At 70.7% G+C, this 57,671-nt stretch carries 32 protein-coding genes (2 of these 32 running past the window's edge); 16 read left to right on the top strand and 16 right to left on the bottom strand.

From position 1 onward, the window contains the following. From AC1RLW_RS14280 to AC1RLW_RS14295, 4 genes are all read right to left on the bottom strand, one after another. A protein-coding gene (locus tag AC1RLW_RS14280) for a roadblock/LC7 domain-containing protein (protein WP_062469906.1) crosses the window boundary here: on the bottom strand, positions 1 to 241 show its 5' portion. Its footprint begins 143 nt before the window's first position; only the first 241 of its 384 coding nucleotides appear in the window; the start codon lies at positions 239 to 241; its stop codon lies off the left edge, out of view. Positions 242 to 289: 48 nt separating this feature from the next. Beyond that, entirely contained in the window at positions 290 to 814 is a 525-nt protein-coding gene (locus tag AC1RLW_RS14285) for a GTP-binding protein (RefSeq protein ID WP_062469903.1), read from the bottom strand. Further along, on the bottom strand, positions 811 to 1,527 hold the full coding sequence (locus AC1RLW_RS14290) for a hypothetical protein (protein WP_095746311.1): 717 nt from the start codon (positions 1,525 to 1,527) through the stop codon (positions 811 to 813). Before AC1RLW_RS14290 ends, AC1RLW_RS14285 begins: the two co-directional genes overlap by 4 nt. 352 nt (positions 1,528 to 1,879) lie before the next feature. Then, positions 1,880 to 2,728, bottom strand: coding sequence for a plasmid replication/partition related protein (locus AC1RLW_RS14295; protein ID WP_493193560.1), 849 nt, complete (start codon positions 2,726 to 2,728; stop codon positions 1,880 to 1,882). Positions 2,729 to 2,903: 175 nt separating this feature from the next. Between AC1RLW_RS14295 and AC1RLW_RS14300 the strand changes: the two genes are divergently transcribed. The 10 genes from AC1RLW_RS14300 to AC1RLW_RS14345 all read left to right on the top strand — a co-directional run bounded on the left by AC1RLW_RS14300 (position 2,904) and on the right by AC1RLW_RS14345 (position 36,108). Then, entirely contained in the window at positions 2,904 to 3,437 is a 534-nt protein-coding gene (locus AC1RLW_RS14300; RefSeq protein ID WP_369629696.1) for a sigma-70 family RNA polymerase sigma factor, read from the top strand. Between the two features lie 39 nt (positions 3,438 to 3,476). Further along, positions 3,477 to 3,722: a FecR/PupR family sigma factor regulator gene (locus AC1RLW_RS14305; protein ID WP_493193563.1), complete on the top strand. Its 246-nt coding sequence runs from the start codon at positions 3,477 to 3,479 to the stop codon at positions 3,720 to 3,722. Between the two features lie 158 nt (positions 3,723 to 3,880). Continuing rightward, positions 3,881 to 4,123, top strand: a complete 243-nt coding sequence (locus AC1RLW_RS14310; RefSeq protein WP_493193565.1) for an MbtH family protein — start codon at positions 3,881 to 3,883, stop codon at positions 4,121 to 4,123. Positions 4,124 to 4,128: 5 nt separating this feature from the next. Next, positions 4,129 to 4,872, top strand: coding sequence for a thioesterase II family protein (locus AC1RLW_RS14315; protein ID WP_493193567.1), 744 nt, complete (start codon positions 4,129 to 4,131; stop codon positions 4,870 to 4,872). Beyond that, positions 4,850 to 5,551 carry a 4'-phosphopantetheinyl transferase family protein gene (locus AC1RLW_RS14320; protein WP_493193569.1) on the top strand — a complete coding sequence of 234 codons (702 nt, stop codon included), beginning with the start codon at positions 4,850 to 4,852 and terminating at the stop codon, positions 5,549 to 5,551. The genes AC1RLW_RS14315 and AC1RLW_RS14320 overlap by 23 nt, the downstream gene beginning before the upstream one ends. A gap of 5 nt (positions 5,552 to 5,556) precedes the next feature. Beyond that, on the top strand, positions 5,557 to 10,818 hold the full coding sequence (locus AC1RLW_RS14325; protein WP_493193570.1) for an amino acid adenylation domain-containing protein: 5,262 nt from the start codon (positions 5,557 to 5,559) through the stop codon (positions 10,816 to 10,818). After that, positions 10,818 to 17,861 (top strand): SDR family NAD(P)-dependent oxidoreductase, encoded by a 7,044-nt coding sequence (locus tag AC1RLW_RS14330; protein WP_493193572.1) that lies wholly within the window; start codon positions 10,818 to 10,820, stop codon positions 17,859 to 17,861. The genes AC1RLW_RS14325 and AC1RLW_RS14330 overlap by 1 nt, the downstream gene beginning before the upstream one ends. A gap of 5 nt (positions 17,862 to 17,866) precedes the next feature. Further along, positions 17,867 to 20,971: a non-ribosomal peptide synthetase gene (locus AC1RLW_RS14335; RefSeq protein WP_493193574.1), complete on the top strand. Its 3,105-nt coding sequence runs from the start codon at positions 17,867 to 17,869 to the stop codon at positions 20,969 to 20,971. An 8-nt stretch (positions 20,972 to 20,979) separates the two neighbouring features. Next, positions 20,980 to 28,731, top strand: coding sequence for an amino acid adenylation domain-containing protein (locus AC1RLW_RS14340; protein ID WP_493193575.1), 7,752 nt, complete (start codon positions 20,980 to 20,982; stop codon positions 28,729 to 28,731). Further along, positions 28,732 to 36,108 carry an amino acid adenylation domain-containing protein gene (locus AC1RLW_RS14345; RefSeq protein WP_493193576.1) on the top strand — a complete coding sequence of 2,459 codons (7,377 nt, stop codon included), beginning with the start codon at positions 28,732 to 28,734 and terminating at the stop codon, positions 36,106 to 36,108. It begins immediately after the preceding gene. A 96-nt stretch (positions 36,109 to 36,204) separates the two neighbouring features. Here AC1RLW_RS14345 and AC1RLW_RS14350 read toward each other — a convergent pair whose 3' ends face one another. From AC1RLW_RS14350 to fhuF, 6 genes are all read right to left on the bottom strand, one after another. Beyond that, entirely contained in the window at positions 36,205 to 38,652 is a 2,448-nt protein-coding gene (locus AC1RLW_RS14350) for a TonB-dependent siderophore receptor (protein WP_493193578.1), read from the bottom strand. Between the two features lie 204 nt (positions 38,653 to 38,856). After that, positions 38,857 to 39,885 (bottom strand): FecR family protein, encoded by a 1,029-nt coding sequence (locus AC1RLW_RS14355; RefSeq protein WP_493193579.1) that lies wholly within the window; start codon positions 39,883 to 39,885, stop codon positions 38,857 to 38,859. Continuing rightward, complete coding sequence (locus tag AC1RLW_RS14360) at positions 39,882 to 40,460, bottom strand: RNA polymerase sigma factor (RefSeq protein ID WP_070062439.1); 579 nt, start codon at positions 40,458 to 40,460, stop codon at positions 39,882 to 39,884. Before AC1RLW_RS14360 ends, AC1RLW_RS14355 begins: the two co-directional genes overlap by 4 nt. A gap of 160 nt (positions 40,461 to 40,620) precedes the next feature. After that, positions 40,621 to 41,940 carry a lysine N(6)-hydroxylase/L-ornithine N(5)-oxygenase family protein gene (locus AC1RLW_RS14365; protein WP_493193581.1) on the bottom strand — a complete coding sequence of 440 codons (1,320 nt, stop codon included), beginning with the start codon at positions 41,938 to 41,940 and terminating at the stop codon, positions 40,621 to 40,623. Then, entirely contained in the window at positions 41,927 to 43,033 is a 1,107-nt protein-coding gene (locus tag AC1RLW_RS14370) for a GNAT family N-acetyltransferase (RefSeq protein WP_493193583.1), read from the bottom strand. Before AC1RLW_RS14370 ends, AC1RLW_RS14365 begins: the two co-directional genes overlap by 14 nt. A gap of 68 nt (positions 43,034 to 43,101) precedes the next feature. After that, positions 43,102 to 43,887, bottom strand: coding sequence for a siderophore-iron reductase FhuF (gene fhuF, locus AC1RLW_RS14375; protein ID WP_493193585.1), 786 nt, complete (start codon positions 43,885 to 43,887; stop codon positions 43,102 to 43,104). Between the two features lie 162 nt (positions 43,888 to 44,049). Between fhuF and AC1RLW_RS14380 the strand changes: the two genes are divergently transcribed. The 3 genes from AC1RLW_RS14380 to AC1RLW_RS14390 all read left to right on the top strand — a co-directional run bounded on the left by AC1RLW_RS14380 (position 44,050) and on the right by AC1RLW_RS14390 (position 47,373). Next, positions 44,050 to 44,283, top strand: a complete 234-nt coding sequence (locus AC1RLW_RS14380; protein WP_062469860.1) for a hypothetical protein — start codon at positions 44,050 to 44,052, stop codon at positions 44,281 to 44,283. 85 nt (positions 44,284 to 44,368) lie between these two features. Continuing rightward, positions 44,369 to 46,048 (top strand): cyclic peptide export ABC transporter, encoded by a 1,680-nt coding sequence (locus AC1RLW_RS14385; RefSeq protein ID WP_493193587.1) that lies wholly within the window; start codon positions 44,369 to 44,371, stop codon positions 46,046 to 46,048. A gap of 74 nt (positions 46,049 to 46,122) precedes the next feature. Next, positions 46,123 to 47,373, top strand: a complete 1,251-nt coding sequence (locus tag AC1RLW_RS14390) for a glutamate carboxypeptidase (protein ID WP_493193588.1) — start codon at positions 46,123 to 46,125, stop codon at positions 47,371 to 47,373. 37 nt (positions 47,374 to 47,410) lie between these two features. Here AC1RLW_RS14390 and AC1RLW_RS14395 read toward each other — a convergent pair whose 3' ends face one another. The 4 genes from AC1RLW_RS14395 to AC1RLW_RS14410 all read right to left on the bottom strand — a co-directional run bounded on the left by AC1RLW_RS14395 (position 47,411) and on the right by AC1RLW_RS14410 (position 51,464). After that, complete coding sequence (locus AC1RLW_RS14395; protein WP_493193589.1) at positions 47,411 to 48,802, bottom strand: hypothetical protein; 1,392 nt, start codon at positions 48,800 to 48,802, stop codon at positions 47,411 to 47,413. A 252-nt stretch (positions 48,803 to 49,054) separates the two neighbouring features. Then, positions 49,055 to 49,759 carry a glutathione S-transferase N-terminal domain-containing protein gene (locus AC1RLW_RS14400; protein WP_390342250.1) on the bottom strand — a complete coding sequence of 235 codons (705 nt, stop codon included), beginning with the start codon at positions 49,757 to 49,759 and terminating at the stop codon, positions 49,055 to 49,057. 54 nt (positions 49,760 to 49,813) lie between these two features. Continuing rightward, complete coding sequence (locus AC1RLW_RS14405) at positions 49,814 to 50,776, bottom strand: TIGR03571 family LLM class oxidoreductase (protein ID WP_493193590.1); 963 nt, start codon at positions 50,774 to 50,776, stop codon at positions 49,814 to 49,816. A gap of 7 nt (positions 50,777 to 50,783) precedes the next feature. Next, positions 50,784 to 51,464 (bottom strand): TetR/AcrR family transcriptional regulator, encoded by a 681-nt coding sequence (locus AC1RLW_RS14410; RefSeq protein ID WP_493193592.1) that lies wholly within the window; start codon positions 51,462 to 51,464, stop codon positions 50,784 to 50,786. Between the two features lie 201 nt (positions 51,465 to 51,665). On the opposite strand from AC1RLW_RS14410, the gene AC1RLW_RS14415 reads away from it, so the two are divergent. Genes AC1RLW_RS14415 through AC1RLW_RS14425 form a run of 3 tightly spaced genes read left to right on the top strand, consistent with a single transcriptional unit; the run spans position 51,666 to position 55,176 of the window. Further along, a complete protein-coding gene (locus AC1RLW_RS14415) occupies positions 51,666 to 52,469 on the top strand; it encodes an SDR family NAD(P)-dependent oxidoreductase (protein WP_369629680.1) in 804 nt (267 codons plus the stop codon). Positions 52,470 to 52,492: 23 nt separating this feature from the next. Further along, a complete protein-coding gene (locus AC1RLW_RS14420) occupies positions 52,493 to 53,626 on the top strand; it encodes a DUF5938 domain-containing protein (protein ID WP_493193594.1) in 1,134 nt (377 codons plus the stop codon). A gap of 5 nt (positions 53,627 to 53,631) precedes the next feature. Next, positions 53,632 to 55,176: an acyl-CoA synthetase gene (locus AC1RLW_RS14425; RefSeq protein WP_493193596.1), complete on the top strand. Its 1,545-nt coding sequence runs from the start codon at positions 53,632 to 53,634 to the stop codon at positions 55,174 to 55,176. A 7-nt stretch (positions 55,177 to 55,183) separates the two neighbouring features. Here AC1RLW_RS14425 and AC1RLW_RS14430 read toward each other — a convergent pair whose 3' ends face one another. Continuing rightward, positions 55,184 to 56,791, bottom strand: coding sequence for a class I adenylate-forming enzyme family protein (locus AC1RLW_RS14430; protein ID WP_493193597.1), 1,608 nt, complete (start codon positions 56,789 to 56,791; stop codon positions 55,184 to 55,186). Between the two features lie 115 nt (positions 56,792 to 56,906). Then, positions 56,907 to 57,671 carry the 3' portion of a hypothetical protein gene (locus AC1RLW_RS14435; RefSeq protein WP_493193598.1) on the bottom strand. The gene runs 75 nt beyond the window's last position, so 765 of the gene's 840 nt are visible here — the last part of the coding sequence; the start codon falls outside the window, past its right edge — the gene reads right to left on this strand; the stop codon is at positions 56,907 to 56,909.

The raw sequence follows: 57,671 nt of genomic DNA on the forward strand, positions 1-57,671 counted from the left end.
CCTCGATCGCCACGTTGTCGCAGTGGCCCAGCTGGCTTTCCTCGCCGGCCACGGCGCCCAGCGCGGCCAGCGAACTGGCAATGGCCGACAGGCGCGCGACCTGCGCGGTGTTCTCGACGCGCGCGGCCAGCTCCAGGCCGTCTTCGGTCGAGATCACCACGGCCTTCACGCCCTTGATTTCCCGCATCAGGGTGTCGATGGCCGATTCCGCTGCAAGCCTGATTCTTGGAGTGATGTTCATTGCTGCCTGAATGGAAGGAAAAGGAGAAAAAGAGGGGACGTCCTGCGTTCAGACCTCGAGCTGGAGCAGGAGCAGTTCCAGCAGCTGCACGACCTGCTGCGCATCGGTGACGTTGGCCGGCAGCACCGGGCACACGACGCCCTTGGCCTCCATGCGGCGGGCGTAGGCGTCGATGCCGGGGCTCGGGTGCGTTTCCATGCGGCCCACCGCCACCACGCAGGCGGTCTGCGCGATGAGTTCGGCGAAGCCGTCCAGGTAGATGTCGAGGTCGGCCAGCGGATCGGGGCGGCTGTTGTCCACCAGGATCACCACGCCGAGCGCGCCGCGCCCCAGGATGCGCCACATGAAGTCGAAGCGCATCTGGCCGGGGGTGCCGTACAGGCGCAGCTTCTCGCCGTTGTCGAGCGTGAGCTCGCCGTAGTCCAGGCCGACCGTGGTGGTGGCCTTGGCGACCGAGGTGTCGCTGTTGCGCACGTCGGTGCTCACGGGCGGGATCTCGCTCACGCCGGCGATGGCCGTGGTTTTGCCGGCGCCCATGGTGCCGGTGAAGAGGATCTTGTGTTCTACGGTCATTGAGGGCCTGACGGCAGCAAGCCGAGTCGGTTCCTGATGCGTGCGAGCAGGCCGGGCTGCACGGTGTCGCGGGCGGGTGCCGGGAAGCGGCTGTCGGGAAAGACGCTGTCGGGGGCCGAGGCGGCCACAAGTACGCCGGGGCTGGCGGCGCGTTCGAGCAGGCCGGCGCGTTGCAGGTCGGCCAGGAAATCCGCGCACTCCTGGCGTGTGGCGGGCGAGCGCTGCTGCAGCGACAGCACCGACGCCGGCCGGTTGGACATCAGCGTGGCCAGCCGCAGGCGGATCGGCGCCTCGAGCACGGCTGCGGGCGGCCAGCGCAGCATGCGGAATTCTTCGTGCTCGCCGATCGGCACCTCGGTCGTAGCCAGCCCCAGGCCGCGGGCGTGGACGACCATCGCGCCGAGGCGGTTGAGCGCCACTTCCAGCGCATCGGTGTGCAGCGGCAGGGCCAGGAAAGGGCCGCGTTGCGGGTCTGCATGGGCGACGGTCAGCGTGGGCACCGCCGGTTGCGGCGAGGCGGCGGCAAGGGCGACCTGGTCGCCGACGACCCGCAGGTCGGCCTGTTCAGCTTTCCATGACCAGTTCTGGTGCGTGCGGTGGTCGAGCAGCCGGATCAGCGACTTGAGCAGCACTTCTTCGCGGTGCGGCAGCCCCTCGACGCTGTAGCTCAGCAGGGCGCGTTGACTTTTGGGAACGGTGTTAACGGCCGTCATGCAGCCTCCGCACCACCGTGCACATCGGCCGGCCGCTGTGGGATGTTGCGTTCAACCGCATCGAAAACACCGATTGGAGGCGGCATCGCCGTTCTTTTTGCAACTTAAGCACTCACTGTAAGAAGTTGGACGGAGACGCCGATCGCAACGCTGGCTGGGAGAACTAAAGTGTTTGTTTGGAGGTGGCGTCAAAAATATAACACTTGTTGCAAATAAAAACACAAGATTACGAACAACTGTTTTCAGTGGGTCGCGGACGCGACAAAACCTCGCGTGCCGCAGCGCGGCGCGCGAGGTTTCAGGGAGAGGGCGGTGAAAGCGGCGGGCGGGGGGAAGGGCGCCCGCCGGGGCGTCAGTGCGCCAGCTGGGCCTGCAGCTCGGCCACTTGCCGGCGCAGGTCCGCGTTCTCGGCCGTGAGCTCGGCCACGCGCTGTTGCAGTTGCTGCATGGCGTCGAGCGCCGCCGGTTCGGCGCCTTCTTCGGTTTCGGGCGCCGCTTCGCGCGGCTTGCGCTTGGCCTCGCGCACGCGCTTGGCGGCCTGCTTCAGCTCGTCCTTGCCGGCGTTGGCGGCTGTCACCTGCTCTTCGGCGGGCAGCGAGGCGACGGCCGCGGCCGTGTTGATCGAAATCACGCCCGATTTCACGGCCGCCACCAGCTCGGGCGCGGCCTGCTTCTGGATCTTCTCGATCATCACGACCTGGCTGCTGCTCAGGCGCGCGGCGCGGGCGATGGCCTCGCGGCTGTTCAGCGGCACGGGCGGCGGCAGGGCTTCGTCGGAAGCGGGAGTGGCGGTCGAAGCGGGCGCGTCGTCGACGTCGAAGGGCGGGTCGTCCGCCGTGGTCGGGGTGGTCGGCGTGGCGGCGCTGCTGCGGGCGCGGCGCTCGTCCACGATGTCCTTCTTGCGCAGTGCCAGCACGCCGCGCAGGTAGTCCGAGATGCTGCGGCGGCCCAGGTGCTGGTCGATCATCCACAGGTGCACGTCCTGCAGCGTCTTGAAGCGCGTGTTCTGCACGGTCTGAAAGGGCAGGCCGTGCTTCTGGCAGATGCCGTAGCGGTTGTGGCCGTCCACCAGCACGTCGCCCCACAGCACCAGCGCGTCGCGGCAGCCTTCGGTGAGGATGCTGCGTTCGAGGGCTTCGTACTCCTCCGGCGTCAAGGGATCGATATAGGCTTTGAGTTCTTCGTTGACGACGATGTTCATGGGTACGGGTGCGATGTAAGGGGCGGAATTTTAGGTGTCTCGGTTTCGGCCGCTCGAACGTCTAGACAGGGAGAGAGACGAGAAGGCGTCACTGGGAAAAACAGGGCCCTTTTGCGTCATCAAATGGTAATAGTTCTTATTTGCATCTTTGCCCTTGAACACTTCAGGAGTACCCATGGATCTGTCGCTTTCCCCGTCCGCGCCCACGCTGGGGGAGGTCTTCATCGCCAACCGTGCCCAGCTCCAGCGCGTCGCGCAAAAGATCGTCCGCACCGCTGACCTCGCAGACGAAGTGCTGCAGGACGCCTACCTGAAGCTCGCCGACGGCGCTTCGGTGCGCGATGTCCGCAAGCCGCTCGGTTACTGCTGCCAGGTGGTGCGCAACGTGGCGGTCGACTACCACCGCCACCATTCCGTGGAGGCCAGCTACCGCACCTACTGCGACGACGTCGAACTCGTGAGCCCGCCCAGCAGCAATGACGCGCCCGACCGCGTGCTCGGCGGCCGGCAGGCGCTGGTGGCCATCGACCGCGTGCTCGAAGCGCTGCCGCCACGCACCCGCCTCGCATTCGAACTCAACCGCCTCAGTGGCCTGACCCAGCGCGAGATCGCCACGCGCCTGGGCTGCTCCGCCACGCTCGTGAACTTCATGATCAAGGACGCCGACGCCGCACTCGAAAGCTGCCGCTACCTCGTGCAGGCCGGCTGATTTTTCCGACGCACCGCATCGGCGCTACGATGGCCGCCGATGAGCAGCCCCAACGACACGCAAAGCGACCCCACCTGGCAGACCGCTTGGGCGTGGGTTCGCCGCCAGCACGCCGGCGAGGGCGCGCTCGACGCCGCCGCGAGCGTCGAGCTCGCGCACTGGCTCGCCGCCGATCCCGCCCATCGCCAGGCCTACGATGAGGCGGCCCGCCTCTGGCAGCTCGTCGGCCTGGTGCCGCCCGCGCACGACGTCCCTTCGCCGGACGCCGAAGACGCGGCCCGCTAGCCCGCTCCCTCTTTTTTCGCAGCTCCTGCAGCGGCCCTCGCCGCGGCGCAGCCGTGCACGGTCTGGATGCATGCGGGACTAAACACCCAGCCTCGCGGCGCGTCTTGTATCGCAAGGGCAAACCCTGCCCGTCATTGCACTTACCAAGAGGACCGCCCATGTCTACCAGCTGTTTCGACCGCGAGGACGAGACCTTCATCGTGCTCGTCAACCACGAAGCGCAGTACTCCATCTGGCCGCACTGGAAGGCCGTGCCCGGCGGCTGGAGCGCCGTCGACGGCGTCAAGGGCGACAAGAAGACCGTGCTCGACTACGTCGAGGCCCAGTGGACCGACATGCGCCCCAAGTCGCTGCGCGACTGGATGGCCGCGCAGCAGCAACCTGACAACGCCTCCGCCTGACCCGCATGCAGGCCTCGCTGCCCCTGCTGTGCCTGCCCTGCGCGGGCGCCAGCGCCACCATGTACCTGCGCTGGCGGCGTGCGCTGCCGCGCTGGATCGAGGTCGTGCCAGTCGAGCTGCCGGGCCGCGGCGGGCGCCTGGGCGAGCGCTTCGTCGACGACTTCGACCGCATGGTCGCGCAGCTGTGCGCCGAGCATGAAGGCGTGCTGCGCGGCCGCTACGCGCTCTTCGGCCACAGCATGGGCGCGCTGCTGGCCTGGGGCATGGCGCAGCACCAGCGGCAGCAGCAGCGCCCGCTGCCGGGCGCACTGATCGTCTCCGGCAGCGCGGCGCCTTCGCAGCGCGACCTCGACCGTTTTCTCGACATCACCGACGACGCGGCCCTCGTCGCCGACCTGCGCAAGCAGGGCGGCACGCCCGACGAACTCTTCGACACCCCCGAGCTGCTGCGCATGACGCTCGACACCCTCGGCGCCGACTACCGCCTGTGCCGCAGCTTCGTGCACACCGGGCCCGCGCCGCTGCCCGTGCCGCTGCATGTGCTGGCCGGCCGCCAGGACGACATCGCCCCGTGGCGCATGCAGGCCTGGGCCGCCGAGACCGCGCATGCGCGCTTCACGCTCGATTGGTTCGAGGGCGGTCATTTCTTCATCCGCCAGCACGAGACCTCCGTGCTGGCCGCGCTGGCGCGGCACCTCGCGCCGGCGGTGATGGCGGGAGGCGTCGATGCGGCTCGTGCCCTGGCATGACCCGTTGCCGCCGGGCATCGCGTTGCACCGCCTGGACCTGGACCTCGCGGCGGAGGACGGCGATGCCTGGCCCGACCTCACGCCCGACGAATGCGCACGCGCGAATCACTTTGCCCGCCGCGCCGACCGCGTGCGCTTCGCCCACACCCGCGCCGCCGTGCGCCGCCTGATCGCGCAGCGTCTCGCCTGCCGTCCGGCGGAGGTGCCGCTGCGTGCCGACGCACACGGCAAACCCTACGTCGAAGCAGCGGGTGACAACGCCGTGCCCCTCTTCAACATCTCGCACGCCGGCGACCATGCGCTCATCGCGCTGGCCGATCCGGCGCGCGTGCGTTGCGTCGGCGTCGACATCGAAGCCTGCGCGCGCGACCTCATGGCCGACGCCGATGCGCTGCTCGCCATGGCCTTCACCGCGCGCGAACAGCGCGAGATCCGCAGCGACGCCGACCTGCCACACGCCTTCTACCGACGCTGGGTCGGCAAGGAAGCTGTGTTGAAAGCCGCCGGCGTCGGCATGGCCGAGCACCTGCAAAGCGTCGGCATCCACCCCGACGCCCACGGCGCGCTTGCCGTCGACTGCGCCGTGCCCGCGTGGGCAGGCATCGAAGCGATGGCGCTGTCCGCGCCGCCGGGCTATGCCGCCGCGCTGGCCTGGCACACCAAGGAACAACCCCTGTGAACCCGATGCATCCCGTGGATTTCGTGACCCACCTGCGCAGCCTCGCCGCGCAGCGCCCCGACGACATCGCCTTGATCGCCATCACCGACCGCGATGGCGCCGCACTCGACACGCCCATCAGCTACCGCACCCTCGACGCGCGCGTGCGCGGTCTCGCGGCGCACCTGCAGCGGGCCTTCGCGCCCGGCGGCCGCGCGCTCATCATGCTGGACAACAGCGACGACTACGTTGTCAGCTTCTTCGCCTGCCTCTACGCGGGCCTCGTCGCCGTGCCGGTGTTCCCGCCCGAGTCCACGCGCAAGCGCCACCTGGGCAAGCTCGAGGGCATCGCCGCCGACGCGGGCGCCTGCTGCGTGCTGACCCACGCCGCCATCCGCGATGCGATGGCAGGCGTGGCCGACGCCTTCGCGCAGGCCACGCTCATCGCCGTGGACGAGATCGACGCCACCGGCGCCGACGCATGGCGCCCGCACACGCCGGCCGCCACCGACATCGCCTTCCTGCAATACACCTCCGGTTCCACCTCGGCACCCAAGGGCGTCATGGTCACGCACGCCAACCTGATGGCGAACATGCGCGCGATCGAGGAGGGCCTCTCGGTCTGCACGAGCGACACCTTCGTCACCTGGCTGCCGCTGAACCACGACATGGGCCTCATCGGCGGCCTGCTGCAGCCGATGCACCGTGGCGCCGTGGTGGCGCTGATGTCGCCGCGCTACTTTCTCGAGCGCCCCGTGCGCTGGCTCGAAGCCGTCTCGCGGCTGCGCGCCACGGTCAGTGGTGGGCCCGACTTCGCCTACCGCCTGTGCCTGGACCGCGTGTCCGACACGCAGTTGCAAAGGCTCGACCTGTCGTCCTGGCGCCTCGCGTTCTCCGGCGCCGAGCCGGTGCGCGCTGACACGCTGCGGTCGTTCCAGCAACGCTTCGCGCCCGCAGGCTTTCCGGCCGAAGCGGTCTACCCCTGCTACGGCCTCGCCGAATCGACGCTCTTCGTCACGGGCGGGCACCGCGGCGCCGGCATGGTCGCGCACGCCTTCGACAAGGCACGTCTGGCGCAAGGCACCGTGGTGCGCGACGAGGGCGGCGCCATGCTCGTGGGCTGCGGCCGCAGCGTCACGCACCATGCGGTGCGCATCGTCGACACCGCCACGCTGACTGCCTGCGCGGACGGCGCCGTCGGCGAAATCTGGGCCTCGGGCCCGAGCCTGGGCAGCGGCTACTGGAACAAGCCCGAGGTGTCGCAGCAGACCTTCGTCGAGCACGACGGCACGCGCTGGTTGCGCACCGGCGACCTGGGCTTCGTGCACGACGGCCAGCTCTATGTGGCCGGCCGCATCAAGGACATGATCATCGTGCGCGGCCACAACCTCTACCCGCAGGACATCGAGCGCGAAGTGGAGCGCGAGGTGGAAGCCGTGCGCAAGGGCCGCGTCGCGGCCTTCGCGGTCGAGGGGCCGGAAGGCGAGGGCATCGGCCTCGCGGCCGAGGTGTCGCGCAGCATCCAGAAGCTGGTGCGGCCCGAGGTGCTGGTCGAGGCGCTGAGCGCCGCCGTGAGCGAGCAGTGCGGCGAGCCGCTGTCGGTCGTGATGCTGCTCAACCCGGGCGGCATGCCCAAGACCACGAGCGGCAAGCTGCAGCGCGGCGCCTGCCGCCAGGGATGGATCGATCGCACGGCGGACGCCTATGCGATCTACGCGCACGGTGCTTTCGTGCTCGGCGGCAGCGCCCCTGCAGTCGACACATCCGAAGCCGCTCTCGACGACGTCGAGCAGGCCCTCGCCACGATCTGGCACGAGGTGCTGCGCCGCCCCACCGAACGGCCGCTGGCGCGCGACGCGCACTTCTTCACCCACGGCGGCAACTCGCTCGCCGCCACGCAGGTGGCCGCGCGCATCGGCGAGCGCTGGGACGTCGACTTCCCGCTGCGCGCGCTGTTCGAGCAACCGCGCCTGGGCGACCTCGCGCGCGAACTGCGGCGCGTGCGGGCACTCGGCCAACGCCGCGCGCACCAGCCGATCCTGGCCTTGCCGGCCGAACGCCGCACGGGGCTGCTCGCGCTGTCGCATGCGCAGGCGCGCCAGTGGTTCCTGTGGCAGCTCGATCCGCAGAACAGCGCCTACCACGTGGGCGTGGCGCTGCGCCTGTCCGGCGCGCTGGATGCCGACGCAATGAAGGCGGCGCTCGAAGGCCTGCTCGCGCGCCACGAGAGCCTGCGCACCGTGTTCCGCACCGCGGCCGACGGCACGGTCGGGCAGCAGGTGCTGCCGACGGCGCCGCTGGCGCTCGCCCACATCGACCTGCGCGCGCTGCCGGACGGCGACCGCGAAGGCGCCGCCGCCGCACAGACCCGCGCGCTGCAGGCCGAGCCTTTCGATCTCGCAGCCGGCCCCGTGCTGCGCGCGGCCTGGCTCCAGCTCGGCGACGCGCACCACATCCTCGCGATCGTCACGCACCACATCGTGTCCGACGGCGCCTCGCTGCAGGTACTGCTCGACGAGTTCGGTACCGCCTATGCCGCACACGCGAAGGGTGAAACGCCGTCGCTCGCCACGCCACTGATCCAGTACGCCGACTACGCCGCGTGGCAACGCGACTGGCTCGCCGCGGGCGAGGCCGAACGGCAACTGGCCTACTGGCGCGCCCAGCTCGGCGACACGCACCCCGTGCTGGCCTTGCCCACGGACCGCCCCCGCTATGCGGTCGCGAACTACCGCGCGGCCTCGCACGCTTTCGACCTCGACGCGGCCCTCGTCGCCCGCCTGCATGCCACCGCGCAGGCGCATGGCGCCACGCTGTTCATGGTCTTGCTCGCGGGCTTCCAGGCGCTGCTGCATCGCTACACGGGTCAGCCCGATGTGCGTGTGGGCGTGCCGGTCGCCAACCGCCACCGCCCCGAGACCACGGGCCTCATCGGCTTCTTCGTCAACACGCAGGTGCTGCGCGCCACGCTGAACGGCCGCACCCCGTTCGCGCAACTGCTGGCGCAGACCCGCGAGGCCGCGCTCGGCGCGCAGGCCCACCAGGACCTGCCGTTCGAACAGCTCGTGGACGCCCTGCAGCCGCAGCGCAGCCTGAGTCACAACCCGCTGTTCCAGGTGATGTTCAACCTGCTGCGCGAAGACACGGCCGTGCTGCGCGGCCTGCCGGGCCTGGCGGTCGACGAGTACCGCATGGACGACAGCGCCGCGCAGTGCGAACTCGCGCTCGACATCCGCGAGCGCGCCGACGGCCAGGTGCGCGCGGTCTTCACCGCGGCGGCCGAGCTGTTCGACGAGGAGACCGTCGCGCGCATGGCCGCGCACTACCGCGCGCTGCTCGACGCGCTGACGGCCGACCCGGCCCGCGCCATCGGCGATGCGCCGTGGCTCGCTGCCGAAGAGCAGGCGCAATTGCACGCCTGGGGCACGGGTACATCGTCCGCATTGGCTGCGACGCCCGCGCATCGCCTGTTTGAAGCGCACGTCCGCCGCGCACCCGATGCCGTCGCGTTGATCGCCGGCGACACCGAGCTCTCCTACGCCGCACTCGACCGCCGCGCCAACCGCCTCGCGCACCGCCTGCTGCGCCACGGCGTGCGGCCCGACACGCCAGTCGCCGTGGCCGTCGATGCCCCGATCGATCGCGTTGTCAGCCTGCTCGCCGTGCTGAAAGCCGGCGGCACCTACCTGCCGATGGACCCGTCACACCCGCCGCAGCGGCTGTCGCAGTTGCTGGTAGACAGCGGCGCCGCGCTGTTGCTGACCGGCAGCCACAGCTCGGTGGACGGACCCGTCACGCGCATCACGGTCGACGACGCATCGCTCGACGACGAACCGAACGAGACCCCGCAAGTCACGCTGCACGACCACCACCTGGCCTACGTGATCCACACCTCGGGCACCACCGGCCGCCCCAAGGGCGTGGCGGTCGCGCACGGCGCGCTGTCGATGCACCTCCAGGCCATGGCCGACACCTGCGGCTTCACGGCGAGCGATCGTTCGCTGCAGTTCGCGCTGCCGCACGTCGATGCCGCCATCGAGCAGTGCCTGCTGCCGCTGACCACCGGCGCCGCGCTGGTGCTGCAGCCGCAGTGGTGCTCGCTCGCCAGCGAACTCGACGCCTTGCTCCAACGCCACTGCGTCAGCGTGGTCGACCTGCCGCCGGCCTACGCGCGCCAGCTGCTGCAGGACCAGCCGCCGTTCCACCACGCCGTGCGCCTCGCGCTCTTCGGCGGCGAGGCCTGGACTGGCGGAGACCTCGCGCTGGTCCGCCGCGTGCTGCACCCGGCATGCGTCGTGAACGCCTACGGCCCGACCGAAGCCGTGATCACGCCGACCCTGTGGTCCGCCGACGCCGAGGCCATCGTGCAGGGCTACGCCCCCATCGGCCGCCCGGTCGGCCGCCGCACCGCCCATGTGCTCGACGCCGATCTGCAGCCCGTGCCGCAGGGCGTGCCCGGCGAGCTGTACCTCGGGGGCGAAGGCCTGGCGCGCGGCTACCTCGGACGCGCGGCCCTGACGGCCGAGCGCTTCGTCGCCGATCCCTTTGATGTGGCAGGGGCGCGCCTGTACCGCACCGGTGACCTCGTGCGCTGGCGGACCGACGGTCAGCTCGAATACCTCGAGCGCCTAGACCACCAGGTGAAGGTGCGCGGCTTCCGCATCGAACTCGGCGAGGTCGAGGCGCGCTTGCGCGAGCAACCCGGCGTGCGCGAGGCACTGGTGTGCCTGCACGACGGCGCGACCGGTCCGTCGCTCGTCGCCTACGTCGCCCCCGCGGCGGGCGTATCGCTCGACGCGACCACGCTCAAGACCCAGCTGGCGCAGGCGCTGCCCGACTACATGGTGCCCTCCGCGCTGATGGTGCTCGACAGCTTCCCGCTCGGCGCCAACGGCAAGGTCGACCGCCGCGCATTGCCTGCCCCGGCCGTCGCCGGAGCACAGGGCTACGAAGCCCCTCGCGGCGACGTCGCGCAGACGCTGGCCGCGATCTGGGCCGAACTGCTCAAGGTCGAACAGGTCGGCCTGCACGACAACTTCTTCGACCTCGGCGGCAACTCGCTGCTCGTGATCCGCATGCACCGGCTGGTGGAAGACCGCTTGCAGCCGGGCTTGGCGGTGGTCGACCTCTTCAAGTACCCGACCGTCGGCGCGCTCGCCCGCCACATCGAGCAGAAGGGGCACGGCCCCGCCGCCGCCACCGACGACGCCGCGCAGGCGAAGCAGCGCGCGCAACAGCAGCGCGCCGCCTTGCTGCAACGCCGCCGACCCACGGAAAGAACCCTCTGATGCACGCGCAAGACGACACCCCGCCTTCTGCCCCCGACACCACGGGCCTCGAGATCGCCATCGTCGGCATGGCCGGCCGCTTTCCCGGCGCGCCCGACGTGGACGCCTTCTGGCGCAACATCCGCGACGGCGTCGAGTCGGTCACCGTCTTCAGCGACGACGAACTGCGCGCGCGCGGCGTGCCCGAGCGCGCGCTGGCCGATCCCGACTACGTGAAGGCCGGCGTGCTGTTCGACGGCTTCGACCGCTTCGACGCCGGCTTCTTCGGCTACTCGCCGCGCGAGGCCGAGCACCTCGATCCGCAGCAGCGCATCTTTCTCGAATGCGCCTGGGAGGCGATGGACCATGCGGGCTGGCCGACCGGCCCGAAGGGTGGGGCGCCGGTCGGCGTCTACGCGGGCGACGGCCCCAACCTCTACCTCATGAAGCACCTGCTGCCCGCCGTCGGCATCGACGCGGGCACCGGCATCGCCGACATGCTGGGCCTCATGAGCGGCAACTCCGCCGGCTCGCTGTGCACGCGCGTGGCCTACAAGCTCGACCTGCGCGGCCCGGCCCTGAGCGTGCAGACCGAATGCTCCACCTCGCTGGTGGCCGTGCACCTGGCCTGCCAGGGCCTGCTGAGCCACGACTGCGACATGGCGCTGGCCGGCGGCGTGTGGCTCAACCTGCTGCAGGAGGGCGGCTACCGCTACCAGAACGGCGCCATCCTTTCGCCCGACGGCCACTGCCGCGCCTTCGACGCCAAGGCCGCGGGCACGGTGATCGGCAGCGGCGCGGGCATCGTCGTGCTGCGCCGACTGGCCGATGCGCTGCGCGACGGCGACACCATCCATGCCGTCATCAAGGGCACGGCCGCCAACAACGACGGCGCCGACAAGATCGGCTTCACCGCACCGAGCGTGCAAGGCCAGGCCGGCGCGATCCGCGCGGCGCAGCTGATGGCCGACGTGCCCGCGCACACCATCGGCTATGTCGAGGCGCACGGCACGGGCACCACGCTGGGCGACCCGATCGAGCTGGCCGCGCTCACGCAGGCCTTCCGCGCCGACGGCGGCGATGGCGGGCGCTGCGGCTACTGCGCCATCGGCTCGGTCAAGACCAACATCGGCCACCTCGATGCGGCGGCCGGCGTGGCGGGGCTCATCAAGGCGACGCTGGCGCTGCGCCACCGCACGCTGCCGCCGAGCCTGCACTTCGAGCAACCGAACCCGCAGATCGATTTCGCGAACAGCCCGTTCCGCGTGAACACCGAGGCGCGCCCGTGGCCCGAGGGCGATACGCCGCGTCGGGCGGGCGTCAGCTCCTTCGGCATCGGCGGCACCAACGTGCACGTCGTGCTCGAAGAGGCACCGCCCGTGGCCACGTCAACCACAGCGACTGGCTGGCAGGTGTTGCCGCTGTCGACCCGCAGCGTGCCCGCAACGCGCCAGGCCGCGCAGCAAATGGCCGATCACCTGCGCGCGCATCCCGCGTTGCCGCTCGCCGATGTCGCCCACACCCTGCAGGCGGGCCGCCGCGCCTTCGAGCACCGCAGCGCGGTCGTGGCCGACCACGTCGAAGGGGCCGTGCAGATGCTCTCGGCGGGCGAAGGCCTGGCCGTGCGCGCCGCACCTGCGCAGGAACCCGAGGTGGTCTTCCTCTTTCCGGGCGGCGGCACACAGCACGCCCAGATGGGCCGTGCGCTCTACGAGGACGACGCGACTTTCCGCGACGACGTCGACCGCTGCTGCGCACTGCTGGAACCCGAGCTGGGCTTCGACCTGCGCACCGTGCTGTTCCCCGTGCCCGGTAACGAAGCCGAAGCCGATGCGAAGCTGTTCGACATCGCGCTCGCGCAGCCCGCGCTCTTCGTCGTCGCCTACGCGATGGCGCAGTGGTGGATGCGCCGCGGCGTGCGGCCCGCGGTGATGATGGGCCACAGCCTGGGCGAGTACGTCGCCGCCTGCCTGGCGGGCGTGTTCCGCCTCGAAGATGCACTGCGTGTCGCGGCCCTGCGCGGACGCCTGCTGCAGTCGATGCCGCCCGGCGCGATGACCGCCGTGCCACTGTCGCAAGCCGCGCTCGCGCCCTTCCTGGCGCCGGGCTGCGACCTCGCTGCCGCCAACGCCGAGCAGCTGTGCGTGATCTCCGGCCCGCGCGAGGCGGTCGAGGCCGCCGAGGCGCGGCTGCGCGCGGCGGGCCACCTGCCGCGCCGGCTGCATGTGTCGATCGCTTCGCACTCGGCGATGACCGAGCCGCTGCTCGCGCCGCTCGAAGCGCTCATCGCCTCGGTGCCGCGCCGGCCACCGACGATCCCCTTTGTCTCGAACGTCACGGGCCAGCTCATCACGCCCGAGGAGGCCATGAGCCCCGCCTACTGGGCGCGGCACCTGCGTGGCACCGTCCAGTTCGTCGACGGCGTGCGCACCTTGCTGCAGGTGCCGGGCCGCGTGCTGCTCGAAGTCGGCCCCGGCGAAACGCTGGCGGGCCTGGCGCGCCAGCATCCGCTGGCCGACACCGCCGCCGGCGTGCTCGCCAGCCAGGCGCATCCGCAGCAGCAGGCACGCAACGCGCAGCAGATCGCGCAGACGCTGGCCCAGCTGTGGGTGGCGGGCGTGGACATCGACTGGGCCGCCTGCCGCGCAGGCGCCGCGCGTCGGCGCGTGCCGCTGCCGGCGTATCCGTTCCAGCGCCGCCGCTACTGGGTGGACGTGCCCCGTGGTGAGAAGGCGCCGCAACGCACCAACGTCGAAGCGTTCTATGTGCCGTCGTGGCAGCGCACGGAGCCGCTGGCGCTCGCGCCGTCGGCCGATGTCAACGGTTGTCTGCTCGTGCTCGGCGACAGCCGCAGCCTCACGGGCCACCTCGTGCGGCAGCTGCGCGCGCAGGGCCGCACGGTGGTGCTGGCCGAACGCGGCAGCGCCTTCGCACGCACGGGCCACGGCCACTGGACGCTGCGCCCTGGCGCGCGCGACGACCACGCCCGCCTGCAGACCGAGATCGCGGCCGACTTCGGCGCCATCGCCGGCATCTACCACCTCTGGAGCCTCGACGAGGCGCTGCCCGCGCAACAGCCGCAGGCCGAGCTGCTCGAGCGCAGCTTCTTCAGCCTGCTCGCGCTCGTGCAGTCGCTCGACGCGGGCGAGCGCACGCTGCCGCTCGCCGTCGTCGCCAACCAGCTCGAAGACGTCACCGGCACCGAGCCGCTGTGCCCCGAGAAGGCCACGCTGCGCGGCATCGGCAAGGTGATCGGCCAGGAATACCCGCGCGTGCACTGCCGCGTGATCGACGTCGTGCTGCCCGCGCCCGAAAGCGATGCCGAAGGCCGGCTGGTCGCGCAGATCGTGGCCGAGGCCGCGGCGCTGCAAGCCGAGCCCGGCGAGCCGCTCGTGGCCTGCCGTGGCGCGCACCGCTGGATCAAGACCTACGAACCCGCAACACTGAGCGCCGCCGCGCGACCGCGCCTGCGCTGCGAGGGCGTCTACCTCGTCACCGGCGGCCTGGGCGGTGTCGGCCTCGCGCTGGCGAAGCACCTGGCCGTGCAGTGGCAGGCGCGGCTGGTGCTGCTGGGCCGCACGGCGCTGCCGGCGCGCGCGGATTGGCCGGCGCTGGTGGCGGCCGACAGCACGCCCGCCGCTCTGAAGGCGCGGCTGCAGCAACTGCTCGAACTCGAAACGCTCGGCGCACAGGTGCTCACCGTGTCGGCCGATGTGTCCGACGCCGACGCGATGCGCGCCGCCCTCGCACAGGCGAACGCGCGTTTCGGCCCGCTGCACGGCGTCGTGCACGCGGCCGGCGATGCGGGCGGCGGCATGATGGCCGGGCGCACGCGCGCGCAGGTCGACACCGTGTTCGCGACCAAGGTGCGCGGCACGCGCGTGTTGTTCGACGCGCTGCGCGGCCAGCCGCTGGACTTCGTGCTGCTGTGCTCGTCCATCTCCAGCGTGGCCGGCGGCCTGGGCATGAGCGACTACGCTGCCGCCAACGCCTACCTCGACGCCGTGGCCGTCGCGCACGAACGGCTCGGCGCGTTCCCGGTGTTCTCGGTCAACTGGGACGCCTGGCGCGGCCTGGGCATGGCCGCGCACATGGACGTGCCCGACGACATCGGCATGGACGGCCCCGAAGGCGCGCGCGTCTTCGAGCGTATCGTCAACGGCCCGGCGCGGGCGCAGACCGTGATCTCGACCACCGACCTGGCCACGCGCCTGGGCCCGCTCGACAACGGCATGCTCGATCTGCTCGGCGACGAGGCACCGGCCGCTGCCGCAGGCGCGGCCCACCCAAGGCCCGCGCTGCAGACCCCGTTCGTCGCGCCGCAGGGCGAGGTCGAGACCGCGCTTGCCGCGCTGTGGACCGAGCGCCTGGGCATCGCGCCCATCGGGGTGGACGACAACCTGTTCGAGCTCGGCGGCGACTCGCTTGTCGCCATCCAGCTGCTGTCGCGCGTGCGCAAGCGCTACGCGACCGAGCTGCACCCCAGCGAGTTCTTCAAGGCGCCGACCATCGCCGGCCTGGCCGCGCGGCTCGGTGTCGCTTTGACCGCCACCGCGCCGCAGCGCAGCGCGATGGAGATCACGCCCGTCGCGCGCGGCGGTGCGTTGCCGCTGTCGCCGATGCAGCACCGCCTCTGGCTGGTCGACCGCCTCACGGACGTTGCCAACCGCAGCGGCCGCGCGGCCTACAACATGTCGGCCGGCCTCGCGCTGCACGGCGAGCTCGACATCGGCGCGCTGCGCGCCGCCATCGACGCGATCGTCGCGCGCCACGAGGTGCTGCGCACCGTGTTCACCGAGGACGATGAGGGCGAGCCCATGGCCGTCGTGCGCCCCGGTGCGCCGCTCGACATTCCCGTCATCGCACTCGACGACGGCGCGCGCTACGGCCCCCTGTTCGATGAACTCGTGCGTGCGCCGCTCGCGCTGGCCGAGGGCCCGCTCATCCAGGCTACGGTCGTGCGCATGGCCGCGCACGAGCATGTGCTGGTGCTCGTGGTGCACCACATCGTGTTCGACGGCTGGTCGATCGCCGTGTTCGCACGCGAGCTGGCCGCGTTCTATGAGCGCGCGCGGCGCGGCCAGCCGCTGGAACTGGCGCCGCTGCCCGTGCAGTACGCCGACTACGCCGCCTGGTATGCGCGCGCGCTCGCCTCTGAAAGCTTCGCGCCGAAGGCCGCGTTCTGGCGCGAGCGGCTGGCGGGCGCGCCACAGGCCTCGGGCATCAAGCCCGACCACCAACGCCCCTCTGTGCCCACGCATGCCGGCGACTCGGTGCGGCTCGCGCTGTCGCCGGCGCTGTCGCAATCGCTGGCCGCGCTCGCGCGGGCGTCGGACACGTCGCTGTTCACGCTGCTGCTGTCGTCGTTCTTCCTGTTCTTCCACCAGGCCTCGGGTGCCGACGACATCGTCATCGGCACCGACGTCGCGGGCCGCGGCCACCCGGACCTCGAAGGGCTGCTCGGCTTCTTCGTCAACGTGGTGCCGCTGCGCTCGCGCCGCGCGAAGGCTGGCACCGACTTCGCGCAATGGCTCGCCGCCACCAAGGCCGACACCCTGGCCGCGATGGACCACCAGGACGTGCCCTTCGACCGCATCGTCGAGCTGTCGGGCGTGCCACGTGCACGCGACCGCAACCCGCTGGTGCAGGTGCTCTTCGTGCTTCAGAACACTCCCGAGATCCGGTTCGCCATCGAAGGCGCCGAGGTCCAGGTGCTGCCCCAGCAGATGAACGAATCCAAGTTCGACCTGGCGGTGTTCGCCAACGAACACGACGGCGCGCTCACCGCCGAGTGGGTGTTCGCCACCGACCTCTACCGGCGGGAGACCGTCGAAACCTTCACCGCTTCGTGGCATGCGCTGCTGGAGCGGATCGTCGTCACACCTGGCCAGCCCATCGACGCGCTGGCCCCCATGCCCTCGGAGGAATCCATCGCCATGACAAACGCTCCCAACGTCCGCCCGGCCTCGAAACTGGACAAGCTCGGCAAACTTGGAAAGCTCGACGCCCTGGGCGCCGGCCGCGCCCCCGTGCGCGCCGCCGCGCGGCCCGCCGTGCAGACCTCGTTCCTGAAGCCCGGCGCCGAATTTCCCATCGTGCTGCAGGCCACCAGCCCCGAGCTCGACACCGTCGCCTGGGCCAAGGGCCAGGCCGACTACATCGAGATGCTGGTGGCGAAGCACGGCGGCATCCTGTTCCGCGACTTCGGCCTGAAGACCCCGCAGGATTTCGAGGCCTTCGCCGAGGCCATCGAGCCCGAGCTGTACGACAGCTACGGCGACCTGCCCAAGAAGGAGGGCGGCAAGAAGACCTACCGCTCCACGCCATACCCCGAGCGCCAGATGATCCTGTTCCACAACGAGAGCGCGCACCTGGACCGCTGGCCGCGCAAGCAGTGGTTCTTCTGCGAGCTGCCGTCGCCCGTGGGCGGCGCCACGCCCATCGTCGACTGCCGCGAGATGCTGCGCCGTCTGCCGGCCGAGGTGGTCGCCGGTTTCGAGCGCAAGGGGCTGCAGTACGTGCGCACCTTCACGCCCGGCCTGGACGTGAGCTGGCAGGACTTCTACAAGACCGATCACCGCGAAGACGTCGAGGCCCGCCTGGCCGCTGCCGGCATCGAATGGCGCTGGTTCGACGGCGACACGCTGCAGACGCGCACTCGCTGCCCCGCCGTGATCCGCCACCCGCTGACCGGCGAGCGCGTGTTCTTCAACCAGGTGCAGCTGCACCACGTCGCCTGCCTCGAAGCGCAGGTGCGCGAAGACCTGCTGGCCATGGGCGGTGTCGAGCGCCTGCCGCGCCATGTGACCTACGGCGACGGCTCGCCCATCGCGGACGAGACCATGGCCATCGTCGGCGAGGCCTACGAGGCCTGCGCCGTGCGCTTCGACTGGCGCCAAGGCGACGTCGTGATGCTCGACAACATGCTCGCCGCCCATGCGCGCGACCCCTTCGAGGGCCCGCGAAAGATCGTGGTGGCGATGGGCGCGATGTTCGACCGCGCCGCGCTCGACGACGGTGCGCGCGGCGCCGAGTCCCGCCTGGCCGACGAACAAGGCGCCTGAACGAAATGACGACCATGACCGACCACTTCGACGACACGACCTTCCCGCTGAGCCCTGAACAACGCGCCGTGCCGGCCGATGCGCCGCGCCTGCTGCTGCGCGCCGACATCGAGGGCGGGCTCGACGCTGCGCGCCTGCGCGACGTGGTGGCGCGCGTACTGGGCGCGCACGGCGCCCTGTGCAGTGCCATCCGCGCGGTGCCGGGCTACCGGGGGCTGCGCCAGCAGTACACCGAGGGCATGGCGCCGCTGGCCTGGAGGAACGCCGATCTGCGCGATGCGCCCGAATCTGCGGTCATCGAATGGCTGGCGAACCTGCAAGCCGCGCCGTTGGACATCGCGCGCGGTGAGATGGTCCATGCCGGGCTCGCACGCACCGGTGAAGGGCGCCACACGCTGGCGCTTTCCGTTCATGCCTGGGTCGGCGACCGGGGCAGCCTGCAGCACCTGTTCGACCAGATCGCCATGGCCTTCGCGGACGCGAACAGCTTCGATGCCGCCGAGGTGTTCCCGTATGCGCGCTTCGTGACCTGGCGCCAGGACCTGCTCGACGGCGAAGACGCCGCCGAGGGCCGCGCCTACTGGCAGCGCTACCTCGCGCAGGCGTCCTCGCTCACGCCGCCGCGCCTCGTCGGCCGGCAAGCGGCTGCCTCCCAGCAGGCTGTGCGCGTGCGTGCTGACGAATCCGTCGACGCCACTTTCGTGAGTCGCATCGCCGCCTGCGCCGACACACTGGGCGCCCAGCCCGACACGCTGCTGCAGGCCGTCTGGTGGCTGCTGCTCGCGCGGCTGGACGGCACCGGCCGTTTCGTCGCCGGCTGGCAGCACGACTGCCGCCGCGACTACCCGCCGATGCAGGGTGCGGTCGGCGTGTTCGACAAGGTGCTGCCGCTCATCGTCGAGACCGCGCCCGAGATGCGCTTTGCCGACTGGTTCGACAACGTCGACGGCACGCTGGCCGCGCATGTCGAGGCGCAGGAGTACTGGGCCGTCGAGGCGCCGCCCATTGCCACGCACCTCGCGGTCGGCTTCGCGTGCCACGAACGACCGCGCCGCCACGGCGTCGATCCGCAATGGCAACTGGTTGCGCTGCCGGGGCCGCTGCCGGCTTTCGAACTCGCTCTGCAGATCGCATGGGACGCCGACGGCGCTGCGCTCTCGGTGCATGCCGATGCCGCACGCCACAGCGAGGTGGCGGCGCAGCGCCTGCTGATGCAATACCTCTGCCTGCTGGACGCCATCGTCGAACGCCCCGACGCCGCGCTCGGCGCGCTGCCGTTGGTCGGCCCGCGCGAACGCGAATTGCTGCTGCAGTCGCAAGAAGCCGCGGCCGATGTCGGGACGCAGACCGTCACGCAGCGCATCGCCCACTGGGCCACCGAGACGCCCGAAGCGCCCGCACTCGAAGCGGGCGAGCAGCGCCTGAGCTACCGCGAACTCGACCAGCGCACGGGCCGCGTCGCCGGCTGGTTGCAAGGGCAGGGCGTGGTGCCCGGCGCCATCGTCGCGCTGAACCTGCCGCGCGCGCTTGATCTGCCGGTGGCGATCCTCGCCGTCTGGCGCGCGGGCGCCGCCTACCTGCCGCTCGACCCCGACTGGCCGGAGGCGCGTCGCGCGGCGGTGCTGGCCGATGCGAAGCCGGTGTTCACCATCGACGCGGCGCTGCCCGATGCGGCCACGCTGCCCGAGACGCAAGCTGCATTGCACATCGCCGCACCGAGCGACCTCGCCTACGTGCTCTACACCTCCGGCTCCACCGGCACGCCCAAGGGCGTGGCCGTCGAGCAGGGCCAGCTGCAGAACTACGTGGCGGCGGCTTCGGCGGCGATGCAGCTCGACACCTGCCGCCGCTGGGCGCTCACCAGCTCGGTGGCGGCCGACCTGGGCAACACCGCGCTGTTCGGCGCGTTCCACAACGGCGCCTGCCTCGTCGTTGCCGCGCCGCACGAGGCCAAGGACGCCGAGGCCTTCGCGCGCTTCATGCGCACACGCGCCATCGACGCACTGAAGATCGTGCCCTCGCACCTCGAAGCGCTGCTCGAAAGCGCCGCGCCCTGCCTGCCGCGCACGCTGGTGCTGGGCGGCGAGGCCGCGCCGCGCGCGCTGGTCGAGCGCATCGCGCGGCTGGCGCCGCAGTGCGCCATCTACAACCACTACGGGCCGACCGAGGCCACGGTCGGCGTCATGGTGCATGCCGTCGAACCCGGCGCGCCCGTGCCCGAGCAGCTGCCGCTGACGCGTGTGCTCGCGAACAACCGCGTGCGCGTGCTCGATGCGTCGCGCGGCCTTGTGCCGGCGGGCGGGCTAGGAGAGGTGTACATCGGCGGGGCGCAGCTGTGCCGCGGCTACCTGAACCGCGCGAACGCTGACGTGTTCGTCGCGGACCCGTTCCGCGCCGGTGAGCGCCTCTATCGCACGGGCGACCTCGCGTGGGTGCTGCCCGAAGGCGGCTTGCGCCTGGCGGGGCGCGCCGATCACCAAGTGAAGGTCCACGGCTACCGCGTCGAGCCGGCCGAGGTCGAGGCGGCGCTGCTGGCGCGGCCCGGCGTGCGCCAGGCGGTGGTGCTGGCCGTGCCCGATGCGGCCGGTGCGACCACGCTCGCCGCCTTCTTTGTCGGCGACAGCGAGGCGGCCGATGGCCGCGCGCTGCGCGAGCAACTCGCCGCGTTGCTGCCCGCGCACATGGTGCCCGCGAGCTGCACGGCCGTGAGCGCCTTCGCGCGCTTGCCGAACGGCAAGATCGACCGGCTCGCGCTGGCGGCGTCGGCCCCGGCCGAAGCGCCACGGCGCGTCATCGCGGCGCCGCGTGATGCGCTCGAAGCGCTGCTCGCCGACGGCATGGCCACGCTGCTGGGCAGCGGCCCGGTCGGCGTGGAGGACGACTTCTTCGAACTCGGCGGCCACTCGCTGCAGGTCATCAAGCTGGTGGCGCGCATCCGCAAGCTGCTGCAGGTCGAGGTGGCGGCCGGCGTGGTGTTCGACCACCCGACACCCGCGGCGCTCGCCGCCGTGCTGCGCGAGGCCAGCGCCGATGCCATCGCGCTCGAACAGCTGGCGCAGACGCACCGGCAGCGCGACCTGGCCGACGAATCCGTGGGCGAGGCCGCATGAGCAGGGCCATGGACGAGATCACCCGCACCGTGCACGACGGCCAGGCGGTGCCGCTGTCGTATGCGCAGGAGCAGCTGTGCTTCCTGCAGAAGCTCGAGCCCGGGCTCACGGCCTACAACCTGCCGCGCGTGTTCCGGCTGACCGGCGCGCTCGACGCCGAGGCGCTGGCGCGCGCGTTCCAGGCGGTCGTTGCGCGGCACGCGATCCTGCGCACGCACTTCGTCGAGCACGACGGCGTGCCGATGCAGGTGGTGCAGGCCGAGGTGCCCTTCGCGCTGGAGCGCATTGACCTTTCGAGCCAGGGCGCCGACGCGCAGCAAGCCGCGGTCGATGCGCTCGTGCGCCGCACCGCGACGCATGTGTTCGACCTGGGCCATGCGCCCGCGCTGGTGGCGCGACTCGCGAAGTTGGCCGACGACCGGCATGTGTTGGCCGTCTGCCTGCACCACATCGTCTCCGACGCCTGGTCGAACCCGATCCTGGCGCGCGACCTCGGCGCGGCCTACGCGCTGGCGCTGCGCAGCGAAGGCCCGGTGCAGCTGTCGCCGCTGCCCGTGCAGTACGCCGACTTCGCCGTGTGGCAGCGGGCCCGCGTGCAGGGCGGGGCGCTCGCGCCGCAGCTCGACCACTGGAACCGCCACCTCGGCGACGAGGTGCCGTCGCTCGATCTGCCGACTGACCGCGCACGCCCCGCGCAACAGACCTTCGCCGGCACCGCGCTCGGCTTCGAGCTGCCGCCGGCCCTCGCGGCGGCGCTGCAGGCCTTTTGCCGCGCCGAACGCTGCACGCCGTTCGTCGTGCTGCTCGCGGCCTGGCAGGTGCTGCTGTCGCGCTGCAGCGGGCAGGACGACTTCGCCATCGGCGTGCCTAACGCAGGCCGTCACCGCGAGGAGGTGCAGGACCTGCTGGGCTTCTTCATCACGACGCAGGTGTTCCGCGCGCGGCTCGCTCCCCGGCGCACGCTGCGCGAGGTGTGCCGCCAGGTGCGCGCCGACGCGCTGGCCGCGCTCGACCATGCCGACCTGCCGTTCGAGGTGCTGCTGGCCAGCCGCAAGGACCGCCGCGACCCCGCGCGCAGCCCGCTGTTCCAGGCCATGTTCGGCGTGCAGATGGCGGGCGAGGCCGTCGCGCTCGACTTCGCGGGCGTGCGCGCCGAGCTGCAAGAGTTCGATGACGCGGGCGCCAAGTTCGACCTGTCGCTGGACTTCTACATCGACCCGCGCGGTGTGCGCGGCCGGCTCGAATACAACACCGACCTGTTCGACGCCACGACCGCACAGCGCCTGGTGCGCGCCTACCAGCGCGTGCTGCAGGCGATGTCGGACGATCCCGACCGCGTGCTCGCGAACCTCGTGCTCACCGACGCGGACGATGAGGCGCGGCTGCGCGGCTGGAGCGAGAACCTGCCGCACCGCACGTACACGCAGCCCGTGCACCGGCTGATCGAAGCGCAGGCGCGCCAACGGCCGGATGCGGTCGCGCTGGTGTTCGGCGGCACGGTGCTGCGCTATGGCGAACTCGACGCACGCGCCAACGCGCTGGCCCATCACCTGATCGGCCTCGGTGTGCGGCCCGATAGGCCCGTGGGCATCGCCGCCGAGCGCAGCCTCGAGATGGTGGTGGGGCTGCTGGCGATCCTGAAGGCCGGCGGCGCGTATGTGCCCGTCGACCCCGAGCTGCCGCGCGAACGCATCGCCTACATGCTGGAAGACAGCGGCGTGACGCTGCTGCTCACGCAGTCGCACCTGCGCGAGGCGCTGCCGGTGGCGGCGCACGTGCAGTTGCTCGCGCTGGATGCGCTCGACCTGTCGGCCGAATCCACCGCCCGCCCGCAGGTCGCGCTGCATGGCGAAAACCTTGCCTACGTGATCTTCACCTCGGGCTCCACGGGCCGCCCCAAGGGCGCGGCCAACCGCCACAACGCGCTCTACAACCGCCTGGCCTGGATGCAGGACGCCTACACGCTGGGCGACGCCGACACCGTGCTGCAGAAGACGCCGTTCGGCTTCGACGTGTCGGTGTGGGAGTTCTTCTGGCCGCTGATGCAGGGCGCGCGCCTCGTCGTGGCCGCGCCCGGCGACCACCGCGAACCGGCACGCCTGGTCGAGCTGATCCGCACGCACGGCGTGACCACGCTGCACTTCGTGCCCTCGATGCTGCAGGCTTTCCTGGCGCACGACGGCATCGAGGCCTGCACCAGCCTGCGGCGCATCGTCTGCAGCGGCGAGGCGTTGCCCGCCGAGGCGCAGGCGAAGGTGTTCGAGCGCCTGCCGGGCGCAGGGCTGTACAACCTCTACGGCCCGACCGAGGCGGCCATCGACGTGACGCACTGGACCTGCCGCGCCGACGGGCTGAACCACGTCGCCATCGGCAGGCCCATCGCGGGCTGCAAGACCTACGTGCTCGACGCGGGCCTGAACCCGGTGCCGCCGGGCGTGGGCGGCGAGCTGTACCTGGGCGGCATCGGCCTGGCGCGCGGCTACCTGCACCGGCTGGGCCTCACGGCCGAGCGCTTTGTCGCCGACCCCTTCAGCGACGCCGGCGAGCGGCTGTACCGCACGGGCGACCTCGTGCGCTGGCGCGACGACGGCCAGCTGGCCTACCTCGGCCGCATCGACCACCAGGTGAAGGTGCGGGGCTTTCGCATCGAGCTCGGCGAGATCGAGGCGCAGCTGCTGGCACAGCCGCAGGTGCGCGAGGCGGTCGTGGTGGCCGACGAAGGCCCGGGCGGCACGCGGTTGGTCGGCTACGTGTCGCCGCAGCCCGGTGCGGCGGTGGACGTGGCCGTGCTCAAGGCGCGCCTGGCCGAGGTGCTGCCCGAGTACATGGTGCCGGCGCTGCTGTGCGTGCTGCCGGCCCTGCCGCTCAACGCCAACGGCAAGATCGACCGCAAGTCGCTGCCCAAGCCCGATCGCGGTGGGGCGCAAGCCTATGAGGCGCCCGAGGGCGTGGTCGAACAGGCGCTCGCCACGGTCTGGGCCGAGGTGCTCGGCCTTCCGCGCGTGGGTCGGCAGGACAACTTCTTCGAACTCGGCGGCGATTCGATCCTGAGCCTGCAGATCGTGTCGCGGCTGCGCACGGCGGGCTGGAAGCTCACGCCGCGCCAGATGTTCGAGCGCCAGACCGTCGCCGGGCAGGCGGCCGTGGCCGAGCCCGTGGGCGCGGCGGTGCAGGCCCAGCAGACCGCAGCCGAAGGCGAGGTGCCGCTGCTGCCGTTCCAGGCCGCGTTCTTCGAGGCCGACATGCCCGAGCGCCACCACTGGAACCAGTCGCTGCTGCTGCAAGGCCGCGAGCCGCTGGCGGTGCCCGCGCTCGAAGCCGCGCTGGCGGCCGTGGTGCAGCACCACGATGCTTTCCGCCTGCGCTTCCATCGAACGACCGATGGGCGTTGGCAACAGACCTACGAGGAACTGCCGGCGCGCTGGCGTGAGGAATGGCTCTGGGTGCGCGATGCAGCGAACCCCGCGCAGATCGCCGCGCTGTGCGACGAGGCGCAGCGCAGCCTCGACCTCGCGCACGGGCCGCTGCTGCGTCCGCTGGTCACCCGCCTGCCCGGCGGCGACTGGCGCCTGCTGCTGGCGGCGCACCACCTCGTGGTCGATGGCGTGTCGTGGCGCATCGTGCTCGACGACCTGGCCACCGCGTACGCGCAGTGCCGCGATGGCCAACCGGTCGCGCTGCCGCCGAAGAGTGCCAGCCTGCAAGCCTGGGCGCGCGCGCTGCAGGGCGAGGCCGCCGCGATGGATGGTGAACTCGTGCACTGGCAGGCCTTCGCCGACGTGCCGGTCGCGCTGCCCTGCGCGCGGCCCGAGGGCGTGAACACCGTGGCGCGCCGCGCCAGCATCGCGTGGCAGCTCGACCGCGCGCGCACGCAGGCACTGCTCAAGACGGCGCCGGCCGCCTACCGCACGCAGGTCAACGACCTGCTGCTCACCGCGCTCGGGCGCGCGCTGTGCGGCTGGAGCGGGCATGCGCAGCTGGCGATCCTGCTCGAAGGCCACGGCCGCGAAGACATCCTCCCCGCGCAGAAGGCGCTCGACCTGTCGCGCACCACGGGCTGGTTCACGAGCCTGTTCCCCGTGCGGCTCGATCCGCTGGGCGCGTGGGGCGACGCGATCAAGCGCGTGAAGGAAGACCTGCGCCGCGTGCCGAAACGCGGTCTCGGCCATGGCGTGCTGAGGCACCTGGGCACGGACGCACAGCAGCAGGCGCTGCGCGCATTGCCGCGGCCGCAGCTGGTCTTCAACTACCTGGGGCAGGTCGATGGTGCGGTCGAGGCCGCGTGGTCGCTCGCGCCCGAAGACGCGGGCGAGCCCGTCGCGGCGAGCGCACCGCTGCTGCACGAATTCAGCGTCAATGCACAGGTGCGCGACGGTGCGCTGCAACTGACGGTGGACTTCAGTGCGGCGCGGCATGCGCAGGAGGATGTGCAGGGCTGGGTGAACCGCTTCGGCGACGAACTCGAAGCGCTGATCGCGCACTGCACCTCGGGCGCTTGCGGCGTCACGCCGTCGGACTTCCCGCTGGCCGGGCTCGACGCCGCGCAGCTCGACGCGCTGCCGCTGCCCGTGGCACAGCTCGAAGACCTCTATCCGCTGTCGCCGATGCAGTCGGGCATGCTGTTCCACAGCCTGGTCGATGCACAGGGCGAGGCCTACGTCAACCAGCTGTGCATGGACATCGACGGCCTCGATGCCGAGCGCTTCCGCGCCGCATGGCAGCGCGTGCTGGCACGCCACGAGATCCTGCGCAGCGGCTTCCTGGCCGACGGCGCCACGCCGCTGCAATGGGTGGCGCGCAGTGCCGAGATGCCGTGGGCCGAGCAAGACCTGCGCGAGAGCGTCGATGTGCCAGGTGCACTGGCGCGGCTGGCCGCGTCGCAGCGCGCGAGCGGCTTCGACCTCGCTCGCCCGCCGCTGATGCGCATCGCCCTGGCGCGCACGCAGGCGCAGCGGCACCACCTTGTCTGGACCTACCACCACCTGCTGCTCGACGGCTGGAGCGTGGCGCAGCTGCTGGCCGAGGTGCTGCGCAGCTACGCGGGGCAGGCCGGCGAGCCCGCGCCGGGGCGTTTCCGAGATCACATCGCGTGGCTCGCAACGCGCGACGCGCAGGCCGGCAAGGCGCACTGGCGCAGCGTGCTGGCCGGTGTGGAAGAACCGACGCGCCTTGCCACGGCGCTGGTGCCGCCTGTTGCACCGCGCTCGGGCAAGGCCCGCCAGCGGCTGGCCTTCGACACCGAAGCCACGCGCGGCCTGCGCGAAGCCGCGCGGGCCGCGCACGTCACGCTCAACACCGTTGTGCAGGCCGCCTGGGCGCTGCTGCTGGGCCAGCGCACGCGCACGGGCACCGTCGTGTTCGGCGCCACCGTCTCCGGCCGCAGCGCCGAGATGCCGGGCGCCGAGCGCATGCTGGGCCTGTTCATCAACACGTTGCCCGTGGTCGCGCGCCTGCGGCCCGGCCAGCCCGTGGGCGAATGGCTGCGCGAACTGCAGGCGGCACAGGTCGCGTCGCGCGAACACGAGCACACGCCGCTGCACGAGATCCAGGCCTGGGCCGGAATGGGAGGGCAGGGCCTGTTCGACACGCTGGTGGTGTTCGAGAACTACCCGGTCGATGCGGCCTTGCGCGGCGACGCTGCGGCGGGCCTGAGCTTCGGTACGGTGCGCACGCAGGAGGAAACCTCGTACCCGCTGACGTTGATGGTGCACGACGATGCGGCGCTGCACATCGACCTCGTGCATGCGCTCGACGTGTGCGACGGCGCGCAGGCCGCGGCGCTGGTGGGTCAGTTGCGCGCGGCGCTGCTGGCGCTCGCCGGCGATGCGGCGCAGGCCGTGGGCCAACTGACGCTGGCCGATAAGGCGGAGCGCGAGCGGTTGTCGTCATGGTCGCGCGGTGCATTCGCACCGCAGGCGGTCGTGCCCGTCCACCACCTCATCGAACAGCAGGCGAAGGCGAACCCCGACGCACTGGCACTCGTCACGGCCGAGCATCGCCTCACCTACGCCGCACTCAACCGCCTCGCCAACCGCTGGGCGCATCGCCTGATCGCGCAGGGCGTGCGGCCCGACATGCCGGTCGCGATCGCCGTCGATCGCTCGGCCGAGACCGTCGTCGGCCTGCTCGCCGTGCTCAAGGCCGGCGGCGCGTACGTGCCGCTCGACCCGGCGTTCCCACCCGAGCGGCTGGCCTACATGGTCGAGGACAGCGGCGCCTCGCTGCTGCTCACGCGCCGCGCGCTGATGCCGCGTCTGCCCGACGCTGCGAGCGTTCAGCGGCTGGCCTTCGACCTCGACGCAACCGACGACGACATCACCGCCTGGCCCGACCACGATCCGGCGGTGCCGGTGCATGGCGAGCAGCTGGCCTATGTGCTCTACACCTCGGGCTCCACCGGCCGTCCCAAGGGCGTGGCGATGCGTCACGACGCGGTCGCGCGTCTCATCGCGTGGCAGCTGCAACGCCTGCCGGGCGCGAGCCGCACGCTGCTGTTCGCCTCGCCGTGCTTCGACGTGGCGTTCCAGGAGATGGTCAGCGGGCTGGCCGGCGGCGGCTGCCTCGTGCAGACCACCGACGCGCAGCGGCTCGACCTCGATGCGCTTGAGGCGTTGGTGCACGGAGAAGGCGTCGAACGCATGTTCCTCACCTTCTCGGTGCTGCAGCATTTCGCCGAACAGTCGCTGGCCTCGGGCCGTCGGCTGCCGGCGCTGCGGCAGATCATCACCGCGGGCGAGCAGCTCAAGCGCACGCCCGCGCTGGCCGAGTGGCTGGCGCGCGAATCGCAGTGCCGGCTCATCAACCAGTACGGGCCGACCGAGACGCATGTGGTGAGCGAGTTCGTGCTCGACGGCGCAGGCGACGAAGACCTGCCGCCCATCGGCACGCCCGCATCGAGCGCGCGGCTGCATGTGCTCGACGCGCAACTGAACCCCGTGCCTGTCGGCGTAGCCGGCGAGCTGTGCGTCGGCGCCGAGGTGCTGGCGCGCGGCTACCTGCACCGCGCCGGCCTGACGGCGCAGCGCTTCGTCGCCGATCCGTTCGATGGGCACGGCGGGCGGCTCTACCGCACCGGCGATCTCGTGCGCTGGCGCGCCGACGGCCAGCTCGAGTACCTCGGCCGGCTCGACCACCAGGTGAAGGTGCGAGGCTTTCGCATCGAACTCGGCGAGGTCGAGGCGCAGATGCTCGCGCAACCCGGCGTGCGACAGGCCCTGGTGCTGGCGCAGGAAGGACCGGGCGGTGCGCGGCTGGTGGCCTATGCGGCCGGCGCCGAAGGCCAGCCACTGCGCCCCGCGGCGCTGCGTGCGGGGCTGGCGGCGGCGCTGCCCGACTACATGGTGCCGAGCGTCATCGTCGCGATGCCGCAGGGGCTGCCGCTGAACGCCAACGGCAAGGTCGATCGGCAGGCGCTGCCACCGCCCGAAGCGGCGGAAGAGCGCGCGCATGTGCCGCCGCAGAGCGCCACCGAAACCGCGCTGGCGGGTCTGTGGGCGCAGGTGCTGGGGCTGTCGCGCGTGGGGCGCGGCGACAACTTCTTCGAGCTCGGCGGGCATTCGCTCGCGGTGCTCAAGCTGCGCCAGCAGGTCAAGGCGCAGATGGGCATCGACCTGCCGCTGCAGCGCTACTTCGAGTTGCCCGACCTGGCGGCCTGCGCGCAGGCGCTCGACGCGCAAGGGCCGGCGCAGGCGCAGCAGGCCGCGCAGGCCGAGAGCGATCTCGATCGCATGGATGCATTGTTGGAAAGTCTGGGGGGTTGAGTGAGCAGTAGCGAACGCAGTAGGGCCATCGCCCAACGGCTGGCGGGTTTGCCGCCGGCGCGGCAGAAGGAATTCATCGCCGCGTTGCGTGCGCAGGGCATCGATTTCGGCCGCCTGCCGATCGTGCCCGACCCGGCCGCCGTGCCCGGTGCGCCGCGGCCCGCCTCGTACGCGCAGGCGCGCCAGTGGTTCCTCTGGCAGATGGACCCCGAAAGCACGGCGCAGCACATCACGGCCGCGCTCACGCTGCACGGCGTGCTCGACCACGCGGCGCTGCGTGCGAGCCTGCAGGCGCTGGTGGTGCGGCATCCGTCGCTGCGCACGCGCTTCGGCGTGAGCGACGACGGCGTGCCGCAGCAGACGGTGTCGCCCGAGGCGGTGCTCGACCTGCGTGAAGCCGATCTGCGCGCCCACCCCGCGCAGGTGCGCGACGAGGCTGCGCGCCTCGTGCGCACGCCCTTTGACCTCGCGCGCGGCCCGCTGCTGCGCGTGGGCCTGCTGCGCACCGGCGAGACCGCGCACCTGCTGGTGCTGGTGATGCACCACATCGTGTCCGATGGGTGGTCGATGCAGTTGCTGGTCGACGACTTCGGCGCGCTGTACCAGGCGCACCGTCAAGGGAACGACGCCGCCGTGCCGGCCGCGCCCGCCCTGCAGTACGCCGACTACGCCGCCTGGCAGCGCCACTGGCTCGAAGCGGGCGAGGGCGAACGCCAGCTCGTCTACTGGACCGAACGCCTAGGCGGCGAACAGCCGCTGCTGCAACTGCCTGCCGACCGCGCGCGTCCGCCGCAGGGCCCGTACCTGGCCGCGCGCCATCGGCTCGACCTGCCGGATGAGTTGACGCAGGCGCTGCGCCGCCGCGCGAGCGCCGAAGGCGCGACGCTCTTCATGGTGCTGCTGGCCGGCTTCCAGGCGCTGCTGCACCGCTACACGGGCCAGGGCGACATCCGGCTCGGCGTGCCCGTGGCCAACCGCGACCGGCCCGAGACGGCCGGCATCCTCGGCCTGTTCGTCAACACGCAGGTGCTGCGCGCCGAGCTGGCCGGCCACACCACGCTGGCCCAGGCGCTGGCGCAGGCGCGCGACGCGGCGCTGGGCGCGCAGGCGCACCAGGACCTGCCGTTCGAGCAGCTGGTCGAGGCGCTGCAGCCCGAGCGCAGCCTGAGCCACCCGCCACTGTTCCAGGTGATCTTCAACCACCGGCAGCAGGACCTGGGCGCGCTCGACCGCCTTGAAGGCCTGCGCATCGAACCCTGCGAACTCGATGAACAGGCGGCGCCTTTCGAACTCGCGCTCGACACGCTGGAGCAGGCCGACGGCACGCTCGGCCTGAGCTTCACCTACGCCCGCGCGATCTTCGAGCCCGCCACCATCGAGCGCATGGCCGCGCACTACGTCGCGGTGCTGCGCCAGCTGGCCGACGACCCCACGCGCACGTTGCGCGAGGTGGCACTGCTTGGTCCGCAGGAGCATGCCCAACTGCGCCAATGGGGCGAGGGCCAGGACACGGCCTGGGACGAGGTGCCCGTGCACCGCCTCGTCGAGCGCCAGGCCGCGCTGCGGCCCGAGGCCACGGCGCTGATCGTCGATGGCGTGCCGATGCGCTTTCGCGACTTCGACGCGCGCGCCAATCGGCTCGCGCATGCCCTCATCGCGCAGGGCGTGCAGCCCGAGGACCGCATCGGCCTCGCGGTGGAGCGTTCGCCCGAGATGGTGGTGGCGCTGCTCGGCGTGCTGAAGGCGGGCGCGGCCTATGTGCCGCTCGACCCCGACTACCCGCCCGAGCGGCTCGACTTCATGGCGGCCGACAGCGGCGTGCGGCTGCTGCTCACACAGGCGCGCGTGCGCGAGCGGCTGGGCGCGTCGATGCAGGCGCTGCCCGCGCTGCTGCTCGACGGCGGCGTGCTCGACAGCGGGCCCGAAGACGCACCCGATGTCGCGGTGCATCCGGAGCACCTGGCCTATGTGATCTACACCTCAGGCTCCACCGGCCAGCCCAAGGGCGTGGCCGTGGCGCATGGCCCGTTGAGCATGCACATCCAGACCATCGGCCGCGCCTACGGCATGACGCCCGAAGACCGCGAGCTGCAGTTCGCGTCGATCAACTTCGACGGCGCGCACGAGCGCATCTGGACGCCGCTGGCCTTCGGCGCCACGCTGATGCCGCGCAGCCAGGAGCTGTGGACCGTGCACCGCAGCCGCGAGGAAATGCGGCGCCACGGCATCACCGTCGCCTGCTTCACGCCGGGCTACCTGCAGCAGATGGCCGATGAACTCGGCGAGGACGGGCGCGTGCCCACGCTGCGCTCGTACACCGTCGGCGGCGAGGCGATGGGCCGTGTGGCCTGCGAGCGCGTGATGCAGACGCTGCAGCCGCCGCGCCTCATCAACGGCTACGGCCCGACCGAGACGGTGATCACGCCGACCATCGCCAAGGCCTATGCCGGCACTACCTTCGACGCCGCCTACCTGCCCATCGGCGCGCCCGTGGGCGACCGCCGCGCCGTGGTGCTCGACACCGACATGAACCTGGTGCCGCCCGGCATGGCCGGCGAGCTGTACCTGGGCGGTTCGGGGCTGGCGCGCGGCTACCTGAACCGCGCCGGCCTGAGCGCCGAGCGCTTCGTGGCCGACCCCTTCGACACCGCGGGCGGTCGCCTGTACCGCACCGGCGACCTCGTGCGTTGGCGCGCCGACGGCCAGCTCGAATACCTGGGGCGGCTCGATCACCAGGTGAAGGTGCGCGGTTTCCGCATCGAACTCGGCGAGGTCGAGGCGCGGCTGCGCGCGCAGCCCGGCGTGCGCGAGGCCGTGGTGGTCGCGCGCGAGCGTGCAGGCGGTGCGCTGCTGCTGGCCTACGTGTCGAGCCTCGACGCGCAGCGGCCGGTCGAGGCCTTCGCGCTGCGCGACGGGCTGGCGCAGGTGCTGCCCGAGTACATGGTGCCGTCGGCGATCACGGTGCTCGCGGCGCTGCCGTTGAACGCCAACGGCAAGGTCGACCGCGCCGCGCTGCCCGAGCCCGTGTTCGCTGCTACAGCCGACAGTCGGGAAGCGCCGCAGGGCGCGGCCGAGGAGGCGATGGCCGCCGTGTGGGCCGAGGTGCTGGGCGCGCCGCGCGTGGGCCGCAACGACAACTTCTTCGAACTCGGCGGCCATTCGCTGCTGGCCATGCAGCTGCTCGAGCGGCTGCGCCGGCAGGGCTTCGGTGCGCAGGTGCGCACGCTGTTCCAGAACCCGCGCTTCGCCGACTTCGCGCGCGCCACGCTGGAGGCCGGCGCCTCGCCGCGCCCGGCGCCTGTGGTGCCCGACAACGCGATCCCCGACGGCTGCACACGGCTCACGCCGCAGATGCTGCCGCTGGTGACGCTCGACGACGCGCAGCTGCGCCGAATCGAGGCCGCCGTGCCCGGCGGCGCGGCCAACATCCAGGACATCTACCCGCTCGCGCCGCTGCAGGAAGGCCTGCTGTTCCATCACCTGATGCAGGCCGAGGGCGACGTCTACGTGCAGTCGCTGCAGATGCGCTTCGACAGCCAGGCGCGGCTCGACGCGTTCATGGACTGCCTGAACCGCGTCATCGCGCGCCACGACATGCTGCGCACGGCGGTGCTGTGGGAAGGGCTGGCGGAGCCGGTGCAGGTGGTGCACCGCCATGCACCCGCCGAGATCGAATGGCTGCCGATCGACGCCGCCGCAGGCGATGTCGCCGCGCAACTCGAGGCGCATGTGCGCCCCGGCCACTACCGCCTCGACGTGCGTCGCGCGCCGATGCTGCGCGCCATCGCCGCGCACGATGCGGCGGGCGGCGGCTGGCTGTTGCAGCTGCCGAGCCATCACCTGGCGCTCGATCATGTGTCGCGAGACCTGCTGGTCGAGGAGATCACGCTGCTGTTGCAGGGCCGCGCCGACGCGCTGCCCGCGCCCGTACCGTTCCGCAGCTTCGTCGCGCAGGCGCGGCTCGGCGCCGACGTGGCCGAGCAGGAGACTTTCTTTCGCCGCATGCTCGGCGACGTGCGAGAGCCGACCGCGCCCTTCGACCTGTTCGATGCGCGCGGCGACGGCACGGCCGTCGAAGAAGCGCACCTCGAACTCGACGCGGCGCTGGCGCAGGCCGTGCGCACGCAGGCGCAGCGCAGCGGCGTCAGCGCGGCCACGCTGTTCCACCTGGCGTGGGCGCTGGTGCTGGCCAAGACCACGGGCAAGGACGACGTGGTGTTCGGCACCGTGCTGTTCGGCCGGCTCGCAGGCGGCGAGGGCGCAGGGCGCGCGCTCGGCATGATGATCAACACGCTGCCGCTGCGCGTGACGCTGGGCCGCAGCCATGCACTGGCCTGCGTGCGCCAGACGCATGCCGCGCTGGCCGGCCTGCTGCACCACGAGCATGCGAGCCTGTCGCTCGCGCAGCGCTGCAGCGCGGTGCCCAAGGGCACGCCGCTGTTCTCGACGCTGCTGAACTACCGCTATGTGGCGCAGGCACCCGAGGCGGATGCCGGTGCCGGCGGCTGGGAAGGCATCGAGACGCTCGGCGCGCAGGAGCGTTCGAACTACGCCTTCGCGCTGTCGGTGAACGAACGCGCCGACGGCTTCGCGCTGACCGCGCAGGTCGATGCGTCGGTCGGTGCCGCGCGCGTGTGTCAATACATGCACGACGCGGTGCGCCGCGTGGCGGACGATCTCGCTCGGGCGGCCATGCACCCGGTCGTCGCCTTCGACCTGTACACGGCCGACGAGGCGCAGCGCTTGCAGGCCTGGGGCGCGAACACGCCCGCCTACCAAGACACCGCACCGGTGCATGTGCTGGTGGCACGCCAGGCCGCGCTGCGGCCCGAGGCCACGGCGCTGATCTTCGGCGACCACACGCTGAGCTACGCGGCGCTGGAGGCGCGCGCCAACCGGCTGGCGCACCACCTCGTGCGCGCGGGCGTGCGGCCCGAAGTGCGTGTGGGCCTCGCGGTGCGGCGCTCGGCCGACATGGTCGTGGCGCTGCTCGCGATCCTGAAAGCGGGTGGCGCCTACGTGCCGCTCGACCCGGCGTATCCGCCGCAGCGCCTGGCCTACATGGTGGAAGACAGCGGCGTCGCGCTGCTGCTGGCCGACGATGCCGTCGTGCTCGACCGCATCGGCATGCCCGGTGTGAAGGCCCTGACGCTCGACACGCTGGACCTGTCGAGCGGCCCGTCACATGACCCCGGCGTGGCGGTGCACCGCGACCACCTGGCCTATGTGATCTACACCTCGGGCTCGACCGGCAAGCCCAAGGGCGTGGCCGTGGCGCACGGCCCGCTGGCCATGCATGTGCAGTCCATTGGCGAGGCCTACGGCATGACGCCGGACGACCGCGAGCTGCAGTTCGCATCGATCAACTTCGACGGCGCGCACGAGCGCACCTGGGTGCCGCTGGCCTTCGGCGCGGCGCTGATGCCGCGCGACGAAGAGGTCTGGCCGGTGGAGCGCACCTGCGCCGAGATCGCGCGCCACGGCATCACCATCGCCTGCTTCACGCCCGGCTACCTGCACCAGATGGCCGAGCTGATGGGCGAGGCCGCGAGCCGGCTGCCGATTCGCTCCTACACCGTGGGCGGCGAGGCGATGCCGCGCACCAGCTTCGCGTTGGTGCAGTCGGTGCTGAAGCCGCCGCGCATCGTCAACGGCTACGGGCCGACCGAGACGGTGATCACGCCGATGATCGCCAAGGCCGCGCCGGGCGAGGGCTTCGACGCGGCCTACATGCCCATTGGCCGCCTCGTCGGTGACCGCACGGCCTACGTGCTCGACGGCGCCATGAACCAGGTGCCGCCCGGCGTGGCCGGCGAGCTGTACCTGGGCGGCGACGGCCTGGCGCGCGGCTACCTGCAGCGCGCGGGCCTGAGCGCCGAACGCTTCGTGGCCGACCCCTTCGGCGCGCCGGGCGGGCGGCTCTACCGCACGGGCGACCTCGTGCGCTGGGAGGCCGACGGGCAGATGGCCTACCTGGGGCGCATCGACCACCAGGTGAAGATCCGCGGCTTTCGCATCGAGCTCGGCGAGATCGAGGCGCAGCTGCTGGCGCTGCCGCAGGTGCGCGAGGCGGTGGTGGTCGCCAGCCAGGGCGCGGGCGGCGCGCGGCTGGTGGCGTATGTGTCGCCGCTGGCGGGCGAGCGCATCGAGCCGGCGCGGCTGCGTGCCGGCCTCGCGGCGCTGTTGCCCGAGCACATGGTGCCGGCGGCCATCGTCGTGCTCGACACGCTGCCGCTCAACATGAGCGGCAAGGTCGATCGCCATGCGCTGCCGGCGCCGGTGTTCGCCGGCGGCGACGGCTACGACGCGCCGCGCGGCAGCGCCGAGCAGGCGCTCGCGCGCATCTGGTCCGAGGTGCTGGGCGTGGCACGCGTGGGCCGCGACGACAACTTCTTCGAACTCGGCGGCGATTCGCTGCTGAGCCTGAAGGTGATGGCGCAGGCACGCCGCCTGGGCCTGCCGGCGCTCGATCTGAAGCTGCACGACTTCCTGCGCGCGCCGACCATCGCGGGGCTTCTGGGCGGGCGTGCCGATGCGCCGCCGCTGGTGGCCCTGAACGCCGTGGTGCCCGGTCCGCCGCCGCTGTTCTGCCTGCACGCCGCCCTGGGCACGGTGTACGACTACGCGCCGTTGGCGCGCCGCCTGCAGGGCGTGCGCACCGTGTACGGCCTGCCGTGCCGCATGCTCGCCGACCCCGCGCACCGCGACGTGTCGCTGGCGCGCATGGCCGACGACTACGCCCGCATGCTCCGTGGCGTGCAGCCGCAAGGGCCGTACCACCTGCTGGGCTGGTCGCTCGGCGGTGCGCTCGCGGCGGCCGTGGCGGCGCGGCTCGAAGCCGAAGGGCAGGCCGTGGCGTTCCTCGGGCTGGTCGATCCCTATGTGCCCGAGCCCGACGCGCCCTTGCAGACGGTGGACGACGATGGCCGTCGCGACTTCGCTGACTTCGTCGCCTCGGCCTGGCCGGCGGCGCGCCTGGACGGGCTGCTGGACATCGACGACTTCGTCTGCGACGAGGCGACGGTGGCCGCGCTGATCGCACAGGCCCGCGCACAAGCGCAAGCTCGCGGCGACACGCTCGAGATGCCGGCGCACGCGAACCTGCCCGACGACGAACTGGCCCGCATCTTCCTCGTGAGCCAGCAGCTGAAGGCGATCGAGACCGAGGCGCTCGTGCCGCTGCGTTGCCGCGCCGAGTGCTGGTGGATCGCGCGGCGCCCGGCGGCGGACTGCGCCGCGCTCGCGCTGCAGCTGGGGCGGCCGGACCTCGCGAGCGCTGCGGCGCTCGACGAGGACCACCACGCGATCCTGCGCAGCCCGGTGTTGTTGACGCAACTGGGCGAGCGACTGGGCGAGGCCGAAGCCTTCGCGGTCTGAGACCCAGGCATAAAAAAACGCACGACCCGGCAGCCGGGTCGTGCGTCAAGGGCACCCTTCTGCCGGTGCCGCCCTATTTCAGTTCGTTGGTGCGTGTCAGAGCTTGTAGCTGAGCTTCAACCAGGCGTTGCGCGGGTTGCCTTGCGTGTAGCCGTTGTAGGCGCCCAGGCCGTTGTAGTAGCGCTTGTCGCCCAGGTTCTCGATGTGCAGCGAGGCGCTCAGGCGGTTGTTGATGTCGTAGCGCGCCATCAGGCCGAACAGCGTCAGGCCGCCTTGCGAGGCGCGGCCGAGTTCGTTGAACTCGTCGTAGTAGATGCCGCTCTGGTAGCTCACGCTGCCCCCGACGGTGAGCTTGCTCCACTCGCCCGGCAGGCGGTAGCTGGTGGCCACCCGGAACAGGCGGCGCGGGTACTGCGGGTTCAGCAGCACGCCGTCGGCATCGCGCTTGGCGTGGTAGGTGTAGCCCGCGAGCATCTGCAGGCCCGGCAGCACCTCGCCGGCGGCGGTGAGCTCGAAGCCCTTGCTCTTGGCGCCCTGCACCGCGCGGTACGGAATGCCGCCGTCGGGCAGCAGCGAGCCGGCGCCGGTGTCGATCACGGCCAGGTTGGTCTCGCGCGTCTTGAAGATCGCGGCGCTGGTGTTGAGCTTGCCGCCGAAGTGCTCGCCCTTCAGGCCCAGCTCGATGTTCTTGCCGCGCTGCGGTGCGATGAGCGAGTTGTTGCGGTCGCGCACCGTGTTGGGCTGGAAGATGTCGGTGTAGCTGCCGTACAGCGAGAGTTCCTTGCTCACGTCGAACACCACGCCCAGGTAGGGCGTGACCACGCCGTTCTCGCGCATCGAGCTCACGCCGGTGCGCCGCCAGGTGGTCCAGTCGAGCGTGGACGCATCGGACTTGTACCAGGTGCCGCGCGCGCCGACGATGAGCGACAGCGGCTCGGCCAGCTTCAGGCGGGTCGAGGCGTAGATGGCTTTCTCGGTGGTGTTCAGCGGCGCCGTGTACAGCGGGTACGAGAAAGAGGTCGGCTCGGGGAAGCTCTGCAGCTGGTAGAAGTTCAGCGGCCGGCGGTCGATCATGCGTGGCACGGCGCCGCGCGTGTACACGGTGGCGTCGTAGGTGTTGTAGCTCATGCCGACCACGGCCTCGTGCGTCTGGCCGAAGGCCTCGAACGGGCCCTTCAGGTGCACGTCGAGGGCCTTGTTGGCGCCTTCGGCGGGGTTCTCGCGGATGTCGATGGTGGAGGCGCCGGTGCGTGCGTTGATCGCGCGGTAGATGCTCAGGTCGCCCGAGGCGCGCTCGCGCTTGCTCTTGAGGTAGCTGGCGTCCACCTTCAGCTGCCAGCCCGCGCCCAGGCGCTGGTCGAGGTTGGCGAACAGCTTGTCGGAGTACATGTCCCAGTAGCTCCACGGCGCGCTGGAGTTGAACGAGCGCGGCAGGTTGGTGCGCTGGCCGTTGCTGAAGAACAGCGGGCTCTGGCCGTAGTTGGCGCCGTCGATGGCGGTCTTCTGGTGCTCGAAGCCCACCGACAGGCGCGAGCCCGCCGCGAGGTCGACTTCGAGAATGCCGTACAGCGCGTCTTCGCTGCGCTTCTTGTTCTCGATGAAGCTCTTGCCGTCCGTGCGCGAGGCCATGAAGCGCCCGCGCACGGTGCCGTCGGCGTTGAGGGGGCCGCCCACGTCGATCTCTGCGTTGTAGCGGCTCCAGCTGCCGATGCCGCCCGAGATGTGGCCGGCGAACTCGGAGGTCGGGCGCTTGCGCACGAGGTTGATGGCGCCGCCGGGCGAGCCCACGCCGTTGAGCAGGCCGGCCGCGCCGCGAATCACCTCGACGCGGTCGTAGAAGGCGGTGCTGATCATGCTCGACTCGCCGGCCACGCTGTTGAAGCCCAGCGTGGGCACGCCGTCGATCATGGTGCTCAGGGCGAAGCCGCGCGAGGAGAAGGTCACACGCTCGTCGTTGCGGTCGGCCACGATGCCGGGCGTCTGGCGCAGCACGTCTTCGAGGGTGACGAGGTTCTGGTCGTCGATCTGCTGGCGGCCGATGACGCTGACCGACTGCGGCGTTTCGCGCAGCGACAGGTCCATGCGCGTGGCGCCGGCGGCGGCGCGCGTGGTGTACGAGCCCGTGCCTTCGGTGGTGCCGTCGGTGGCGGCCTGCGCGGCCACGGTCACGGCGGGCAGCGTGGAAGCACTGGCCGCGCTCTGGCGCTGGATGGTGACGCGCGTGGGGCCGTTGCGCACCGCCACGAGGCCGCTGCCGGCCAGCAGGCGGTCGAGCGCCTGCTGGAAGCTCAGGCGGCCCGACACGGCAGGTGCGGCCAGGCCCGAGACCACGTCACCCGCGGCGAGCACCTGCACGCCGGTCTGGCGCGACAGCTCGTTGAGCGCGGCGCCCAGCGGCTGGGCGGGGACGTTGATGTCGCGTGCTTGTGCAGCGGCCTGGTCGGCGCCCTGGGCTGCGGCGAGGCCGCTCCAGCTGGCAAGGGCGGTTCCGAAGGCGGCGGCAAGCGCGGCGCTCAGGAGTCGGTGGCGAGGCGAGAAACGCATGGGTGAAGGCTCCAGACAAATAAATCGGTGCGGCATGAAACGGGGGCGCGCCGCAGCCGTCGATCGGATGCGGGGTGCTTCTGGATGTAAGACGTTTGAACTCGAAAAAGAGAGACAGGCCCGTGACAAGGCATCGGCCGCCGCGTCGATGCGGGGCGAAAAACGAGCGGGAAAAGGAGAGGCGCGCCGGCGGGCGCACCCGGGTCAGCGCGCCTGCAGGCGCACGCTGCCGTCGGGCCGGGCCACCGCCACCAGCGGCAGGATGGCGGGCAGCGCGTCGAGCAGGCCGGCCGAGTCGTTCGTACGAAAGCGCCCGGAGAGCCGCATCGCGTCGATGCGGGCGTCGGCGCCGACGATGGGCGCGCTGCGGTAGCTGTTGACTGCGGCCAGCGCGTCGCCCAGCGGGGTGTTGTCGAACACCAGCCAGCCGTCGCGCCAGGCCGAGAGGGCGGCGGTGTCGGCCTGGCGCACCGGGTCGGCGTGGCCGTCGCGCACCTCGAGCATGTCGCCGGCGCGCAGGTCGACCACTTCGCCGCTGCGTTCGGTGCCGGCGTGGCGCAGCACCTGCACGCGCACATGGCCGTGCTCGACGCCCACGGTGATCGGGCCGCCGCGGTCGCGCACGGTGAAGGCGGTGCCGACCACTTCGATGATGGCCTCGCGCGTGCGCACCACGAAGGGCCGCTCGGCGTCGGGGGCGACGTCGAAGCGGACCTCGCCGCGCGCCATGTCGATCATGCGGCGGCGGCGGTAGAGCGTGACGTCGACGGCGCTCTGGGGCGCGAGGTCGAGGCGGCTGCCGGCCGAGGCATCGGCGGCATCGGCCAGCGTGACCTTGAGCATCCGCGCGTTCGGTGTGCGGTACGTCGCCTGGAACACGGGCTGCTGCCAGTACCACTGCACGCCGCGCCCCGCGACCACGCCGGCGCCGAGCAGCCCGGCGACCGACAGCAGCATCTTGCGGCGCGAGGGGTTGCGTGGGGCCGGTGCGGGCACGGGCTCGTCGAAGTGCGCGCGCAGGTCGTCGGCCATGCCGCCCAGGGCGTTCCAGCGCTCGCGCGCCTCGCGCACGGCGGCGGCGTGTTCGGGCGAGCGGGTGCGCCACTGGTCGAGCGCGAGCCGGGCGCTGTTGGCGGCCGGGCTCGGCGGCGCGATCTCGTTCTCGACGATGAGCGCGAGCGCGCGTTCGATCAGCCGTTCACGCGGAACGACCGCTGTGGCCGCACGGCTCATGAAAAGTCTTCGGCCAGTGCGGTGTCGAAACCGGCGTGGCTGTTCACCGCCTGCGGCTCGATCAGTTCATGGCGCAGCTCGGCGAACACGCGCGAGCAGTCGATGGTGGCGCGCAGCAGGTGCTTGGCGACCGCCATCTCGGTGATGCCCAGGCGCTGCGCGATTTCGGCGCGAGAGTGGCCGTAGGCGCGGAACAGCAGGAACACCTCGCGCCGGCGCGGCGGCAGCTGTTCCATGGTTTCCACCACGCGGCGCAGCACGCGGTGCTGGGCCACGACGTATTCGGACGAGGGGGCCGTGAGGTGCGTGCCGACGACGGCATGCGAGACGGCCCACTCCTGCGCCACCTTGCGGTGGCGGGCTTCGTCGATGCACAGGTTGCGCGCGACGCGGAACAGCAGGGCGCGCGGCGACTCGATGGCGGCGCCGTCACGCAGGCCGAGGGTGTGCGTGTACACGCGCTCGAAGCTGGACTGCGCGATGTCGGCCGCATGGTGCGGATCGCGCAGGTCGCGCGTGAGCTGCCGGCGCAAGTCCGCGTAGTGAGACACAAGTTCCTGGACGAGGTCGCGCATCCGGTCGCCTTCTCGCAAGCATCGACAAAGGACCCCTGGGCCGATGGCTGGTGCGCGCCGGTGAAGAGGAGGCGAGGGCGCTGGCTTCGGTGACCCCGGGGATGGGGTGAATAAGAACTATTCTTATTGAGTGTAGCACCGAAGCCTTGCGTTTCCGTGGCTAGACCACGGGCGCGGCGTGGGCGGGGCGCTCCGCGGCGGGGGCCTGTGGTGCCTGCGCCGTGTGCCGCGGCGTGGCGTTCAGCAGCGCCTGGCCGATCTCGTCGGAGCGGATGGCGGTGACCGACAGCAGCGTGTCGCTCAGGCCGTGGCTGGTCTCGCAGGCGCCCTGCAGGAAGATGCCCGGGCGCAGCGCTGGCGTGCCCTGCACGCGGTAGTCGCGGTCGACCGAGAAATCGCCCAGGTAGGGCGCCAGCGGCGCCAGCAGCGTGCGGTGCGCGTCGCGGGCGTAGCCGGTGGCAAGCACCACGGCGTCGTAGGCCTTGTCGTGGCGCGCGCCGGTGTTCAGGTCGTGCAGCGACAGGTGGATGCCGTCCTGCGCGGCGCGCACGGCCGACACCTCGTGCCGCCGCAGGAAGCTGTGGCGCGTCGAGCCGGCCACGCGCTGGCGGTAGAACACGTTGAAGATCTGCTGGATCAGCTCCAGGTCGGGCGCGGCGTAGTTGGTGTGCCAGAACTCCTCGAGCAGTTCGGCGCGCTCGTTCACCGAGCGGTTGAACACGAAGTCGGTGAAGTCGGTGTTGAAGATCTCGTTCACGAACGGGCTGTCGTCCGAGGGCTTGATGGAGCGCGCCCGCATGATCAGGTCGACCTGCGGCTTCGCGGGGTGCGACTGCAGGTCCATGAAGATTTCGGCCGCGCTCTGGCCCGCGCCCACGATGGCGATGCGCTCGGCGCCGGGATGGCGGGCGATGGCCTCCAGGTAGGTGCTCGAATGGAACACGCGGCCGTCGTCGCGCAGGGGCTGGAAGCGCGCCGGGATGTTGGCCACGCCGCCCACGCTCACCACCAGGTTGCGCGCCAGGCGCTCGCGCACCGCGCCGTTGGCATCGCGCGAGCGCACGCGCAGCAGCGAGACCTCGTTGCCCTTCATCTCGGGCACCACCTCGAACACGGCCTCGCCGTAGGCGCAGCGGTCTTCGAACTGCGCCGCGGCCCAGCCCAGGTAGTCGTTGAACTCGTGGCGGCTCGGGAAGAAGGTCTTGAGGTTGATGAAGTCCTGCAGGCGCTGCTTCTCGTGCAGGTAGTTCAGGAAGGTGAAGCGGCTGGACGGATTGCGCAGCGTGGCCAGGTCCTTCAGGAACGAGATCTGCATGTGCGCGTTGTCCAGCAGCATGTTGCGGTGCCAGACGAAGCCCGGCTGCTTCTCGATGAACAGGGCATCGACGAAGTGGCCCTTCTGGCGCTTCTCGTCGAGCGCAATGGCCAGTGCGATGTTGGACGGGCCGAAGCCGACGCCGATCAGGTCATGGATTTGCATGGATGTCCTCCAGGGATGGCTCGTGTCGACGAGCCGGGGCCGGCGAAGCGGCGGTGGGGTCGGCGCGCGGAATCCACAGCGCCTCGCCGAAGAAACGCTCGCGCCACAGCACGCCCAGCAGGGCGCGCTTGTGCGGAAAGTCGAACTCCTTCACATGGGCGTAGCCGCAGCGGCCCAGGCTCCGGATCATTTTTTCGTTGTCGGCGCGCGGCTCGATCACCAGGCGCTGCGTGCGCGGGTCGTCCAGGAAGAGGTAGTGCGACACCGACGGCATCCAGGCCGTGAGAAAGGGCTTGCCGCGAAAGCGCGCCTCGCCCACCAGCGCGTGCCAGCCGCGGTCGTGGTCGGCCGCGTCGTAGAAGGGCGCGATGCGGTCTTCCTTCGCCCAGTAGGCCTCGAAGTAGCCAAAAGGCTCGCCGTCGAAGCGGCCGACGAGGCCGGTCACGCGCGGGTCGGCCGCGATGCCTTCCAGGTACTGGCGGTGGCGCGCGAGGTCGCCTTCCTCTTCCCAGAAATGCGCGACCACGGGGTCGTTCATCCAACGGTGGAAGGCGGGGAGGTCGCGTTCGATGTCGACCGTGTCGAGCGTGAGCGTCTGGTTCAGCCACGGGATGTGGCGGCGGTACACCGTGCCCTGCGGCTTGGCGGGGCGCAGCGGATGGCGCTTGCCTTGCGTGACGACGAAGCGCTGCGCGAAAGGCTCGCGCGGCTGCGGCAGCCAGGCGCGCGGCCATTGCCAGAAGGCTTCGCGCGCGACCGTGGGCAGCGCGCCCTCGGCCGGCGTGACGATGCCCGCGTCCACCAGCCGCGTGCCGGTCGGCAGCGGCGATTGCAGCGCGAGCTGCCGCGCGGCCGGGTGGCGCTGGAAGGCCGCCTCGATCGCCGCCAGCAGGTGCGCTTGGTCAGGCTCGCCCGCGCACGCGCCCAGCCATTCGAGACGCGGCGTGCCGGGCTGCGCGCGCAGGGCCCAGGTGCTGCCGTGGCGGTCGCCGTCGAGCGGCGTGACCTTGAGCACGGTGCCTTCCAGCCGGACGTCCAGCACCCGGCCTTCGGGATGCGCGTGAAAGCGCCATGCAGTGTCGTGGGCGGTCAAGCAAAACCTCCGGGGTGTGGTCGATGTATGTGGGATGCAGAAGGAAGACGCGGGCTGCGGCCGGATGTTTAGTCGGCGGTGCTTGCGCAGCGCTCCCGCTCGAACTCGGGCGAGAGCGGACACGCGCCGCAGTAGCCCAGCCGCGGCACGAGGTAGTAGAGGCAGCACTGGCGGTGCAGCGTGACGGGCGGCGCGCTGCGGTCGGCCACGCGCACGCCGCGGCGCGCGGGCATGAACATCGGGTTGTCGCGCGCCTCGCCGCCCGGTTGCGGCCAGGTCGGGCGGTGCAGCAGGTGCTCGAGGTCGGCGGCCACGGCGGGCGCCTGGCCGCTCATGCGCAGGCCTTCTTCCAGCACCGGCTCGAGGTAGCGCACGGCGTTGCCCCAGAGGATTTTGGGCGCCAGCCGCGTGAGCTGCGTCAGCCGCGCGAAGAGGGGCGCCAGGTGCGTCCACAGCAGCACGTCGTAGCGCGCGGCCGTATCGGTGCCGGGGCGCGGCGTGCCGAGCTCGACGATGTGGAAGCACTCCGGGTCGCCGTCTGCGTCATCGAGCGACACCCACACCTGTTCGGGCGTGACAGGAAAGCCGTGCTGCAGCAGGCTCGCGGCGGCGGCCACGGGCGGCAGCAGCGCGTGCAGGTAGTTCATGCTCCAGGCGGAAGCGACCGCGCGCAGGTCGCGCTCCGGCATGTTCAGCGTGCGCGCCTTCAGGCGCAGCAGCGCCAGCAGGCGCGGCGGGTCGGCCAGCAGGTCGGCCACGCGCACGGCGTCGGGCGGTGGGTGCGGGGCGAAGGCCAGCGTTTCGCCGTAGGGCGCCCACTCGCCCTGGAAGATCGGCGCGAGCAGCGGGATCACGGGGCGGGGCCGAAGGTGGCGTGAAGAGGAAGGCGCACAGGCATGCAGCAGAAGACGCGCCGGCGGGCCGGAAATTTAGTCCGCGCAGGCCCCGCGCCTAAACAGCGTGCCCCACGGAGCGTCTACTCACTCATCGACAGCAGTGCAGGCGTGCGAATCCCCATGAGCTTCCCGAGACACCGTCCCTCCGATCCGGCCTTCAGCATGGCCTGGCGGCTTTTTCGCGAGCTGCACGACGCACCGTCGCCCGAGCGCGCCGAACAGCTCGTGGCCTGGCTCGGCCAGGACCCGGGCCACGTGCGCGCGCTCGACGAGGCCCTGACGCTGTGGGCGCTGGCGGGCGCCTCGGTGGTGGAGGCCGCGCGCGAGGCGGGGGCGCAGCCGCTGCTGCAATAGGCGCCGCGCCTTCCTGCTAAACAAGCAGGCGCGCCGAACGTCATTGCAGGGAGCCCGTCTCCCTTTGCAACGAACCGTCCGCCGCATGAACCTCACACCCGCCAGCGCCCCCGCGTCCGAACTCGTCCGGCTGTTGCGGCCCTACTTCCCGTGGATCGCGCTTTCGACCGTGACCGGCATCGGCGCGGGCATCGCGACCGTGGCGCTGCTGGCGACCATCAATCAGGTGCTGCATCGCCCCGGCGGCCTGGCCGGCGGACTGCTGCTGACCTTCATCGGCCTGTGCGTGGTGGCGCTGGTCGGGCGCGCCACCTCCGACATGTCGAACAACGTGGTCGGCCAGCGGCTCGTGGCGCAAGTGCGCAAGAGCCTGGCGCTGAAGATCCTCGCGGCGCCGATCGATGCGCTCGAGCGTTACCGCATGCACCGCCTGATGCCCGTGCTCACGCAGGACGTCGACATGATCAGCGACGTGGCCTTCATGCTGGCCTCGACCATGATCGCGCTGGCCGTTTCCCTTGGTTGCCTGGGTTACCTGGCGTGGCTTTCGCCGCCGCTGTTCGGCCTGCTGCTGGGGGCGCTGCTCGTGGGCATCACCGTGCAGAGCCTGGCGCATGCGCGCGGCATCTCGGGCTTCTTCAAGGCGCGCGAGCAGGAAGAGGCGCTGCACAAGGCCTACCGCGGCATCAGCGAAGGCGCGAAGGAGCTGCGCATGCACCGCGCGCGCCGCGCCAAGGTGTACGAGCAGCAGGTGGCGCACACGGTGGAACGCATCCACGACATCAACCGGCGTGCCATCAACATCTTTGTGCTGGCCTCGTCCTTCGGCTCGGCGCTGTTCTTCTTGCTGATCGCACTCATCCTCGGCTGGGCCGCGTTCCGCGACACCGCGCCCGTCGTGCTCAGCGGCTTCGTGCTGGTGCTGCTGTTTCTGAAAGGCCCGCTCGACCAGGTGGTGGCGGCCCTGCCGCACCTGGGGCGCGCGAAGGTGGCCTTCGAGCGCATCGGCGACCTGTCGGCCCGCTTCGCCACGCCCGAGCCGCACCTGGACCTGCACGCACCGCCCGCCACGCCCGTGCTGCACGACGCCATCGAGCTGCGCGGCGCGCGCTATGCGTTCCCGGCGGTGGAGGGCGCGGAGCCCTTTGTGCTCGGCCCGGTGGATTTGCGCATCGGCCGCCGCGAGATCGTCTTCATCGTCGGCGACAACGGCTCGGGCAAGACCACGCTCATCAAGCTGCTGCTGGGCCTGTACGCGCCGGTCGATGGCGAGCTGCTGCTCGACGGCCAGCCCGTGACGCCGCAGACGCGCGACGACTACCGCCAGCTCTTCACCACCGTGTTCTCCGACTTCTACCTGTTCGAAGACCTCGTGGCCGGCGAAGAGGGCGGCCACCAGGCGCTGCCCGAAACCGCCTTGCCCTACCTGCAGCGCCTGGAGATCGCGCACAAGGTATCGGTGAAAGACGGCGCCTTCAGCACCACCGACCTCTCGACCGGCCAGCGCAAGCGGCTGGCGCTGGTGCATGCGTACCTCGAAGGACGGCCGGTGCTGGTGTTCGACGAATGGGCCGCCGATCAGGACCCGGCCTTTCGCCATCTGTTCTACACCGAGCTGCTGCCCGAGCTGCGCGCCAAGGGGCACTCGCTGGTGGTCATCTCGCACGACGATCGCTACTTTCATGTGGCCGACCGCATCGTCCACATGAAGGCCGGGCGCATCGCGCAAGCCACCGAGGCGCCGGCGCCGAGCCTCGCGGCTTGACCCGTTCGCGAAGCGGGTGCTAGTGTGGGGTTCGCTTCGAACGAACCTCCACAACAGAAAGAACAGGCTTCCTCATGCACCTTCGCTCCACCCCGTGTTCATGGACGCGCGCCGCCTGCCAGGGCGCCGTGCTGGCCAGTGCCTTGCTCGCCGCCAGCGCCTTGGCCCAGAAGCCGCACCAGGGCGTGCTCGACGCCGCCACGCAGCAAAAGGACGAGACGCTGCAGCTGCTGGAGCGCATGGTCAACATCGATTCGGGCTCGACCAACACCGAGGGCCTGGCCAAGGTGCGCGAGATGGTGGCGGACGAACTGCGCAAGCTCGACGCGCGCGTCGAGAGCTTTCCCGCCGAGCCGCACCCGGGCACCAACCTGGTCGCGACGCTGACCGGCCAGGGCAAGAAGAAGATCCTCATCCTGGCCCACATCGACACCGTGTTCAAGGACGGCACGGCCGCGGTCAAGCCCTTCTACATCAAGGACGGCCGCGCCTACGGCCCTGGCGTGATGGACAACAAGGGCGGCGTCGTGGCCGGACTGCAGGCGCTGAAGATCCTGCAGAAGATCGGCTTCAAGGACTACGGCCAGATCACCTTCCTCATCGACACCAACGAAGAGACCGGCTCGGTCGGCACCAGCGCGCTCATCGAGCGCGTGGCCAAGCAGCACGACGTGGCGCTGAACCTCGAGCCGGGTCGCCCGGCCGACGGCCTCGTGGTCGAGCGCAAGGGCTCGGCCACGGCGCTCATCGAGGTGAAGGGGCTCGCGTCGCACGCGGGCGTCGCACCCGAGGCGGGCCGCAATGCCGCGATGGAAGTCGCGCACCAGGTGCTGCAACTGTCGAAGGTGGCCGACGCAGCGAAGAAGACCACGGTCAACTTCACGGTGCTCACGGCCAACGGACCGACCAACGTGATCCCCGCATCGGCCAGCGCCAAGGGCGACGTGCGCGCCGCCACGCCCGAGGAGCTCGACCGTGTCGAGAAGGACCTCACGCGCATCGCGCAGAACAAGCTCATCCCCGAGACCGAGGTGCGCGTGCGCCTCGTGCGCGGCCTGCCGCCGATGCCGCGCTCGCCCGCATCGGACAAGCTGGTGCGCATGGCCGAGGGCATCTACGGCGAGATCGGCAAGAAGCTCACCATCGAGAGCAGCGGCGGCGCCGCGGACGCCAGCCTCGTGGCCGGTGTCGGCGTGCCGGTGCTCGACGGCTTCGGCATCGTGGGCGGCGGCATCCACACGCCGGAGGAATACGCCGAGGTCGAGAGCGTGGTGCCGCGGCTTTATCTGCTGTCGCGGATGCTCATGGACTTGAGCGCGAACTGATTTCGGTTCCTGGGGACGCTGGCGTGGAGTGCCTGCGTCAGGTTTTCTCGAGCTCCAACTTCAGATCGCTCGCCTTGAAGGTTTGCGGTGAGTAGCGCTTGCCGGAGAGCCGCGACAGTGCATCGACGAGCACCTGTATTTGCGATTCATCGAAGTCCGCCTTGTCGCGCTGCTGGGGGTCGCGCAATTGAGTCGAGGATGTTTCGATCTTGGTTGCAACCGCAGCGAGCGCATTGACGGTTACCGCATCCAGGGCCTTCTTGTCACTCTTGGTGCCGTTGGGCCATTTCACGCTCTGTGCGAAATCGATCAACTTCTTCGCGTCTCGATAGCGCTGGTTCTTGTTGACGCTGGCTTTCAGCGCATCGATGACCGCGACGCGCTCGGCGGTGGAAGCCTGGGCCTCGGAAGAGAGTTTGGCGGTAAATGCAGCGAAGGTGTTGGCGGGGTCGAGTGTGGCCTCCTCCTTGGCGCGATTGATCTGCACCGTGAGGTAGGTGCGATTCTTCAGCACTGAATTGCATGTCGCGTCTTCGTAGATTCGCCCATTTTTCTGGTTGAACCACCAGCGTGTCCAGGGATGCGTTGAAGTGCTCCCAGAGCCACCCGAGTCCGCGAATGGCATGCGCACGAACGCGTAGTTGCCGTATTCCAGCCGCCCGGAATGCAGTGAATTGATCTGCTCCGCGCCCGGGAGCAACGAGGCGTGGTACTTGAACTCGATGTCGCTCTTGTTGGCTTTGAGCAAGCCGCCGCCGATCGTGTCGAGCACCTTCAGCACTGGCGATGCCGGCGGATAGGCCACGGCGCCCAGGCTGGCCGCTGCGGTGAGCAGGCCCGAGATCTCCGTGTTCTCCTTGATGTCGAGCTCCATGATGTAGAACTCTAGGAGCAGGGGCTTGCCGTGGTATTCGATGGGCCCGTAGATGGGCAACTGGCTGAAATTCAGGTACTGCCCAGGCGCGACGCCTTCCGAGTAGTAGATGAGGCGGCCACGATCCCTTCCGGCAACACTGAAATCGAAATCGGTCTGGGCGTCTTGCTCTGCGATGCGCGCAACGATGGCGATCTCGCCGCGCTTCTTGAAGCCGAGCAGACTGGCACCGCGCTCGACGAACTCGTTGATGAAAACCTGGCTCAGATGAACCGTGATCACGTCGCCCTTTTGTATGGCGGGGTGCTGGTTCTGTGTGACCGCACTACATCTCTCGCCAGTGGCCCGAATGTCATAGGCCTGAGCATCTGTGTCTGCGGAGAAATCGTTGCCGCACACCGATTGGTATTTCCTGACGAACGGGACGCAGGAATTGGCGATGCTCCAGTGCGCCTTCGCGTAGTCGTTAACGCCTTGGTCGTCGGCGGCGTTCGCAAAAGTGCAGGCCTGCACCAGCACGACGGCCGCCGTGCGCAGGATGCTTGCATTCTTCATGGCTTCCTCCTTGTGGTTCCACGTGGATGTCGAATCCGGTTTCGTGCGTGGAGGAGGGGACGGCGTGCGCCGTATCGCCGCAAGTGTGCGATCGCGTAATTTTTGTCAGCCCCCGCAACAACGCAGAGGGACTGTTCCAGTCGCCGGAAGGGTCAGGAATCCCACAAACGAGGGAGTCGCTCGAGCAACGGGTTCGGTACAGCCGTCGCCGATGCAGACGACGGCTCCGGCAGAGGCCCGATCGAGAGGGCCTCAGCCCCGCTTCGGAATGCCCAGGCCCTTCACCACCGCCGGCCGCGCCACGAAGGCCTCGAGCACGCGCGCGACGTTCTTGAACTCGCTGAAGCCCACGAGGTCGCCGGCCTCGTAGAAGCCGATCAGGTTGCGCACCCACGGGAAGGTGGCGATGTCGGCGATGGTGTACGTGTCACCCATGATCCAGGCGCGGTCGGCAAGGTGCTTGTCGAGCACGCCGAGCAGGCGCTTCGACTCGGCCACGTAGCGGTCGCGCGGGCGCTTGTCTTCGTAGTCCTTGCCGGCGAACTTGTTGAAGAAACCGAGCTGGCCGAACATCGGGCCGATGCCGCCCATCTGGAACATCACCCACTGGATGGTCTCGTAGCGGGCCGCCGCGTCCTTGGGGATGAACTGGCCGGTCTTCTCGGCGAGGTACAGCAGGATCGCGCCCGATTCGAACAGCGCCAGCGGCTGGCCGCCCGGGCCGTTGGGGTCGAGGATGGCGGGGATCTTGTTGTTCGGGTTGAGCGACAAAAATTCCGGCGACATCTGGTCCTGGGTCTCGAAGCTCACGAGGTGCGGCTCGTAGGGCAGGCCGGTCTCCTCCAGCAGGATCGATACCTTCACGCCGTTGGGCGTGGGCAGCGAGTACAGCTGCAGGCGCTCGGGGTGCTGCGCGGGCCATTTCTTCGTGATGGGGAAGTGCGAGAGATCGGTCATGGGGAAAGTCCTTGGAAGGAGGTCGACAACGGCGAGCGCCGGATTCTGCACGGGTCAGGGGGGCGGTGTGCGCGCATGGCCTTGCAGGCGCGGCAGCACCTCGCGGCCGAGCTCGTCGACGATGTCCTGTGCGGGCCGCCGACTGCTGCGCGCGAGGTTCAGCAGCACGTGGGCGACGCCGGCCTCTTCCATGCGGTCGAGGTAGTCGACGAGCGCATGGCGTCCGGCGCGCAGGCCGAGTTCGATGGGCTCGGCGGGTGCGTCGGCATCGTCCAGCAGGTCGAGCTGCAACGACTGGATGAAGGGCTTGGCCTCGCCGCCCGCGCGTTCGCGCAGCGCGGTCTGCCACAGGCCGATGCGGCCCTGCTGGCGTGCTTCGTCGCGGTGGTAGGTGGCCCAGCCGTCGGCGTGGGCGGCGGTCCATTGCAGCGACTGGCGCGCCGAGCCCACCACCAGCATGCCGATGCGCGCGGCGGGCGCCGCCATGAGGTCGTGGCCGCCGGTGGCGTCGTGCAGCGCGGCGCGCTCGTGCGCATCGGGCGAGAGCGCCGAGCGCACGAGGTTCCAGCGTTCGCGGAAGACGTCGCCGCGCAGCGCGATGTCCTGCTGGAAGATGGCGAACTCGGCCTCGCGGTCGCCCGAGCCCAGGCCGAGGATGAAGCGGTCGTTCGACAGGCGGTTGAGCGAGAGCGCGGCCTTGGCCACGTGCAGCGGATGGCGCAGCGGCAGCACCGCGGCGGCGGTGCCGAGCGCGATGCGCTGCGTGGCGGCGGCCAGCGCGGTGAGCCAGATGAAGGGCTCGTCGAGCACCGCGGTCTCTTCGCCCTGCGGCACCATCACGGGCACGTCGCGCGTCCACAGCGCCGCAAAGCCGAGCGTGTCGGCCAGCCGGGCCAGCTGCAGTTCGGAAGCGGGGTTGGCCATCGCGCCGGGCGGGCGCGCCAGCGGCGTCATCAGGCCCAGGGTGAGGCGCCCGGCGAGCAGCGTCTGCCGGTAGGCGGTGTTGAACGGCGCCATGGCGGCGTCAGGCGCGCCGCTTGCGGGAGGCCGGCGCGGTGGTTGCGGCGGGGGCGGTGAACAGCCGCTCGATCGACTGCCGCACGTCGGCCTGCATGTCGGCGATGGCCTTGGTGTCGCCCGAGAGGTGCTTGAGCAGCGCCTGCAGGAACAGCCCGTCGAAGAGGGCGTAGCAGGCCGAGGGCGGCAGGCCGGGGGCTTGCCCCGAGAGTTCGGCGAAGCGGCTCATGATGCGCCAGATCATGTCTTCGAGGCTCTTGTCGATCTGCACCACGTCGTCGTGAAAGGCCGCTTCGAACAGCGCCTGCGAGCGCAGGTCGTACCAGAGCCGGTGCACGTGGCCTTCGCCCAGCAGCGTGTCGCCCAGGCTCTGCAGGAAGCCTTCCATGAGTTCGTCATACGTCGTGGCGGTGTCGACCGCGTGGTCGTAGCGCGTGACGCAGCGCGCCTTGTACTGCTTGACGCTGCAGACGATGAGGTCGACCTTGTCGCTGAAGTAGTAGTGCAGCACGCCGTGCGAGAACTCGGAGTTCTGCGCAATCTCGCGCAGGCTGGTGCGCGCGTAGCCGAGCGTGGCCAGCGTGGTGAGGGCGGCTTCGCCGAGCTCGGCGCGGCGCTGCTCGAACTTGTCGGCCGGTGCCTTCTGCACCCGTCCGGCGTGCTTCTTTACCCGTGAATGAGTGGTCATTTCTAGCCAGGCCGCAGAGTGCCGGCCGCTGTGTTTCCTGGTGATTGCAAACCATAGCACGCGGCGTGGGAAATCCCTCGTACGTGCATTCCGGAGGCATTTTACGAAATTTGGGCAGTCGTCAAAAAATTCTTGACACTCGTCAAGTCGATTCCTAGCATGGCCGCTCCATCTCATACACATATCCACAGGAGACAAGTGATGGCCAAGTTCGACTTGACGGGGCGCAAGGCCCTGGTGACGGGGGGTGCGCGCGGCATCGGCGCGGGCATCGCCCAGGCGTTGGCGCAGGCGGGTGCGTCGGTGATGATCGGCGACGTGCTCGCCGACCTGGGCAAGGAGACCGCACAGCGGCTCTCCGCCGAAGGGGCGAAGGTGGGCTTCGTCCCGCTCGACGTCACGAAGGACGGCGACTGGGCCTCTGCCACCGAAGCCACGGTGAAGGCGCTCGGCGGCTTCGACATCCTGGTCAACAACGCCGGCATCGAGATCACCTCGCTGGTGGTCGACGTCGATGGCGACGACCTGCGCCGCATGCTCGACGTGAACGTGGCCGGCACGCTGCTGGGCATGAAGCACGCCTTTCGCGCGATGCGCCCCGGCGGCAGCGCGGGCGGCGGCGGGGCGGTGGTCAACATCGCCTCGGTCGCGGCCACCATCGCCTTTCCCGCCATCGCCGGCTACTCGGCGACCAAGTCGGCGGTCGACCGCGCCACGCGCGTGGCGGCCATGGAGTCCGGCAAGCTGGGCTACGGCGTGCGTGTCAACTGCATCTACCCCGGCCTCGTGCCCACCGACATGGGCATGAAACTCGCCAACGACATCGTGGCCGCGGGGCTCGCGCCCAGCGTCGAGGCCGCCGTGGGCGACGTCATCGGCCAGACGCCGCTGGGCCGCCTCGGCGAGATCGGCGACATGGCCGACGTGGTGGTCTTCCTCTGCTCCGACGCCGCCCGGTTCATCACCGGCGCGGGCCTCGCGGTGGACGGCGGCATGGGCATGTGAGCGATCAACAAGGAGCAAAGAACATGAGCAGCAAGAAGAAACCCGTCATCGTCTACGGCGCCTCCGGCTACACCGGGCGCCTGGTCTGCGAGTACCTGCGCGAGTACCACATCCCCTTCATCGCGGCAGGCCGCAGCGCGGAAAAGATCGAAGCGGCGATGAAGTCGAACGTGCCCGGCATCGAGACCGCCGACTACGAAGTGGTCGAGGTCGCGCACACGGTCGAGGCGCTCACCGAGCTCTTCAGCGGCGCCTCGGTCGTGCTCAACACGGTGGGGCCGTTCGCCAAGTTCGGTCCCGAGGTGGTTGATGCCTGCCTGGCCGCCGGCTGCCACTACACCGACACCACCGGCGAACAAGACTGGCTCATCACGCTCGACCAGAAGTACGGTGCCAAGTTCGCGGCGGCCGGCCTGCTGCTGTCGCCCGGCCTGGCGCAGATGTACACCACCGGCGAAATCGCGGCGCAGCTGTGCCTGGAAACGCCCGGCCTGGACACGCTCGACATCGCGGTGTTCTGGGGCGGCAGCCCGACCATCGCGTCGACGCAGACCATCCTGGTGAACGCAGCCACGTCGAAGGCCTTCTACCTGGAGCAGAACCAGTACGTCGAATGGCAACCCGACGCGGGCCTGTACCACCTGTCGATTCCCGGCCAGCACGAAGCCGCGCTGGCATTGCCCTGGGGCGGCACCTCGCACCCGGTGTGGTTCAAGCGCGACCCGCGCGTGGCCAACGTGAAGGTGCTCGGCGGCGTCTTCAACAAGCCGCTGATGCTGGGCGTGCCGCAGATCGTGGCCGCCGCGCTCAAGGCCACCGAAGGCATGAACGACGAAGACCGCTATGCGGCGCTGGCCCAGACGGCCGCGGGCGTGATGAACACCATGCCGCCGCGCGAAAACCCGCGCATCAACAAGTCGGTCGATTCGGTGCATGCCTCCGGTCCGCTGGGGCGCGCGCATTGCGTGATCTTCGGCAACTGCAACTACAAGCAGACCGGCCTGTTGCAGGCCTATGCCGCGGCCTCACTGCTGCAGCAGGCGCCGCGCCGCGCGGGCTTTGCCTCGGGCTGCCAGGCCTTCGGGCACCGCGAGCTGCTGGGGGCGCTGCGCAGCTTCGGGCTGGTGCAGGAACCCGTGCTCACGCGGATGGGCTGACGCGCATGCGCCTCGTCGACTACCTCGACAAAGGCGCCCAGCAGGGCGCCGATTCGCCGTGCCTCACCATGGGCGACGCCGACCTGAGCTACGGCCAGGTGCAACGCATCAGCTGGCGCGTGGCACGCGGCCTGCAGCGCGCGGGCATCCAGCCCGGCGACAAGGTGGCGGTGCTCTCTAGCAACGACGCCCTGGCCTTCGCCACGGTGTTCGGCATCTCGCGCGCCGGTGGCGTGTGGTGCCCGATCAACCCGCGCAACGAAGCCAGCGAGAACGCCTTCGTGCTCGATGCCTTCGATTGCGCGTGCCTCGTGTTCCACAGCAACTACGCGCCGATGGTCGAGCAGATGCGCGCGCAGCTGCCGAAGCTGAAGGCGCTGGTGTGTCTCGACCAGCGGCAGGCCTTCGCGCCCGCCATGGACGAGTGGCTCGACGGGCTGGACGATGCGCCGATCGACATTGCACCGCCCGACGACGTGGCCATGATCGCCGGCACCGGCGGCACCACCGGCCAGCCCAAGGGCGTGATGCTCTCGGGCGGCAATCTGGAGGCCATGTCGGCGCTGACCCTCATGGGCTATCCCTTTGAAGGCCGGCCCGTGTACCTGGCGCTCGCTCCGCTCACGCATGCGGCCGGCGTGCTGTGCCTGCCGGTGATGGCGCTGGGCGGGCGCGTGGTCATCATGCCCAAGCCCGACCTGAGCGAGTTCCTCGCGCTCATCGAGCGCCGGCGCGTCACCCACACCTTCCTGCCGCCGACGCTGATCTACATGCTGCTGCAGCACCCGGACCTGGCACAGACGAAGCGCGATTCGCTGCAGTGCTTCTGGTACGGCGCCGCGCCCATGTCGGCCGCGCGGCTCGAAGAAGCGCTCGACAAGATCGGCCCCGTCATGGCCCAGCTCTTCGGCCAGACCGAGGCGCCGATGATGGTCTCGATGATGCCGCCGCGCGACCACTTCAATGCCGACGGCTCCGTGGCGCGCCAGCGCCTGGCCTCGGCGGGGCGGCCCGGGCCGCTGGTGCAGGTCGGCATCATGAACGGCGAGGGCGCCTTGCTGCCCACCGGCGAGAGCGGCGAGATCGTGGTGCGCGGCTCGCTCGTGATGCGCGGCTACTACAAGGACCCGAAGGCCACGCAGGAGGCCTCGCGCCACGGCTGGCACCACACGGGCGACATCGGCTATCTCGACGGCGACGGCTTCCTGTTCATCGTCGACCGCGCCAAGGACATGATCATCTCGGGCGGCTTCAACGTCTACTCCGCCGAGGTGGAGCAGGTGCTGATGCAGCACCCCGACGTGCAGGACAGCGCCGTCGTCGGCCTGCCCGACGAGAAGTGGGGCGAGCGCGTGGTGGCCGTGCTGCAGCTGCATGCGGGCCGCAGCGTGGACGCCGAGGCGATCAAGACCTTCGTCAAGTCGCGCATCGGCAGCGTGAAGGCACCCAAGCAGGTCGAGGTGTGGGCCGACCTGCCGCGCTCCAAGGTCGGCAAGGTGCTCAAGAAGGAAGTGCGGGCGTCGCTGTTGCAGAAGCTGCAGTCGCCCTGATGCGGGTTCAGTCGCGCTGGTAGTGCCCCTGGTGCGCCTGGCGCAGCTCGAACTTCTGGATCTTGCCCGTCGAGGTCATCGGCAGCGCGGGCACGAAGACGATGTCCTTGGGCACCTCGAAGCCGCCCAGGTGCTCCTTGCAGTGCGCCGTGAGCGTGGCTTCCGAGAACTCTGCCGGCGCATCGGGCCGGCGCGTGACGAAGGCCGTGATGGCCTCGCCCCAGCGCTCGTGCGGCAGGCCGACCACCGCCGCGTTCAACACGGCCGGATGGCGCAGCAGCACCTCCTCGACCTTGAGCGAGGGCACGTTCTCGCCGCCCGACTTGACCATGTCCTTGAGCCGGTCGAGAAAGATCAGCTGCCCGTCGTCGTCCAGCTTGCCCAGGTCGCCCGAGTGGTGCCAGCCGAAGCGCTGCGCGTGCGCCGTGGCCTGCGGGTCCTTGTAGTAGCCGAGCATCACGTTCGGTCCGCGAAAGACGATCTCGCCGACCTGGTTCGGTGCGAGCAGCTCGCCTTCGTCGCCCATCACCGCGACCTCGTTCACCAGCGTGCCCACGCCCCAGTACGAGCCGAAGCGCTCGCGCTGCTGGTGCGTCTCGAAGATGGTGGCGCCGGGGTACATCTCGGTCTGCCCCGAGGCCAGCGCGAAGTTCGGGCACAGCGCATCGAGCAGGCGCAGCAGCAGCGTGCGCGACATCGGCGCCATCGCATACACGCACAGCCGCAGGCTCGACAGGTCGCGCGATTCGCGCTGCGGGTGGGCCAGCAGCGCGCCGTACATCATCGGCAGACCGACCGTCACGGTGATCTGGTGGCGCTCGATGGCGGCGAGCATCGCGCCGGGGTCGAAGCCGCGCAGGATGACGTTCGTGCCGCCCACCGCCAACGCCGACATCAGCACCGTGTGTTGCCCGCAGTGAAACAGCGGCAGCACGTTGCTCCACACGTCGTGGTGCGCGGGGCCGCCGCCCCATTCGAGCATGTTGCTCTGGAGCACCGAGTGCACCGAGGCGTGCGAATGCATCACGCCCTTTTGCCGACCGGTGGTGCCGCTGGTGTACATGATGAGCGCGAGCTGGTTGCTGTCGATAGGCACGTCGGGCAGCGTGGCGGGGCCCTGCGCGATGGCCTGCGCCACGGTGGGCACGCCGGGCGGCGGCGTGTCGCCGTCGAGCACGCACAGCAGCGGCGAGACACCGGCCGTGTCCAGCAGCTGGCGCAGCTCGGGGCGCGTGTGCAGCGCGGTGTCGATCACCAGGTGCCGCGCCTCGGCGTGTTCGAGGATGTAGCCGATGGCATCGACCGCGAGCGCCGTGTTGATCGGCACCCACACCAGCCCGGCCTTCTGGATGCCGAGCAGCGCGACCACCATCTCGATCGAGTTGTTGCACAGCATGGCCACGCGCTCGCCGCTGGCCAGGCCCAGGCCCAGCAGGTGGTGCGCGAAGCGGTTCGATGCGGCGTCGAGCTCGCGGTAGCTCATGCGGTGCTCGCCTTCGATGAGCGCGGTGCGCGCGCCGAAGCGCCGCGCGCTGCGGTGGATCACGTCGCCCAGCGCGATGCGGGCGATGCGTTGGGAGGAGGAGGGCGTGGGCTCGGTGCGGGCGGCGGGCATGGGGGCGTGTCTCCGGTCGTTGGGGGTGTTCGATCGGAGCGCAGACTAAGACCGGCACCGCCCGCCGGTCTTGCGAAGAGTGGCTATGCGGCGCCGGCCGCCCGCCGGGGCCGCGTCAGAAGCGGGCCTTGAGGAAGGCCGAGGGCCCCTGCAGCCGCACCTTGAGGCGCGAATCGGCGAAGCCGCCCTCGCGCGTGAGGTCGATGTTGGTCACGCCATACGACAGCACCAGGCCCACGTTCTTCACCGGGAACCACTCCACGCCGGCTGCGGCGTTGTAGATGTTGCCGTGGAAGCGGCCGCTGCTCTTCCACACGCCCGAGGCGTCGGCGAACAGCCGAAGGTCGGGCGTGATCGCGTGGCGCACGCCGACCTCGAGCAGGGGCGCGATGGCGTTGTCGCTCGAGCGCTCGCTGACCGAGCGCACCTGTCCGTTCACGCCGACCAGCGCGCTGGCACCGAGCGTCGCGCGGTAGTAGGCCGCGCCGGCGCCCAGCCCGAAGACGGTGTTGCCCGAACCGAGCCACCACTTGTAGGCGAGCTTGGCGAAGTCGAGCTGGGCCGAGAGGTTCGCGTTGCCGATGGCGCTCAGCGAGCCGAAGCTGCCGAACGAGGTGTTGCCCGCGACCTGCCCTTCGTAGTCGCGCTTGTAGCGGTAGTAGTCGAAAGACAGGCCCTGGCTGTCGCCGATCAGCACGTCGGCCGAGATGCGCGGCATGGTCACGCGGCCCGGCTTGAGCTCGTTCGAGCGCAACACGCCGTAGGGGGTTTCGACCGAGGCACTGAACTTGGGGTCGGCACTGAAGGCCCCCACCGAGAAGCTGAAACGGTCCAGCGCCGGCGAGGGCTCGGCCGCGGCAAAGGGTGCGAAGCAAAGCAG

It is taken from the genome of Variovorax sp. GW822-FHT04A09, from assembly GCF_058801005.1.

Excerpts from the sequence above, each read along its gene's own strand:
- AC1RLW_RS14285 (WP_062469903.1), bottom strand. The coding sequence starts at position 814 with ATGACCGTAGAACACAAGATCCTCTTCACCGGCACCATGGGCGCCGGC.
- AC1RLW_RS14290 (WP_095746311.1), bottom strand. The coding sequence starts at position 1,527 with ATGACGGCCGTTAACACCGTTCCCAAAAGTCAACGCGCCCTGCTGAGC.
- AC1RLW_RS14295 (WP_493193560.1), bottom strand. The coding sequence starts at position 2,728 with ATGAACATCGTCGTCAACGAAGAACTCAAAGCCTATATCGATCCCTTG.
- AC1RLW_RS14300 (WP_369629696.1), top strand. The coding sequence starts at position 2,904 with ATGGATCTGTCGCTTTCCCCGTCCGCGCCCACGCTGGGGGAGGTCTTC.
- AC1RLW_RS14305 (WP_493193563.1), top strand. The coding sequence starts at position 3,477 with ATGAGCAGCCCCAACGACACGCAAAGCGACCCCACCTGGCAGACCGCT.
- AC1RLW_RS14310 (WP_493193565.1), top strand. The coding sequence starts at position 3,881 with ATGTCTACCAGCTGTTTCGACCGCGAGGACGAGACCTTCATCGTGCTC.
- AC1RLW_RS14315 (WP_493193567.1), top strand. The coding sequence starts at position 4,129 with ATGCAGGCCTCGCTGCCCCTGCTGTGCCTGCCCTGCGCGGGCGCCAGC.
- AC1RLW_RS14320 (WP_493193569.1), top strand. The coding sequence starts at position 4,850 with ATGCGGCTCGTGCCCTGGCATGACCCGTTGCCGCCGGGCATCGCGTTG.
- AC1RLW_RS14325 (WP_493193570.1), top strand. The coding sequence starts at position 5,557 with ATGCATCCCGTGGATTTCGTGACCCACCTGCGCAGCCTCGCCGCGCAG.
- AC1RLW_RS14330 (WP_493193572.1), top strand. The coding sequence starts at position 10,818 with ATGCACGCGCAAGACGACACCCCGCCTTCTGCCCCCGACACCACGGGC.
- AC1RLW_RS14335 (WP_493193574.1), top strand. The coding sequence starts at position 17,867 with ATGACGACCATGACCGACCACTTCGACGACACGACCTTCCCGCTGAGC.
- AC1RLW_RS14340 (WP_493193575.1), top strand. The coding sequence starts at position 20,980 with ATGGACGAGATCACCCGCACCGTGCACGACGGCCAGGCGGTGCCGCTG.
- AC1RLW_RS14350 (WP_493193578.1), bottom strand. The coding sequence starts at position 38,652 with ATGCGTTTCTCGCCTCGCCACCGACTCCTGAGCGCCGCGCTTGCCGCC.
- AC1RLW_RS14355 (WP_493193579.1), bottom strand. The coding sequence starts at position 39,885 with ATGAGCCGTGCGGCCACAGCGGTCGTTCCGCGTGAACGGCTGATCGAA.
- AC1RLW_RS14360 (WP_070062439.1), bottom strand. The coding sequence starts at position 40,460 with ATGCGCGACCTCGTCCAGGAACTTGTGTCTCACTACGCGGACTTGCGC.
- AC1RLW_RS14365 (WP_493193581.1), bottom strand. The coding sequence starts at position 41,940 with ATGCAAATCCATGACCTGATCGGCGTCGGCTTCGGCCCGTCCAACATC.
- AC1RLW_RS14380 (WP_062469860.1), top strand. The coding sequence starts at position 44,050 with ATGAGCTTCCCGAGACACCGTCCCTCCGATCCGGCCTTCAGCATGGCC.
- AC1RLW_RS14385 (WP_493193587.1), top strand. The coding sequence starts at position 44,369 with ATGAACCTCACACCCGCCAGCGCCCCCGCGTCCGAACTCGTCCGGCTG.
- AC1RLW_RS14390 (WP_493193588.1), top strand. The coding sequence starts at position 46,123 with ATGCACCTTCGCTCCACCCCGTGTTCATGGACGCGCGCCGCCTGCCAG.
- AC1RLW_RS14395 (WP_493193589.1), bottom strand. The coding sequence starts at position 48,802 with ATGAAGAATGCAAGCATCCTGCGCACGGCGGCCGTCGTGCTGGTGCAG.
- AC1RLW_RS14400 (WP_390342250.1), bottom strand. The coding sequence starts at position 49,759 with ATGACCGATCTCTCGCACTTCCCCATCACGAAGAAATGGCCCGCGCAG.
- AC1RLW_RS14405 (WP_493193590.1), bottom strand. The coding sequence starts at position 50,776 with ATGGCGCCGTTCAACACCGCCTACCGGCAGACGCTGCTCGCCGGGCGC.
- AC1RLW_RS14410 (WP_493193592.1), bottom strand. The coding sequence starts at position 51,464 with ATGACCACTCATTCACGGGTAAAGAAGCACGCCGGACGGGTGCAGAAG.
- AC1RLW_RS14415 (WP_369629680.1), top strand. The coding sequence starts at position 51,666 with ATGGCCAAGTTCGACTTGACGGGGCGCAAGGCCCTGGTGACGGGGGGT.
- AC1RLW_RS14420 (WP_493193594.1), top strand. The coding sequence starts at position 52,493 with ATGAGCAGCAAGAAGAAACCCGTCATCGTCTACGGCGCCTCCGGCTAC.
- AC1RLW_RS14425 (WP_493193596.1), top strand. The coding sequence starts at position 53,632 with ATGCGCCTCGTCGACTACCTCGACAAAGGCGCCCAGCAGGGCGCCGAT.
- AC1RLW_RS14430 (WP_493193597.1), bottom strand. The coding sequence starts at position 56,791 with ATGCCCGCCGCCCGCACCGAGCCCACGCCCTCCTCCTCCCAACGCATC.